This window comes from Aquimarina sp. U1-2, assembly GCF_017897595.1.
Lineage (GTDB): Bacteria > Bacteroidota > Bacteroidia > Flavobacteriales > Flavobacteriaceae > Aquimarina.
The window spans coordinates 115344-173014 of the sequence record NZ_JAGKIK010000010.1; the positions used below are offsets into that span (position 1 = coordinate 115344).

Below are 57671 nucleotides of genomic sequence, written 5' to 3' on the forward strand. Positions count from 1 at the left end.
CCTGACTAGTAGTTGCAGTAGCTTCAACCATAAGATCATATCCTAGTGCTACAACTAGATTGCCAGATGGTTTTACAAATGATACCACCGGAGCTTCATTTGAGTTACATGTATTACCTGGGTCGTTAGGGCATGGGTCATCACAATCTTTTATACCATCATTATCGGTATCATTTTTACAAATTGATCCGTACAAGCTATATGGGGGATATTTATAGCGCTGAAAATCATAATAGCGCACAAATTCATGAACTTTTTCTCTAGCATCAATACGTTGTTCAGAAAATAATGTTTCAGCAATACTGAATAGTGGTTTTGCATCTTCATCATAAATTTTATTAATGTTTCCCAACTGTTGCCACGGCCATCTTTTCTTTCCTTCTACAAAAGGACGTAAAAAAGAATAGGCTTTTTTCATACTTCTTCCGTCATGGGTTTTATAATTCCATAAATCTATGCCCATAGCTTTGCCATGTTCAGCTACAAAAGTCATGGCTTTCAAATTCATTATATGGTAGCTTAATGATTTTGTTCTTCCGATCTCACGGGGTTGCTTACCATCTGGATCTATTTGCCTGGCTATTCTTTTTGTTTTTACTTCTTCTAAACGCTTAATAGCCTCGTTATTTTGTTTTAAATATCTTAGAAGCCCTATGGTTTGATAATCATACCAGTTAGAATGATTATTATCCATGTTACTTGCACCTATACCCAGCCTGCTTGTCGTAAGCCACTTTGTATAGTCTTTTAACCAGGCATTCATGGCATTTTTAAATTGAACACTAAGCAAACCATCTTTTTCAAACATTTGAATGGCTGTAACTACCTTATTAATTCCAGGCCATTCGATAAGTCCCCATTTTTCACCGTCTGATCTACCGGGTACACTTTGCCCAAAATTTACATTGGGATTTACCCGTGTTGATCGGTTGACAAACCAGATTTTCAAGAATTCAATGCATTTATTAGCATACTTGCGATCATCGCTAAAGTAGTACGCCAAAGAAAGTCGGTCTACCCGTATAAATAAATCTTTTAAACGAGAAAAATCTGTATTGTTGTTACGCGTATCGGGATTGATATTGCCATCATCAGATTTCCAGGGTAATCCATTAGGTTTGGATCTGTCTGGCCAAAAGTAGGGTGCAATACTATAATAGTCATGCTTATCTCCACTAGGAGGTGTAAATCCCTTATTGGTAACCGGATTGGCGCTTTTTGTTAAATCGCTATTTGCTCCTCGTATCAACCAATTATAGGCATGTTTATAATAGCTATCATTAGCCTTAATTCTATTTTTTACAAAATCAAGCCGTTCTTTACTTTGAAATATGAAATCACTGTGTTGATACTGTGCTTGCGATGTGAACAGACATAGTAGTGTAATGACGCATATTATTAGTGTTTTTTTCATCCGTTTATATTTATTGTTTTTTATTTGTCAGATGGAATCGCCATATAATCATATTGGTGGGTATCAATCTAATCGTTATGGCTTATTTCATTATATCAAGTTTAAAATAGTTATGATTTAAAATGAGACACGACCTGGAATTTTATATAAAGTCTGACTAGCGTTTTTCTTTTTATGAAAGAAAAACGCTACTTGACTTCATAACAATTTTCAATTTTTTAACAATCGTGTGCTTAGGGTATTACTATCTTTTGAATATATTTTTACGAAATATATTCCTGTAGGGAGTTTATCTAAATTCACTTCTACCGTACTTTGTTTTTTAACGATAGGTTTTGAGATCACTTTATACCCGTTAAAACTATATACCTCAACACGATAAGCAGTAGCCGGAAGTTTTTGCAAAAATACTACATCATTTGCCGGGTTGGGATGCATTGATACATGTATTTCTTTCGCTTCGTTAGAAGTAAACTCACGCGCTTGTCTATTTGCTCTGGTCGTTACGGTTAGTTCTGGCTTTTTAGCCCCTTCTTTTGACCAAAAACTTACATCATTACCCGAGGTATGTTCTACGATTAAACATATTTTACCACTAGTAGCAAGACCATCAAGATTCCAGGTGTAAAATTTATTGGTCGTATACGAGGTGTTTTTAGTTGCTAATAACCTCCCTTTACTTGGTTTATTAGAATTAGAAAGATTACGCTCTGTCCAGTTTACACTAGTACCTAGATATACTCTAATTTGGCCATGACCAGGATCAGATCCTACACTAAGCTTTAATTCTGCGCTATCAATAGATCCATTAAGGTTTCCTACGTCGAATAAGAGATAGCTTACTCGATTTCCTGCTTCTATTCTAAGGTCTGTTGTATTGTAACGAGTATTACCTTGTAAATAAGCATCATCTATCGGCGTAACTCTTATAGTTTGAGGTGATGTATCAGCATTGGTAGTTTCTTCTGGGCCGTTTCCTGAAGGTGCTCTTTTGTTATCAAGCTGGATGACAAACTTATCCAAACGCATGCCATTCTCTCTGTAAGCAATTTGCAGTGTGTGCTGCCCTTGTGATAAATTATCTACAGCACTGTTATCGGTAGCATGCCAACTTCCTACTCCTGATCGTCCGTTTTCTCTTATCCAGGTACCATCATCGATTCGCCAGAAAAAGGAATCGTCTGTATCGCCAACATTGAGTGTTCTGAACCAAAAACGAAAATTATCTTCGGATACCGATGTAAAATCGTAAGATGTAACTGCACCAACGGATGTATCCGTAGGTACATCCCCATATTGATTATACGCTTCAGATATTTGAATATATAGATTACCAGAAGCCGATGCATTGGAATGTGTTTGCCAATACCTCCCTAATTTTCCATTTTCAGCTTCCATTGATAGTACGCCGTCTCTTTCAATAAAGTTGGTTGGATTGCCGCCTGTTTCTTCGTCTGTAGTTGAAGTATCGGCAACATAGTTAGAATCCCCTTCATTATTAAAAGCTTTGATTCGATAAAAATATTTGGTACCTGCAGTTAACCCTGTATCTCTATAGCTTGTAGTATTTGCATTTACAGTAGCAATTGTGGTATAATTTGAGGTATTTCTTCCTCTTTCAATCTTAAACCCTTTTTCGTTATTCGAAGCATCGGTCCAGGTCATGAGCACTTCTGAAGACGACTGTGCTGCGGCATTAAAGTTACGAGGGGTACTCGGAATGTTTGTTTCTGGTTCCCCAATCCCTAACTCTTGTGGTGTAGGGATGTTGTTATCTTGTTTCCATTCTAATCTAAAACTATTGTTAGACCATTTTATTTGAGAGTCATTAGTACATGCTCTACCACAGCTAGAATGAGCAACGGTACACTTTACCGTAGAAATGCGGTTACAATTTTCGCCTGTATTGCAATATGGATACCAGTACACACTATTTTTGATTTCTAATCCTCGAGGACAATTTTGTGGTTGGTTTTTGTCACCACTATACCTCAAAAACCCAGGTTGATAATTGTTTCTTGGCCCGTCCCATTGAGAAGATTGCCCCGTATAGTAACAATACAATTCATCCATTACACTATTGTTTGCATGCTTATTATCGTATAATCTTCTCCATTTAAGAGGAGAACCGCTTATATTTCTCATATAAATTTTGCGAAACGTCGAATTTCGTACCCTGGTGTTGTAAAAAGCATGCAGAGATCCGGCTTCGTCGTATCTATTGTGACAGTTGGTAATAATCAAATTTTCAAAAAGAAGGTTTTGTGATTTTTGAGGATAGATTACTCCGGCAACATACATTCTATTTCTATCCTTTTCATTAGGAAAATAAATTTGACCAATTTTATTAATCACACAGTTGCGCATGGTAATATTTTGTGTTTCTAGCATCGTTATGGCGTTCACCTGCCATTCTTCTATGTGCAAATTTTCTATGATTACTTGTTTACTACTGGGTTTGCTTATCCCTATACAGCTAGGGGGACCACCCTGATGCTTGTATTTATCACCAATAAGCTTTGCTTTGCCATTACCATAAGTAGATATGATAAGCTTTTTGTTGATATCCCAAACAAAAGCAAAGAGATGACGTTCTTCATCTTTATCGTACAATACAGAACTTGTATTTTGAGTAAAATTTCTAAAGGTATCACCACCTCTTAGCAAGATAATAAATTCTGAGTCATTGGATAGTCTACATAATTCTTTTGCCCGATTCAATGTTCGTACGGGTTGATTTCTGGTACCCGCATTTGAGTCACTGCCAGAGGTACTTACATAAATAGTTTTTGCTTGTAAGCTAAATGATATTAAAAAGAATACGGTCAAAATATACCGAAACTTTCCTAAAAATGTTATTTTTCGTTCTATTAAATTCTTCATATTAAATGAGTTGAGTTTGTAGTTTGCTGTTTGCAAATTAACTTTTGAGACTTCCTTTTTTATAGGCTTGTGCTAAAGGGATTTTACTTGTGTAGCATACTTTATTTCTAACAAGAATTTTGAAGTATATGAGCAAGTTAAAATATCAAACCCCAATAAGTTCATTTATATATTGGGGTTTGATTCTTGTTATTTAAACCCGTAATTGATTTTATAACGCATAATCCTGGTTAAACATCTATTCTTTTAATAATCGGGTAGTGCTGGTGCCTTCTTTTGAAGTATACACTTTAACAAAATACATTCCTGCTGGAAGTTTGTTTATATTCACCTCTACAGTAGATTTCGTTTTATGTATAGATTGTGAAACAACTTCATATCCATTAAAACCGTATACTTTTACCAAATATGCGGTTTCTGGTAAATTTCTTAAGAATACGACATCTCTTGCCGGATTTGGATGCATAGAAACTTGCACCTTTGTGGTTTCTTTAGTAGACAAAGCATTTACTTGTCTGCTATTATTTGTGGTCACGGTAAGTTCAGGTTTTTTATTTCCTTCTTTAGACCAGAAACTCACATCGTTTCCAGAAGCATGTTCTACAATTAAACATACTTTGCCTCCGGTAGATATGCCATCGTTAAGATTCCAGTTGTATGTTTTATTTGTACTGTACGAAGTGTTTTTAGCGGCCAATAACTGTCCTTTACTTGGTTTATTACTGTTAGAAATGTTATTTTCTGTCCAGTTTGTACCGTTACCAAGATATACCTTTATTTGACCGTTTCCTGGATCAGAACTTACAGTAAGCTTCAGTTCTGCGCTACTTACTGCCCCGCTAAGCGTACCTAGGTCAAACAGTAAATAACTTGTTCTATTCTCAGATTCTACTCTTAAATCTACGGTATTATATCCAGTACTACCTTGCAAATAGGCATCATGAATAGGTGCCAGATTTGCAATTATCGGCTGGTTACCTTGAACGATAAGCCTAAATGAGGTATCACCCGTATTACCATCATTATCGGTAGCAACAGCTTTTATGGTATACGTACCTGCAGAAAGACCATTGATTTCTTCAGGATCAGGAGACCCTTCGTGACCCCAATTATACGGAGCGAAATTTTCTTGTCTAACCATACGATTATCAATATAAAGCTTAACATTACTAATGGTACCGTTGGCGTCGGTAGCCATAGCTTCAACCTCTAAATCATATCCTTCTTGAACTGTAATATCTTCTGAAATTCCTTTAAAAGAAACTTGAGGAGCAGTCGTCGTACCTTCTCTTTCTACTTTTAAGGTAAACGTATCTTCTGAAGTTGCGCCATCATCATCTGTTGCTACTGCTTTAAATATATGTTCACCAACCGAAAGACCTAGTAATTCTGCGGTATTATCTTCAATACCCCAATTATACGGAGCTATGTTTTCTTGGCGAATAAGATTGCCATCAACGTACAATCTAACATTACTTATAGTGCCATCACTATCTGATGCATTTACCGTTATGGCAAGATCGGTGTATTCTTCTTGCACTGTAATATTTCCAGATGGAGTGGTGAATGCGACACTCGGAGCTTCATTTTCACCTGTATCAGCACCTTCTTTGGTGATTAGAATTACCCAATCTTTGTTGCTATTGTTGGGTGCATTACCAATCGATCTGTTACCACCACCATTAATGCTTCGTACCGATCCGTTTTGCAGGCTTCCTCCATTACGTGGATCGTACCATTTTACAGTAAATTTTCCGCTGTGTCCATTTAAATTCAAGTTTGAGCTACCTCCGTTTTTGAGATAAACTACATAGGCTTCACCCGCTTTTGCATAGCAATAATCGTTGCCGCTAGAAGATAGCGAGTTGTCATTTCTCATTTGTGTAAGAGGAAGATTAGCAAGTTCAAAGAACTGAATGGCATAACGCGTATAATCCCACCATTTATCGCGACTTCTAAAATCCTGTAGGGATAAGTCTGAATGTGCATTTTCGTAACCAAAATACCATTCGTTACCCCATCCTCCTGCAAGTAAAGTAGCCCAGATGGCATTCTTTCTTCCATCGGTATGAGAATTTGCTGCATTATTATCGGGACGAATCGCATGAGTCGCATCTCCTGGTTCATCACAAGCAACTGCCCATTTTCTCCCTGCTCCTCTAGATTTATCAATAGCTTCTTTTACTTTACCAAAAACATTTCTGAAATCAGATTTGTTGGTTTGTAATGAAAACCCAGATAGTTTCGATTTGTTACCGATTAATTGATCGGGGAAATCATTAGGATAGGTATGAATAACAATATGATGGCGATACGGATCATTTTCATGAAAATACGCTGCCATAGCACGTTGTTGCGAAGCAGTTTGATTTTCTTTTTGTGGTCCTGCACCGTTTTCTTCACCAAGATTCCAGTTTAAGGCTAGATTATGGCCAAACCTTGCAATCAATTCGCGGTAGTATAGTTTACGTTGTGTACCCGTGTTTCCGTTATCAAGAAGTGTCTCGTTTTCGGTCTCCTGAGTCTTAAAATGTGCAAAAATTCCATTTTTTTGCATATGTTCAATTACAATAGCCCATTGGTCGAGTTTCGACACATCCATTCGAGTACGTTCATTACTACCTATATATGGGTATACATTTTTATCATCACCGTTAATGTTCATAGTAAGAAAAGACATAGAATTTAACCCTTCACTAGCGATGTAATTTACAGCCCCAATCAGTCCTTTTCCCTTGCCATTTTTCCAGGTAGGGTCACCATTTTTCCAATCTCTTTTATGTGGCTGATAACTTTTTCGTCGATTGCCTGAATTAGAGGTGTTATCAAAGTCATCGTAGGCAAACAAATTCTCTGGAGAATCTGGTCCTTGTTTGATCATGTATTTACCTGTTTCAGCAAAGCGTAAGTAATGCTCGCCTACATATTGCAAGCGTCCTTTTGCTCTAAAATCTCTGCCAGATTTATTGGAAGCTGTAATCGTAAACGATCCGCTATCTCCATTCATAAACCCTGCAGAACTACCAGCGTTGTTACTATCGCTAACTGCAACATTGGTACCTTTTCTAAAAGAAACTGTATAATTCCATTTCCCTATCTTATCGGGTGCAAAATGAGCACGCCATTTATTACCTCCTTTGGCCGAGGTTTGAGCCGCATTTCCATCTGCAGCAAAATATCCGGGTACTACATACGACGGGGAACCACTCTGATGTGTAAAAGTTACATTTAAACGGTAATTCAAAAAGGGATTATCATTGGCAGTTTCTGAAGAATTTGGGCCGTCGAAAGTAAGTGTTACTTTGTGCCATTTTTTTAATTCTCCGCTTACAACAGCATCGTCACTATTTCCGCCGCCACCGTCGTCTGTACAATCGGTTAACTGCATTGCTGGTCCCTCTCCAGAAGGTTTGTTGTACGCTTTTGACAAAACAAATTTATCAAACTCGAAGCCATCTTCTCGCATAGAGAACATTACCCTATGAATACCTGCAGAAGGGATATCGAGATAGATTTTCTGCTCTTCTCCGCAATGATTGGCATTGGTTCTCTGCTTACTTTCCCAGGTCCATTGGTTTTTACCTTTGCACCATTGCATTTTTCTTCCAGAATTAGGCCAGTTTCCGTTAAGACCTACGTGAACGCCATTGTCTTCACTACCTGTAGAATGGGCTCTTACCCAAACATAATATCTTCCGGGATTCTTAAATTTAATTTTATACTCAAGAACACCTAATTCTCCAGGAGTTTCAGAAAAGTTTTCACCCTTTATCAGTTTATCATCATGCGTAACTCGGGTATCTGGTAAAATCTCTATGTATTTTCTTTTACTAGAAGAACCAGCGTGAGAACCGTCGGGATCGGGAGTAGGTGTACTTGTATTACCATCTTGAACATACCATTTTCGTTTTGATGTCTGGGATTGCGTTACAAAACTTTCGGCTTCGACAGCTACAACTCCGTTTTCTTCAACCGCTGCGCAGTTATCGTTTTGAGCGTGCGCCCTAATTGTATTCAACAAGCCAAAACACGCGAGGCATATGAGCAGCTTTGCTGAATTTTTAATTTTGTGTGTTTTCATTTTTTGTTTAGTTAAGTTATACTTGTGTTTTGAAATGTAAACATGATATTTTCAACACATTACATTTCTTTTGCTTGGTCTAATCCTCTAAGGATAGTGACCTTGGATTTTGAGATTGATTTTGGGTTTACGTCATAGGTTTTATTGTTAAAGGGTTAGATTTACATTTTGTGTGTTATATGGGTTGGTAATTATAGATTCTGATTTTTAATTTCCTTTTGAAGCTCATAAAGCCTGTAGAATTTGAATTGATTCTAATCAACTGGTAGTGAATATCTTCACCGTTGTTTATGATCAGGCTTTCATCCAAAATACCAATTATTCTTTCATAAATTTTGATGTCATAGATTCGCCATGATCTAATTGAATCTCTGCTAAATACAGTCCGCCAGGTAATTGATTTACTTGAATATCCACAGATGTTTTTGTAGAAATAGGTTTTGAAAGAACTAGATTCCCATTAAGTGCGAATACCTTTACTTGATGCGCTGATGCAGGAAGATCTACTATGGAAAGCACATTATGCACCGGGTTCTGTTTTAAACGAAGTTTTTGGGTATTGTGTATAGTAACCACTTTTTTATGTTTACTCACCATACAAGCTGGCTGTACAGCAGAGTTGCTAAAACAAATCAATGTTCGACCATCTTTTGATTTTAGAATCAATTGGTTGTTTTGCAGGGTAACCCAATAACTATTGTCCAAACCAGAAAAACCAGTATTTTTAAGTGTGATTTCTGGTTGCGCATTTTTTAATTGATAATCAGCAGTTTTTGAAAAATCTATATACCAGCCTGGCGATCCATTATTGGTTTGAAAAGCAAATTTGGAAAGTTCGTCATATTGAGGATTCCATTTAAGCGAAAGATTTACAAAATTATATAACAACTGCGAGTCTTCTAAACCTATGATATGAGCGTAGTTAAAATAAACGTTATCTATAGGTTCTAGACCATGAGAATCTGGTAAATATAAAGCACAGCCATCATAATTAGTAACTGTTAATAGGATAGAGGCTTCACTAACGTTATTTTTATGATTGATTGCTCTGGCTTTAAGGGTGTACACTCCAGGAGTAAGACCATTAAGTTCTTGCGAATTAGATGTACCATGCCCCCACGTATAAGGTGCTCTTCTTTCTTTTCTAATAAAATTATCGTTTAAAAATAACTGAACTTCTTTGATATACCCCCTAGGATCATTAGCGTTAACTTCTACCGCGAGATGATATCCTTCTTGAACCGTTATATGTTCTGATGGTGTTTTGAATGAAACTTCAAAAGGTTGTTCGTTACCTTCATCGGGATTGCTATTTCCAATCCTTGTTCTAGACACTACAACATCATCAAAATAGGCATATTGATCTTTGGTAGGTTTAAATGCATCACTACTGCCCCCAAAAAATGTGGACCAATATATTGTGTTAAGTTGTATATCACCTTCTTCTCTTTGGCGGTAATCTTCATTATTGGTGATGTTTATTGCCAATTCCCCGTTAAGCCAACCGCGCATAATCCCGTTTCTTTTACCGGGCGAATTAAGTTTGTGATACACTTCGATATGATTCCAGGCTCCTTTTTTTAATTTTACCTGATCGGGTTGCGGCCCGTATTGTTCATCATACGGATCTGTCAAACTCCAGTTTACAGAAGCCGTCCAATCCTCCCAAGATGGCCGTGTTTCGAAATGATTATAAAACTCTAAAAGTCCATCTTCTCTCCACATCAAACGCAAAGACATATTTCTATTATTGGTTTGATAGCCCAATCCTGGTAATTTGGCACCGGCACGAAATTCAAAATCTCTTGGGATATAAACACGATAACTAAAATACAATTCATCAAAAGATGCATAATTATCCCAAAATACTTTTGTATGCATACCACTATCATTGGTTTTTACTTTTCCTTTGGGGTATTTTACTTTAAGCACATTTCCTTGTCCTTGAAAAGTTTCGATAGAAACTCTACCTTCATCGGCACCTTTACAAAAATTCGCACCTAAAGCTGCTTTCATTTCTTCCTCATTGTACTGCCCTGAAGATAGGTGATCAAAATTATTTTCGTATATAGCATCTTGACTCCAAACAGTTACTGTTGCTAATAACAGTACTATAGGGATAAGATTTTTTTGAGTGAAAAATGTCATAATTAGGGTTTTAAAGTTAGTAGAGAGACCATTTGAAAAGCATACGAACCACGTTCATCTTTAAGAAAAGTTTTCATTTTGATTCTTATTTTTGAGCAGTAACTTACATTACAAATTCATTCGCTTTCTTTTACAACCACGGCTTTTCGTGCGGTCTCTTTTTTAAAGTTTCATAACTTTCATTACTTTTTTATAAGCCTCGCTGTTTCTTGATATTTATATCCATTAATACTAATGACATATAAACCGGCTTCTAATGCAGAAATATCAAATAGCGTACTCGTGCCTGTTACTGATTTGCGTAGTATAGTTTTACCCTGAAGATTCTTAATTTCTACTACGGTATTGGTTTGATAAATATTCGAAATCATTAATTCATCTCCTTCAATAGGATTAGGATATATCTTTGGTTTAACCGGGTCGGCATCAAAAACAAAGGTAGATCGATTACCATCACACGACGGAGGGATGCTAGAATTGCTAAAATAAATAGCGAATCGATTGGTTTTCGAGACCATTACAAAACTAGTGTTGTCTTTTGCTACCCAATAATCACCATCAAGACCAGGGAATCCTGAACCCGAAATTAAAACTTCTGGTTGGCTAGTATTGAAAGTATAGTTCATAGAGGATCTCAGATCTACGTAATAGTCAGGAACACCATTGTTGGTATTCATAGCAAACTGGTACAATCCATTCTGATTTGCATTCCAGTTGATTCTAAATCTTCTCAAGTTTGAAACATCTGGTCCGTTTTCTCCCAATACGTGAATATTAGTATATGAAACTTTATCAAAAGAAGGTAAAGCACTTTGCGTTGGAGTACCAAAGGTGCAACTATCTGGATTTGGATTATTAGGATCACCAACTTTGGTTAAAGTAAACCAATTTATGTTCCATCGGGGTCCTGAAGCAAGTAATCTTATCATCTGTGCACCTTTAGTAAGACGTATTTCGTTTGTAATAGTTATCCAGTTTTGCCATCCCTGCGTATTTGGGATAGAAGTTTTTCCAATAGATCTATCATCCACTCTTACATCTATTTCACCACTACTGTATCTACTAGCTACTCTGTAAGCTATTTCGTATGTTGAGGTTTCAGGGATATCAACCTTGTATTCTATATAATCTCCGAGATCGATCCAACCCACATTTAAACCTCCACCAAGATCCGATGTTTGCTCGGTTCTCACACCTTTCATATCACAATAGGTCTCGGCTTCGATTTTTGATGTGATGGGACTAGCGCCACCAGCGCACCCCCCGGCTGTTTCTTCTGTTACGGTAATGTTTATTGCTGAAGAGTAAGTATCTGTCCCATCATCATCAATAGCTCTGGCTTTTAGCCTATAGTTTCCTTTTGCCGTGTTTTTTAATGTATACTGAAAGGGTCGCTCTGTAGCTTCACCTATTTTTATATCGTCACTGAAGAACTCTACCTTAACCACATCACCATCGTTGTCTGAAGCACTAGCTGTAAGAACAATATCGGTACCTTCTGTGAAGCTAGCATTAGTAGAAGGAGAGGTTATCGCTACTTGTGGAGCTTGATTACCACCTCCCTCACAGGATACAATATTCCAGCTTGGGCACGATAGGGTGATATGATCAAGTGACCCATCACTTATCGGGAAATCTGGGGTACTAGGATTACGCGTATTATTCCAAACATGAATCTCAGAAGGGTTACCTTGTTTTTTTCTGGCAGTTTGAATTTCTGAACCTCTATCTTGTAGATTAAAAGTATTATCAAAAATTGCATTTCGATATCCGGTGTTGTAATCTGTGCCTCGATCTAAAAAATCTATACCTGCAGCGATAATATCAGATCCATCAAGATTGAAGGTATTGTTATATACAAATCCGTAAGCTCCTTTGAGGTCGATAAAAGCATCAGAGCTGTTTCGACCCGAAATACCTTTTGCAGAGAAGGTACAATTTTTAATGATCGTATTTTTAGTGCCTTCTTTTACGTCTACACCTTCTGCTCTCACATTAGGGCCAACGATACATCCTTCGATAGTATTATTATTGCAGTCTCTGTTGTATTGGTCATGTTGACCTCTGTCTGATCCAACGTATAGGCCTTCACCAAATCTAGGTTGTCTTAAACCTGTGTTATAAACTTTACAGTTTTTAACCAGATTATTACTGGATCCATCTCTTAAATGAATTCCTTCATCTCCAACAGTATGAACAGTAACATTTTCTATGGTACAGTGGTTTGCTCTATCCAGCATTAAACCTTTTGAACCTTCTTTTAATTCTAAATCCTTAATCACCCAATGATCACCCAGGATTCTCATAATATAACCATCTAATCTACCGCTTGGGCCTTGTAACACAGGAGGTTTTGATGGATTTTTGCCTCGTAGTATAATAGGTTTTTGAGCGGTTCCGTTGGCACTAGAATAAAATCTAGATGCTTTGCCGTCATTATCAGGTAAATCTGTTTTTTCTAGCGCAACGTAAGTGCCTGAAGCTACAATAATCTCATCGCCTGGTTTTGCTCGTCGCATTGCATTAACAATACAGTCTACGGTATTGCAATTAATAGTTCCGGTAGGTGGGTTTGGATTACCACTATCGTTAGACCAGTTTTTAATAATATCTTTAATAAAGGCTCCAGTATCGGTAAGTTGATTGGCAACCAATCCCGAAACTCCGGCACCTTTTTTTACTACAGATGCACCTTCAGGTTTATCGCTAACCGACCAATTTGCATGGCTAATTGCATATTCTTTGAAAAAATTCATCCATTTCATAGTTTCAGAAACATTAGAAGACCCATTGCCATCGGCATTTACTGATCCCCATTCGGTTGCAAATAGAGCAATACCGTTGTTCATAGCTCTTTTTGCTTTTTCTCGAAGCCTCTCGCTATGTGTTCCTGCATAAAAATGTAGCGTATAGGCGGTATTGGTATCATTTATAGGATCGTTAGAAGCAATATCTACATCCTGAGACCATGTGGGAGAACCTACAATAATCAAATTATCAGGATCTTTGGATCGTATACCGGCAATTACCGCATTTGCATATGATTTGACTACCGACCATGATTGTCGTATGGGTTCATTATATATTTCATAAATGACGTTATCCTTATCACCATATTTAGCAGCCATTTCTGTAAAAAAAGCAACCGCTTCATCCTGATATTTTTCTGCTTCGTGAGTATGCCAGTCGATAATAACATAGATTCCATTAGCAATTGCTGCATCTATAACTTTTTGTATTTTTCGTTTTTGAGTTGTAGGACTATCAATATATCCCGTACCGCCGTCCCAGCTTTCTTTAACACCCATAGCTACTCGTATGATCGAACTTTGCCAATCCTTTGCCAGATGCGATATGGTTTCTTTATCGTAAAAGTCTGATGTATCCCCAGCGTTGCTCCAAAACAAACTATTGCCGGCTAGACTTGTTGGGATATTATTCTTGTTAACAATCTTATTTCCCTTAACTCTCAATCTACCGTGTTTTTGAACTATAGATTGCGAAGATGCTGCAAATCCAGATAAAAGGAGGATAAAAAATAATTGTCGAGTGTAGTGTTTCAAATTACTAAAACAGTGTACTTTCTTTTTCATAGGGTTTTGAGTTTGTGGTTTTATATCTATTTCTTTATTTGATGAGCAGGATGTAAATACGTCAATAGCATAGCTAAGCCAACTAATATGCAAAGGGTTCATACATTATTTAGGTACTTCGTTTAATACCTACAGCTATTGATTTATTATTTCGAGTACATCAATCAATATTCGATTTTAAAAATCATCGTAAAGCATAAAGAACATTATATTCGATGTGCTTTATTCTACATGAAATAAGTAATGCGATCGCCTTATAGATCATTAAAAAGAGGAAACAGGATCTTTTAGGCGTGCGACAAAGTTAATTTGCGCTATAAATGAATATTTACAGACTTTGGGGTTCTCATAGTTCTCATAAATTGTGTTTTACGTTAATTAATAAATTCTCCCAACTGTTCTGTTTTACTATCAATGTTTGAAATTTAATTATCTAAGGGGTAATTGTAATTAAATATTCGTGACAAGATTAGGCAATTATGTTATTCTAAAAGTCCGATTTAGGGTGTAATTTTGTTCAAAGTATTGATTTACAGTAAGTAACACGTTAATTTTTTGTGAATTATGTTTATTGCAAATAGATTTTTTTTAAACAAACCTGAATGAAGTTATTGAGTGTCTATTTAACAATAATTATATAAATTAACGTTATATTTAAAACCAATCAACTTTAATTACACCCCACTAATGAAAAAAGCAATTACTTTTTTTATAAGTATGCTGCATTTTTTTGCTTTTTCGCAAGAGACTAATTTTAACAATTTTATTCATTTTTCTGTACCCGAAGGACTGTCTCAAAGTACCGTAATCAGTTTGGCTCAAGATCAATTAGGTCAAATGTGGATTGGGACTCGGGATGGTCTCAATAAATACGATGGTGAAGAAATAACCTTTTATAAAAATAATCCAAACGATACCACCTCATTAAGTAATAACGATATTTTATGTATTAAAGAAGATAGTGAAGGCTTGATATGGGTAGGTACGCACAATGGACTTAGTAGGTTCAACCCAAAAACAGAACTATTTAAGAGGATTCTGCATTCTTCAGATAAAAATGCAGATTCACATTGCTCGATCCGGTCTATAGTAGAAATTAGTGAAGGAGTGCTTTGGATTGCATCTTCCAATGGGTTATACATCTATAATAAAAAGAATGAAAAGCTTGTTTGGTATCAGAGAAATGATTCAAATAGTACTAGTATTCGAAGTAATTTGATTCTCGATATTTTTCAAGACAGCAATCAAAATATCTGGATAGGTACCTCTGCTGGATTACACAAAGTGGTGAATGATGATATCAATGCACTTACTTTTAAAAGATATGATGCCAATGATATTGATTCACCTAGATTATCTGTACAAACAATCAATGAAGATGATAAAGGTAATCTATTAATTGGTACCAAATCCAACGGTTTATATACTTTTAATCCAAAAACAAAAGCATTTAAAAAGCCCGATCTACATAGAGGAGATGCTGTAAAAAGTACTGATATACGCAAATTGGTTTATGATCAGAACTTAAATCTCTGGATCGGTACTTTTGACGGACTGTACGTAAAAAAAAGTAACGATTCTATAATCCATATCGTTCATCAGCCAGGAAATCCTAAAAGTTTAAGCAAAAATAGTATCAAGGATATTTTTGTAGATCGAAACGGATCGGTTTGGATTGGCACCTATTACGGAGGCGTTAATCTATGGGATATTCATAATAATTATTTTTATAAACTGTATAGAACTAAAGGAGATCAGGCTTATCATTTGGGAGTAGTAAGCACTATAGTTGAAGACTGCCAAGGTAAACTATACTTAGGAACCGAAGGTAACGGTATTACGGTACTACATAAAGATGGCAAAACCGATGATGAACTCACAAATATACTAAGTAGAGAACTTTCTAATGCGAATATCAAATCCATGTTTTTGGACACTAATAATTTATGGATAGGAACACTCAAAAACGGAATTAAATGTTTCAATATAAATACAAGGAAATTTGAAACTTCTATCTACTCTCAACTTAGGCTGTTATTAAAAAATAACGGAGTTTATAGTATCAAAAAGATGGGAGATTATCTGATTTTTGGAACTTTTGGTAACGGAATTGTAGTTTTTCATCAAAAGAAAAAAGAACTAAATTTAATTCAGTACGATCGCAAAAACCATACTTCGTTAAGCAACGATAGAGTAAGGTGTATGATTTCTGATCATCACGATAATTTATGGATTGGTACAGATAAAGGTCTCAATAAAATTTCTTTAAAAAGATTAGAATTAGGGAGTATAAGACTTGAACGATATCTGTTTAATGATGAAAAATCATATGGACATAATATTTTGTGTATTTACCAAGGTCACAACGGGCAAATGTACGTAGGCACCCGAGAGCGAGGAATATTAAAACTTGAAAATGGAACATTTAACCAACTCGATTTTAAATTATTAAATACAAGAATTACAACCGTATATAGCATCGTAGAAGATGATTATAATACACTCTGGATAAGTTGTAACCTGGGATTAGTGAAACATGAACTAAAAACCAAAAAAACGACTGTTTATAATCAATCTGAAGGTTTTCTGGGCAATGAGTTCATAAATAATTCGTATTTGTATGGAAGCAATAAAAACCTGTATTTCGGAGGCGTCAAAGGAGTGTCATTTTTTAATCCCAGAGAGCTTAGAAAAAGCAGCTATACTTCGCGTGTGGTGCTAACCGACATTAAAATTACAGGAAAGGAACCAGATCGAAGTATTTCATTCAAAAATAAAATTAAGTTGGCGCATGATGAAGCTTCCTTTTTACTCAGTTTTGCCGTTCCTAATTATATCAATACCTCCGAAAATCGTTACGGATATCGATTATTAGGATTAAACGACGAATGGAAATTTACCAATAATCATGAAGTTGGTTACACAATTCAAAAGCCAGGAAAATATACTTTTCAGGTTAAAGATGCTAATAATCAAGAAGCTTGGGGAGATAAACCTACGGTATTAGAAATCGAAGTTAAAGCAGCATTATGGAAAACTCCGTGGGCTTATGCTCTGTATTTTTTAATTATAGCTTTCAGTCTCTATCAAATATATAGAAATATGCGATCTAAAATAGAATTAAGGCATAAATTACAATCAGAACGCTTAGAAAACAGTAGACAAGAAGAAATTAACAAATCCAAACTCGAATTCTTTACAAACATTTCTCACGATTTTAGAACGCCTCTAACCCTTATTCTAGCACCAATTCAACAACTCATCGAAAATTATAGTGGTACAAAAGAAACCTATAAAAAATTACTTACCATAGAACGAAATGCCGATCAATTATTAAAACTTACTAATCAGGTATTAGACTTTAGAGCATACGAGAATAAACATTCAAAATTACGAGCTAGAGAAGGAGATATAGTAGTGTTCTTAGAGGGAATATACAGATCATTTCAAGAATATGCATCTATTGGTAATTATACATATTCCTATGAACATGAGGCGAAAAACATACAGCTCTTTTATGATCAAAACAAATTAGAAAAAGTATTCTTTAATGTAATTTCAAATGCTTTTAAATATACACCAAAGGGAGGTGAAGTGAAAGTAAAATTGTATCGAGATCATAATCAAGTGGTTATAGAAATTTCTGATAATGGTCGCGGAATTAGTAAAGCCTTTATCAACAACATATTCGATCGATATTATGGTGTGGCAAATGATACGGCTTATCAAAAACAATTTAATCAAGGCAGCGGAATCGGACTACACATTGCTAAAAAAGCTATAGAATTACATAAGGGTACCATCGAAGTAGAAAGTGAAGAATCGGTCGGGACTTTATTCCGAATTTCGTTAAAAACAGGTCATGAACACCTAGAACCTGGAGAACTGCTTAAGGGAACTGCAATCACTATAGAAAATCGTAACGGCAATCAACAAAACTATCTGCTCGAAACATTTAGTGCCTCAGAAATCAATAAAATGATTGTAAATAGGGGTCGCGATGCATACAAAATTCTGGTAGTTGAAGATAATGAAGAATTTAGAAGTTATGTAGTAAGCATTTTAAAAGATTACTATGTTGTGGATCAAGCGGTAAATGGTGAAGAAGGCTTTAAAAAAGCATTACGTATTCTACCCGATTTGATCATAAGTGACGTAATCATGCCTAAAATGGAAGGGACAGCACTTTGTTCTAAAATCAAAAATGATACACGTACTAGCCATATACCTGTAATATTACTTACCACACGCTCATCGGTTTCGCATAAGTTTGAAGGATTAGAATCGGGAGCTGATGCTTATATAGATAAGCCTTTTAAAATCAAAGAATTACTACTCACTATTAAAAATCTACTCAACGTTACAGAGCGATTTAAGCATAAATTTAACGGCATAGATCTTCAGGATAAAAATAACACTATCGACTCGGTAGATGAAAATCTACAACGAAAAGCAATAAAGATTGTTGAGAATAATATTGATAATTCATCATTTAGTATTCCTACATTTAGCTCAGAGTTAGGCCTTAGCCGCACCATGTTATTTGTAAAAATTAAAGAATGGACCAATCTTACCCCTAAAGAATTCATTAATTCAATTCGAATGAAAAAAGCTTCAGAACTTTTAGAATTAGGAGAACTCAGTATTTCTGAAGTAGGGTATAAAGTTGGCTTCAAAGATCCCAAATACTTTTCCAAGTCTTTCAAAAAACATTTTCAAAAAACACCTTCTGAGTATGCTGAAAAATTCTATTCTTAAGAGGTTACCACACGAGTCGTTTTTGTGGATACCTACGTAGAAGCCTGATTACTTAGTAAAAACGTTGGAGTAGATGAGGTTAACAAATTTCAGGTCTTTCCATACATTGAATAATGCTACATAGGCATATGTTAATTATTGTTTAATGTTTATTTGAAATTGTTAAACATTTTCGTAATTTTGATCTTCACGAAAAAAACTGCTATGGAAATGGAAAATACAACCCAATTGAAATTAAATGGTAATCATTCTTACTTAAATGGTTTTACCGACGATGAAATTGGTGATGATCACATATATACAGGAATAGACACTCCCTTAAAGCGACATGCTTTCGAAATGTCTAACGATGATAAAAAAATTCGAATTGCCGAGCTATTTGCAGAGATTATGGATGTGATGGGTCTTGATTTAACAGATGACTCACTGCGAGGAACACCAAACCGGGTCGCAAAAATGTATATCGATGAAATCTTCTCTGGGTTAGATCCCAAAAATAAACCCAAAGTTGCGCTATTCGATAACAAATATAAGTATCAGCAAATGCTGGTTGAAAAAAACATAACCTTTTATTCTAATTGTGAACATCATTTTGTGCCTATTATCGGTAAAGCGCACATCGCTTATATTTCTTCAGGTAAAGTGATAGGCCTATCAAAATTGAATAGAATTGTTCAATATTTTGCAAAAAGACCACAGGTACAAGAGCGATTAACCAATCAAATCGCATTAGAATTAAAAAACATTCTTCAAACAGAGGATATAGCGGTAATCATTGATGCCAAACACCTTTGTGTTTCCTCGAGAGGTATCAAAGATGATACATCGGCAACAGTAACTTCTTATTACGGAGGGGTTTTCAATACGCCCGAAAAGATTAATGAATTACAAAATTATCTTACTAACTAAATAAGCTTCATACCAAAACATCATAATTATGTTCGGATTATTCAAAAAGAAATCAGAAGTAGAAGTTTTACAGGCAAAATATGAAAAATTGATGGCTCAATGGCACGAGTTATCGAGTATCAATCGTGCAGAGAGTGATAAAAAGTATGCCGAAGCCGAAGAAATACTACAGAAAATAGTAGCGTTGAAAGAATAAGGATAGTTAGGCTAACTTTTTTAACAAAATAGGTGGTATGCCTTTTATAGGCTAACACTTTTCAGGGTTTTATAGAAGCTTACCAAATGAATCTCATTTCTAGATCTTCTAGTAATCTTACCACCAAAACCTTGATAACTTTGCTAAGCTAATGGATTAGCCCTATGTTTTAAAAACTAAGTATTTCGCTGTAAAACAATGTATATAGAATTATGTCGATTGCTGTTTGATTTTGGACTTTTGGTGCTCATATGGGTCGTGCAACTGGTGGTGTACCCTAGTTTTGAAGCCTATTCGAAAGACAATCTTATCAAATGGCACAAAAAATATGTTAATAGAATAGCAATTGTGGTTATGCCTTTAATGGTGGGTCAATTAAGTTTTGTAATAGTGCAAGTATTTAAAGACATCACAATAATTCATATCATCAGCTTGGTGTTGGTAAGTATGACTTGGGCTTCTACATTTCTTCAATTTGTACCTATTCATAATGATATATCCTTCGGTTTTGCAAATAAACAAGCATTGCGAGAATTGATTAAGAAAAATTGGTTGCGTACACTACTATGGACAGTTATTTTTTGTATCAGTCTGTATCAGTGGTTATCTTAATCGTTATAGAGCACATTTTCTGATCATAAATCCATTATTTTTAAGTTAAAAATGAAAACGCCACTTCTTGTATTTAACGAAAACGGAATTTACTGCGAAGCGGCTGGTGTGTATCTGGATCCATGGCGACCTGTAGACAAGGCCATCATTACGCATGGTCATGCCGATCACAGTCGCTGGGGACATAAAAAATACATCACACATGTCTCTAACGTGCCTATCATTAAACATCGATTGGGAGACATTAACGTGAGCGGGAGAACATACGGAGAAACGTTTACTATCAATAATGTAACCTTTTCATTTCACCCTGCCGGGCATATTATCGGGAGTTCCCAGATACGAGTAGAATATAAAGGAGAGGTTTGGGTATTTACAGGAGACTATAAACTCGAGGATGATGGTATTTCTGTTCCGTATGAACCCGTAAAATGCAATACGTTTATTACCGAATGTACGTTTGGCTTACCGGCCTTTAAATGGATTCCGCAAAGCGAAGTCTTTTCAGATATCAACTCATGGTGGGCCGCTAATCGCGCAGAGGGCAAAACATCGGTACTTTTTGGATACTCCCTGGGGAAAGCGCAGCGATTACTTAAATATCTGGATACCTCTATTGGAGAAATTTATACACATGGAGCCATAGAGAATATGACCAACGTAATTCGACCAATGATCTCATTTCCCGATACAACGTTGATTACTCGAGACACAACCAAAGAAATGCTTAGAGGTAATATCGTAATTGCTCCTCCCAGTGCACATGGCAGTACCTGGATTCGTAAAATGGTACCTTATGTGACCGCATCGGCAAGTGGATGGATGACTTTTCGGGGAGCACGTAGACGTCGCGCTATAGACAAAGGGTTTGTACTTTCAGACCATTGTGACTGGCAAGGTTTGTTAACCGCAATACAGGAAACCGGTGCCGAAAAAATTATTAGTACGCATGGATATACCGATATTTTTTCAAAATATCTTCGAGAGCTTGGGTTTGATGCCCGTACCGAAAAAACACAATACGAAGGAGAACTTGCCGAGCTCGAAACCAAAAAAGAAAATGAAGAGGTTTTATGAAACGCTTTGCTCAGTTAATCAAACAGTTAGATAGTACCAATAAAACAAATATCAAGGTTGATGCGTTGGCGTCTTATTTTGAAAATGCTCCTGATACCGATAAGGTTTGGACGATTGCCATACTGTCTCATCGTAGGCCACCAAGACCTATAAATACCACACTTTTACGAACCTGGGCTTCAGAGTTAGCCAATATTCCCCTATGGTTGTTCGAAGAATCATATCATATCGTAGGTGATCTGGCTGAAACTATAGCTTTGGTGGCTCCACCTTCAGAAAAAAGTACTGAAAAATCGTTGACACAATACCTGGAAGAAATCATAGCATTAAAACAAAAGGATGATGCTCAAAAAAAAGAATATTTATTAGAGAATTTAAAGAAACTGGAGTATTATGAACGGTTCGTATTTACCAAACTCATTACTGGTAGTTTTAGGATAGGGGTAAGTCAAAAATTAATGACCAGGGCATTGGCAAAAGCCACGCAGATAGACGAAGATCTTTTGGCTTACAAATTAATGGGGAACTGGGATCCAAATACCGTATCTTTTCATGATTTGATTTTAGAAGAAAATGCTTCAGATTTCCTATCTAAACCTTATCCGTTTTACCTGGCATATGCTATCGAAGATGAAGTTTCAGATTTGGGCGTAGTCAGCGACTGGAGCATAGAACACAAATGGGACGGAATACGGGCACAGGTAATTATTAGAAACGGCGAAATATTTATTTGGAGCCGTGGTGAAGAACTGGTAACCGACAAATATCCCGAGTTTCATCAATTGGTAGAGATACTTCCTGATGGTACAGTTATCGATGGCGAAATTTTGCCTTATTCCGAAGGAAAAATAGGAACTTTTAATGATCTGCAAACCCGAATAGGTCGAAAAACTGTTTCAAAAGCCCTATTAGCTAAAACCCCGGTTATTTTAAAAGCGTATGATCTCTTAGAATGGGAAGGTAAAGACATACGCAGTACGCCTTTTTCACAACGAAGAGGCTTGTTAGAAAAACTTTATAAGGTCACAGGTCATTCGAAACATAATAGTACATCTTCAAAAAATATTCCGCTTCACCTTTCAGAAAATATGTATTTTACTTCGTGGGAAGAGGTGGCTGAAGAGCGAACGAAATCTCGCGAAAAGCAAAGTGAAGGCTTAATGATTAAAAGAAAAGATGCTACATATCAGGTAGGAAGAAAAAAAGGAGATTGGTGGAAATGGAAAGTTGATCCATTAACAATTGATGCCGTGCTCACCTATGCGATGAGAGGGCATGGGCGCAGATCGAACCTTTTTACCGATTATACTTTTGCCCTTTGGGATACGGCTCAAAGCGAACTGGTTACGTTTGCCAAAGCCTATTCAGGTTTAACCGATACCGAATTTCGAAAAGTCGATGCCTGGATCAAAAAAAATACAGTAGAACGTTTTGGCCCGGTACGCAGCGTTACTCCACAGCTTGTTTTTGAAATCGCTTTTGAAGGCATCGCTTTATCCAAAAGACATAAAAGCGGTATCGCTACACGTTTTCCTCGTATTTTAAGATGGAGACAGGATAAAAAAATAGAGGAAGCCAATACACTAGATGATTTAAAAGCCATGATCCCTTCAGTAACGCAATAAACCCAGATTATGTATTATAAAATCTATTACGGCTTTACATACCTTCAAAAACAAACGCTGCACTGTATGTTTCAATATCACCGTAGTCCTTCGATCCCGCTCAAGGTAGACTGCTATGATGACATTGAGAAAACACTTATTTTTATTGGTATTTCAACCCTCATTACAAAATTCTAATACATACTCTGGGATAAATGAATAAAAAAGAGGTACAGCAGATTGCATTAGATTGGTTCGACCGCCAGGGGTGGAAACCTTTTCCCTTTCAAAAACAGGCATGGACCACATTTTTGCAGGGTAAAAATGGATTATTAAACGCTCCAACAGGAAGTGGTAAAACCTATGCACTTTGGGTAGCTATCGTTTTAGAATACATTAAAAAACATCCTGAGTATCGTTCAAAACATCAACCTGGGCTTAAAGCGGTTTGGATTACCCCGCTTAAAGCACTTTCAGTAGAAATTAAACAAGCTGCAGAACGTTTTGTAAACGGTATAGATGTGCCGCTTACCGTAGGCATACGAACAGGAGATACCGATCAAAAAGAAAGAGCTGCTCAAAAAAGAAAAATGCCCGATTTGTTGATCACGACTCCCGAGAGTTTGCATCTTCTTTTAGCAAGCAAAGGCTATGACAAAACATTCAAAGATGTCACAGCTATTGTGGTCGACGAGTGGCATGAGCTCTTGGGTAGCAAAAGAGGGGTGCAGATAGAATTGGCATTATCACGCCTTAAAACAATAGCTCCAAAGCTTCGAATTTGGGGAATCTCAGCAACTATAGGTAATCTCGAACAAGCGCGAGAAGTGTTATTAGGTCCCGATACTAGGGCTTTTCATCATTCAGTGTTAATCAAGGCCAATATTAATAAAAGAATAAAAGTTAAATCAATCATCCCCAAAAAAATGGAAACTTTTCCGTGGCGGGGGCATCTTGGGTTGCATTTGTTAGAAGAAGTTATTCCTATTATCAAAGCGAGCAAAACCACATTACTCTTTACCAATACCCGATCACAATGCGAAATATGGTTTCAAAAAATTTTAGAAAAACATCCTGAATTGGCCGGCGAGATTGCCATGCATCACGGTAGCATTAATAAAGAAACTAGAGTGTGGGTAGAGCATGCCATACGAAATGAACAACTTAAAGCTGTAGTATGCACCTCGAGTCTGGATTTGGGAGTAGATTTTGCTCCCGTAGAAACCATCATTCAAATAGGTGGGCCCAAAGGTGTAGCTCGATTTTTGCAACGTGCAGGGCGCAGCGGCCACCAACCGGGTAAAGAAAGTGTCATTTATTTTTTACCCACTCACGCCATAGAACTCATAGAAGCTTCAGCCTTGCAAAAAGCAGTAAAAGATAAAATCGTTGAAGATAGAGTCCCGTATCTTAACAGTTACGATGTGTTGGTACAATATCTTACTACCCTGGCTGTTTCTAATGGATTCTTTCCAGAAGATATTTTTCCTGAAATTAAGCAAACCTTCTGTTTTCAATCCATTACTGAAGAACAATATCAATGGGTCTTAAATTTTATTACTATAGGAGCTCAAAGCCTACAATCTTATGACGAATACAAAAAAGTAGAAATTGATGCCGACGGAAAATTTAAGATCAATAGCCGGGGAGTAGCTATGAGACATCGATTGCAAATTGGTACTATAGTAAGTGATGCTATTTTGACAGTAAAGTATATGAAAGGCGGATTTTTAGGGTCAATAGAAGAATGGTTTGTATCCAAATTAAAGCCTGGAGATGTATTTACCTTCGCCGGACGTAATTTAGAGCTATTTAAAGTCAAAAACATGCAGGTGCTGGTTAGAAAATCAAATAAAAAAACTGCAAAAGTACCCAGCTGGATGGGGGGTCGAATGAGTTTGTCTTCAGAAATGAGTGAACTGCTAAGAGAAGAAATGTACCTGGCAAATACCTCTTTGGGGGTCTCGAGAGAAATTAAAGCATTGTCTCACATCTTTCATAAGCAAAAACAAGAAAGCATTGTCCCTGATCCCAGTCAATTTTTAATTGAAACCTTTAAAACCCGCGAGGGATACCATGCTATTTTTTATCCTTTCGAGGGTCGTTTTGTGCACGAGGCTTTGGGCAGTTTACTAGCCTATCGCATTAGTCTGCTTTCGCCCATTACATTTTCTATTGCATTCAATGATTACGGTTTTGAACTTTTGTCTGATCAAGAAATCGATATGCAACAGGTATTGGATAATGAGTTATTTACCACCGATTATTTGAGTAGTGATCTTAGAAAAAGCTTAAACGCTACTGAAATGGCTCGACGTAAATTTAGAGATATTGCCGTGATTTCGGGATTGGTTTTTACTGGGTATCCCAATAAGTTATTAAAAAGTAAGCACCTTCAGTCCAGTTCTCAACTACTTTTTGATGTTTTTAAAGAATATGAACCTAATAATCTGTTGTTTCAGCAAGCCTTTATTGAGACTTTTGAACATCAATTAGAAGAAGGTAGATTGCAATTGGCGATGGAGCGTATCGCTAAACAAGACATCCTTTGGAAAATCTGTGAAAAACCCACGCCATTCTCTTTTCCCATCATTACAGATCGACTTCGCGAAAAACTCTCTTCAGAAAAACTGGCAGATCGTATTAAAAAAATGACCATTCAGCTAGAAAAATCATAGCTTTGTGACTGCAAAATGAAAACAGTCACTATTTCTTCTTATCATCAAACATTTACACTACACCCTAGCGGCGCCTTATACTGGCACGAGACCGATATGCTGCTTATTGCCGATGTTCATTTAGGTAAAGTTTCACACTTTAGAAAACATGGAAGCGCTGTACCAGCATCGGTAATCTCACACAATTTTGAAAAATTAGACGAGGTACTTGCTTATTTTCAGCCCAAAGTGCTTTGTTTTATGGGGGATTTGTTTCATAGCTATCTCAATACCGAATGGCTACTATTTACGCAATGGATCGAGCAAGTCTCATCAAAGATTATTCTTATTGCTGGGAATCATGACATTATTTCACCATTACAATACAAAAGAGTACATGTCGATGTTACAGATGAATGGCAAATTGGATCAGTGCTTCTTACCCATATTCCCGAAAAGCGAGAGCATGCTTTTAATATTGCAGGACATATTCATCCGGGGGTGCGATTACAAGGCTTAGGAAGACAATGGTTATCGGTTCCTTGCTTTTTCAATTCTCCCGATCAAATGATTTTACCGGCTTTTGGTGCATTTACAGGTAAGTATATACTTACACCAACCATACACGATAACGTCTACGCGATTACTGAAAGAGAAGTCATCCAGGTAAATAGAACCTAAACTTGGATAAAATCTGTTAAACCTTTCCTAGTAATTTCTTTTTTGTTTAATGTTTTAATAAATTTGTTAAACATAAATGAATATGAAAAAGTCTCACTTGCCTCAAAAGATGTGTTTGGTATGCAAAAAACCATTTACGTGGAGAAAAAAATGGTCAAGATGTTGGGATGAGGTGAAATATTGTAGCGAACGTTGTAAACGGAATAAAAAACAAATTCATGGGTAATACAGGACTGGTTTGGTTTAGAAATAATTTGCGTACTCAAGACAATGTATGCTTGCAAAAAGCGATACAGCAAAATGAGAAGGTAATCGCCGTCTATTTTTTTGACCCAAGATATTTTGAGACAGACGTATTCGGATTCAAAAAAACCGAGAAATACCGAGCAAAATTTCTTTTGGAGACGGTTGCCGCATTACGAGAAAATTTAGAACGGCTTCATATTCCATTATTCATATATCAGCAACATCCTGAAGATGTAATGCCTCAGTTTTTTGAAGGTCGAAATATATCCAATGTATACACACAAAAAGAATGGACCAAGGAAGAAACAGCTATAACTAATGCCGTAAAAAACGCAGTTGAAAGATATGAGGTTACCTGGCACGAGGATTTTGATCAATTCTTATTTCATCCAGATGATATTCCGTTTGCGTTACACAATATTCCGCAGGTATTTACCAATTTTAGAAAGAAATGTGAAAAATATGTCACCGTTCGCCCGAAAATTGAAATCAAACCGCTTCCTGAAAGTAATAGGATAGAGAATCCTACTGAGCTTCCAATTTTAAGAACATTGGGATTCGAAGATTATACGGAAGATAGTAGAACTGCGTTTCCTTTTTCTGGTGGTGAAGATAAAGCGCTACATCGAATAGAAACCTATTTTTGGGACACAAAAAAGCTTTCTTATTATAAAAAAACACGCAACGGTCTTGTGGGGCGAGATTATAGTTCTAAGTTATCGGCATGGCTTGCCAATGGAAGCATATCTGCGAGAACGGTATACCATGAAATTAAAAAATACGAGCAGCAAGTTACCAAAAATGAGTCGACCTATTGGCTTATATTTGAGTTGATTTGGCGAGATTTTTTTAAATACATAGCGCTTAAACATCAAAATGATATTTTTAAAATCGGAGGAATTCTTCATAAAGAGTATCAATGGAGCACCGATGAAGCGCTGATAAAGCAGTGGATTAATGGCGAAACATCAGAACCCTTTGTTAATGCCAACATGTTAGAAATAAAATATACAGGATGGATGAGCAATAGGGGCAGACAAAATGTAGCTTCCTTTTTTGCCAAAGAACAACAACTGGATTGGAGAATTGGTGCAGCGTACTTCGAGTCAATGTTACTGGATTATGACGTACATAGCAATTATGGAAATTGGCTTTATGTTGCCGGTGTTGGCAATGACCCCAGAGATCGAAAATTCAATATAAAAACACAAGCAGAGCGGTATGATCCTAAACAGAACTATCAAAACCTCTGGTTGCAATCAAAACTATTTTAACAATGACAGTACGACTTATTCTGGGGGATCAGCTTAATTATAAGCATTCTTGGTACGCTAATACCAACGATGAGGTATGCTATTTTATGGCCGAAATGCGCCAGGAGACAGATTATACGTGTCATCACATTCAAAAAGTAGTGGCTTTTTTTCAGAGCATGCGTAATTTTCGAGATTGGTTGGTAGAAAGAGGGCATAAAGTCGTCTATTTTGAATTAGATCATACATCAAATGAGCAGGATGTGACCCAGAATCTTCAGAACCTGATACATGATAAAAAAGCCGAAAAGTTTGAATATCAATTGCCAGATGAATACAGGTTAGATGAACAATTAAAAGAGTTTTGTTATGGTCTTGATATAGATACCCAAGTCTATGACACCGAACATTTTTTAACATCACGTACAGAGCTAACCAAATTCTATGAGGGTAAAAAACAATACACTATGGAATATTTCTATCGCTATATGCGAAAGAAATATGACATTATGATGGTGAATGATAAGGATCCCGAAGGAGGAAAATGGAACTTTGACCACAGTAATCGTAAAAAATGGACGGGTAAACACGACATCCCCCACGAAAGAGGATTTAGAAAAGATGTGTCTAAGATCATTAAAATGATCGAAGATCATCAGGTAATAACTATGGGGACTATCGACCCCGATACTTTCAATTGGCCAACATCCCGACCCGATTGCTTATCGGTGTTACGCTATTTTTGTGAGCATCTGTTAGTACATTTCGGAGATTATCAGGACGCCATGCATACCGAAGAAAAATTTCTATTCCATAGTCGGTTGTCTTTTGCCATGAATAGTAAAATGTTACATCCAAAAGAAGTCGTAGAAACCGTAATTGAATATTGGCGAGCACATAAAAATGAGATAGATATCTCCCAGGTCGAAGGCTTTGTACGGCAGATCATAGGCTGGAGAGAATATATGAGAGGTATCTATTGGAAAGAAATGCCAAGCTATAAGCGTAGTAATAAACTTGATAATCAAAACAAGCTACCAGAGTTTTACTGGACTGCCGATACCAAAATGAATTGTTTGCATCACAGTATCAAACAAAGTTTAGATGATGCTTATGCTCACCATATTCAACGACTAATGATCACAGGTAATTATGCATTACTTACCATGATTCACCCCGACGAAGTTTGCGACTGGTACCTGGGTGTATACATCGATGCGATAGAATGGGTAGAAATAACCAACACCCGTGGGATGAGTCAATATGCCGATGGAGGCATTATTGCTACCAAACCCTACGTATCTAGTGGTAGTTACATTAATAAAATGAGCAATTACTGCAAAGATTGTCATTACAAGGTTTCAAAACGAACAGAAGAAGATGCCTGTCCTTTTAATGCATTGTACTGGAATTTTTTAGATGAAAAGCAAGAGTATTTTAAAGACAACCAGCGCATGAGTATGATGTTGAGTACGCTTCATAAAATGGATACGAATAAATTGAAAGCTCTTAAAACACGAGCGAATGCTATAATTGAAAACCCCGATGAATATTAAAAAAGAAACGGTAAATATTGTTTGGTTTAAAAGAGATTTGCGACTGCAGGATAATGAAGCGATATACAAAGCGATACAATCAGGAACGCCAACACTTTTATTATATGTTTTTGAAAATTCTTTGAAAGAAGACGCGCATTACAGTGAACGCCATTGGAATTTTATAAAGCAATCATTACAGGATATCAATGAGCAGTTAGTAGCTTGCAATACCAAGGTGCTTTGTGTTTCTTCGGAAGTAATTAAGGCTTTCGGAATGTTACAGCAATTTTGGAAAATAGATACCGTTTTTTCTCATCAGGAAACTGGAATAAAAAAAACATACGATCGGGACAAAAACTTCAGGACGTTTTGTAGAAATAATTTAATTACATGGCAAGAGAACGGGAATAACGGAATTTCAAGAGGAAGAAAAAACAGAAAGGGCTGGAGAGAGGATTGTGAACGATACATGTCAGAACCTCAATTTGAGTTCAAACCGGGTACGCATAGTTTTATTCCGCTAGAAACAATTAAAGAAGTTGAAGAAGTCTTTAGTTTAGAAAATTTGGAGGTGTCAAAAACATCGAATTTTCAACGAGGAGGAACGACTACGGCGATGAAATATTTATATTCTTTTTTTTACAAAGGCAGATACAAAGATTATAGCTTTTACATTTCAAAACCAGAGCTTTCTCGCAAAGGATGTAGTCGATTATCACCCTATTTGGCATGGGGAAATCTATCTATCCGGCAGGTTTGGCAATATGCTATGGAGTTTAGAAAAGTATCAGAAAACAAAAAACAAATTGATGCTTTTACTTCGCGATTGTATTGGCAGGTACATTTTATTCAGAAGTTTGAGATGGAAGAAATTATGGAATTTGAAAGTGTGAATAAAGGATTTCATAAATTGAAGAAAAAAGTTTCTGAAGAATACCAAAAGGCTTGGCAAGAAGGGAATACCGGATATCCTTTGGTAGATGCATGTATGCGTTGCCTTAAAGAAACCGGGTATCTCAATTTTAGAATGCGAGCGATGGTGGTTTCTTTTTTTACGCATAATTTATGGCAACCATGGCAAGAGGCGAGTGCCTATTTATCGAGTTTGTTTTTAGATTTTGAACCAGGAATTCACTTTCCGCAATTGCAGATGCAGGCAGGAGAAACAGGAATTAATGTGCTAAGAATCTACAACCCTGTCAAAAATAGTATTTCTCACGATCCCGAGGGTATTTTTATAAAAAAATGGGTGCCAGAATTACAGAATGTCCCCGTCGAATTTATTCATGAACCTTTTAAAATGACTATTTTGGATCAAAAATTTAATAATATTGTTTTGGGAGAAGATTACCCGTATCCCATCGTAGATATAGATAAGAGTCGCAAAAGAGCAAGCGATGCACTTTGGGGAATGAAAGATGATCCTCTGGTTAAAAAAGAGAGTTATCGTATTTTAAGAAAGCATACACTGCCCAACCGAAAAAATTTAGAGTAAAAAATGCAAAAAGAATTATCTATAAGAGATATCGACAGGATCATAGAAATGGCCTGGGAAGACCGTACACCATTTGATGCTATTTTAGTACAGTTTGGCTTAAAAGAACAAGAAGTCATTAATTTGATGCGTAGAGAAATGAAGGCCTCCAGTTTTAAGATGTGGAGAAAACGAGTGCAAGGTCGCAAAACAAAACACTTGAAAAAACGCGTTTTTGAAGACGGAAGATTTAAATGTACAAGACAACGACAAATTACGCATAATAAAATCTCAAAACGATGAAGACTAAGAAGAAAAAACCAGACGCGGTTGTTTTTGACGAAGAGAATGAAAACTATGATGCTTCATTAAAACCATATGCAACAGATCTTGCTGCTCCGGCAATCACTACAACAGATACGATTGCATGGAAAAATACCAATATCCACAAGGTCAATAAACAAATTAAGGCCAAATATGATGAATTAAAGGCAGAGTATGACAATTTGATTAAAGAATTCGAATACAATAATTTGGTCTATAGTGCAAAGTTTAATTTTGAACCTGTCGTAGGAGAGGTGTATCACTTGTACAAAAATAAACAAGCGCAGCCATTTTTATCAATTATTGCTCCGGCAGAATGTAGTTTTGATCATTTGGGGACCTTTCGTCTCAATGCCGATAAAATGTGGGAAAGTCTATAATTCAAAATATAATGTGATTTTAGTGTATGGCAAAACTGTTTACAGATATAAGTGAAGATCTAGCAACGTTTATCGCAAATCAAAAAATTTTCTTCGTAGGGACTGCTGCTTCAAAGGGGCGAGTTAACATTTCGCCCAAGGGCATGGATACCTTTCGAGTTTTGGGACCCAATCAGGTAGTATGGCTTAATCTTACCGGTAGCGGAAATGAAACAGCCGCTCACTTGCTTCAGAACAATCGAATTACAATCATGTTTTGTGCTTTTGAAGGAAAACCTCTGATCTTGAGATTGTATGGAAAAGCAACAATATATCATGAACGAGATGAAGCATATCATTCTTTTATCACTCTTTTTCCGAAGATTATGGGCGCTCGACAAATTGTAGAAATTCAAGTCGATACCGTACAAACTTCTTGCGGTTATGCTGTACCTTTTATGGAATTTAAAGAAGAAAGAACCATGTTGGCATCCTGGGCAGAGAAGCAAGGTGAAGATCGCCTCAAGGCCTATCGTAAAGAAAAAAATAGTTTCAGTATTGATAATTTCAAAACTGATATATAATTATATGAATATCTGTTAAGACTCATAATCTATGCGTCACCCTGAACTTGTTTCAGGGTCTCAAGCCATAAGGTGTTGACTACCTATATCTTTATGAGATGCTGAAACAAGTTCAGCATAACAGGGGATGACATTATAATTAAATACGGATATTCAATTATAATTATTAGATATCCAGATATACTAAACCTTGCATAGGTATACTTCAAAAATTACAAAGAAACACCAACCAATACTCCTATTCCTACTCCGCCAATAGCAAAAAGAATTTTTTCGAACGTGCTCTTTCTGCGTTGGCGTTTCGCATTTTTCTCAACGATTTCAAGACTATTTGAAGCTTTTTCTAAACTACTTAAGGTAAAATCTAGCGCTCTTTCTGTATTAGAAAGTGTGGTTTGCATTCTCTTGTACACTTCGAGATCAAGACTGTCTGAGGTTTTAAAATTAATTTTTAACAGGCGTTCTAATTCAATATTCCGGCCTAGAGTTTCGCTATATTTTTCGATAAGGGACTCGGTCATTTTATCTTGTTCAAGAGTGCTTAGGTAGACATTTTTAATGGCGAGAAAAGATTTGGCATTCACCAAATAGATATTGGGTGTTCGAAATATGTAAAGACTATCTTTTTTTACGGTAATAGGCTCTCCTTTTCGATCTGCATAGGATTCAGGAATCTCTATAACATTCAGTTCATCGATATCTTGTCCAAAAAAAAGAGAATTAGTGAATAGCACTAGAAAAAAGAATAGATGTTTCATAATAGTGTAGAGTTAAAAGTAAAGCTAGGTTATTATCATTCTTTAATGCCAAAAAGACTATTGATTAGCGCTTTATCTTCAGCTAGTTTATCATTCGTAAATTTTATAGAATCTTTGATACGCTGTAATTCTTCCCAATCTTTGGCATTTTTCTTTTTAAAATCAAAGATTAGAGAATCTCGCTTATGAATCATAAGATCTTTTTGAAGCCTCATTTTTTTAAATTCTTCTCTCGAATTTTCTAAGGCAATTTTTGTCGTTTGTAACGTTTCTTTTGAAGTTTTTAGTTCTTGTTGGGCTGTATTAAGCTGTTGTTGTATAATTTCCCATTTAGACCCCGAACTAAAACTCATGTATCCTATAATGATCAAGAACAATAAAGCTATGATTTGTAGAATAGTATTAATATTCAGGTTTTTCATGATTAGTTTTTTGTGTTGAAGAAATAAAACATAGGTTGGTTATTACTATTTCTAATAGTAAATGTAAGTATTTTAATTTTTTCTGTTGGTAACTACGTGTTTTATTGTAAGAGAGCGGTAATATATTTATCAGCAAGTCAAGCTCGACACATTGCTTTACTTCACTTAGAATGATAACTTTTTAGACTTCTTTTCAAATTTTTGGCAAGAATTTTTTATCTATTTTTTCAGTATTGTATTTAATTGTATTTTAGAGCCAACCTCAAAAAATAAATTATGTCAGAATTTTGGCTCTATATAAAGTTAGGTTTCAGTCATGTGCTGGATTGGAATGCCTACGACCATATCCTATTTCTAGTAGTTCTTACCGTTGGATATACATTTGATAATTGGAAACGAATACTAGCATTAGTTACTTTATTTACTTTAGGGCATACGATTTCGCTTTTTTTGGCGGTATATCATGTGGTATCTGTGAATTCAAAACTTATAGAATTTTTGATACCGGTTACTATTTTAATCACCGCAATTTTTAACCTGCTTTCTACCAAGAGCAGTTCAAAAAATGGTAAAATCGGAGTTCTTTATGGCACCACTCTTTTCTTCGGATTAATACACGGTTTAGGTTTTTCTAGCTACTTTAAAGCTATTAGTAGTAATGTGAGTTCTAAAATAGTACCCCTGATCGAGTTTGCCTTGGGGATAGAATTGGCTCAGATAGTCGTTGTCGTTGTAGTAGTGCTTATTAGCTTTATTGTTCAAACTTTTTTTAGATTCTCTAAGCGCGATTGGATTCTTATTGTTTCTTCTATCGTTATAGGTATGGTGATCCCTATGTTAATGGCTAATAAAATTTGGTAATTAACTGGCGGTTGAAGTTGTAATTGCCACATGGTAATAATATATTCGTACTTTGATTGTTATGAATACCTATTGCGGTCTACCCTATGTCTAAAAAGAAACAGCTAAAATACGATAAGGCCTATCTACGAATTGCTAGAGAATGGGGGAAATTATCACATTGTGAACGCAAAAAAGTTGGTGCGGTTATTGTAAAAGATAGAATGATAATTTCAGATGGATTTAATGGAACACCTACAGGGTTCGAAAATTCGTGTGAAGATGAAGACGGGTATACCAAATGGTACGTTTTGCACGCAGAAGCTAATGCAATCTCAAAAGTTGCATCTTCTACACAATCCTGTAAAGGGGCAACACTATACATTACCTTGTCACCTTGTAAAGAATGTAGCAAATTGATTCATCAGGCCGGGATTAAACGTATTGTTTATCAAACAGACTATAAAGATAATTCAGGTCTTACTTTTCTCGAAAAAGCAGGAGTAGAAATAGAACAGATTACAGATTTAGAAGAGTAATGGGATATAAAAAAAAATACTTACCGTTGTTTTTGGGACTGGCAGTTGGAGCTGGAGTATTTTTAGGAAGTAAATTAGATTTTAGCAACCCTTCTACTAAGTTATTTTCTTCAAATGCCAAAAAGGAAAAGCTAAATCGTCTTATTGACTATATAGACTATGAATATGTAGATGAAATTAATACAGATAGTATTGTAGATGTAACCGTAAATAGAATCTTAGAAAACCTGGATCCTCATTCTGTATACATCCCTCCGGAAGAATTAGAAGGAATTACCGAAAGTATGCAAGGGGACTTTATCGGTATCGGGGTAACTTATTATCCGTATCGAGACACCATAAGTGTAATCAATACCATTAAGGGAGGGCCCAGTGAAAGATCGGGAATAAAAGCAGGTGATAGAATTCTAATGGCTGATAATGATACACTGTATGGAGAGAGTTTGCTAAGCGATCGATTAGCAGATAAACTAAAGGGCGAGCTCAATAGCCAGGTACAGCTCAAAGTTTTTCGAAAAGGTAAAGGTATATTCGACGTGGTTGTTAAAAGAGGTAAGGTGCCCTTGCAAAGTGTAGACGCAGCATATATGCTGACAGAGCACTTAGGATACATTAAAATTAACCGTTTTGCTGAAACTACATATAAAGAATTTAAAAAGATGTTGGATTCTCTTAAAAGTAGAGGTGCTCAACAAATGGTTATTGATTTGCGAGATAATGGGGGAGGGTTTATTGCTCCGGCGTTAAAAATGGCAGACGAGTTCTTAAAAGATGATGTGCTCATTATGTTTACCAAAAATAAGAAGGGTGCTATCGAAAATAATTTTGCAACCCGACGAGGAAACTTCGAAAATGGTAAAATCTACGTACTAATTAACGAAAATTCGGCCTCGGCCAGTGAAATTTTTGCTGGTGCCATTCAGGATAATGATCGAGGTACGATCGTTGGGCGACGCTCATATGGTAAAGGACTTGTGCAGCGAGAAATGGCGCTTGGCGATGGTAGTGCTATACGGTTAACGATTTCTAGATATTATACCCCAACCGGCCGCTCTATTCAAAAACCTTACAGTAATGGAAACAAAGAATATTTTAACGAATATTTAGAACGCTATAAAAATGGTGAATTACAAAATGCAGATAGCATACAGGTAGCCGATTCTTTAAAATTTAAAACTCCGGGCGGTAAAACAGTGTATGGGGGCGGCGGAATTATACCCGATATCTTTGTGAGTAGAGACACAACACGCGTAGCCGAGACTTTAAATTATCTATTACGTTCGGGTCGCATGGGGCGTTATGTATTCGAAGAATTGGACAAAAAACGAAGTTTCTATAATGCACTCTCAAAAAAAGAGTTTACTAAAAGTTTTGAGGTAGAAGATGATTTTGCAGAAGGTTTTTTAACATATGCCAAGGGATTAGGCATGGAGATTCATTTACAAAATTATCAAAAACAACTTAAAAAATACCTAAAAGCCACCATGGCGCAACAGTTATTTGGTACTGATGAATTTGAAAGAATCATTAATACAGATGATGCCATGATTAACAAAGTCGTATCGCTATCCAAACAAGAATAATTATACCTCAAAAATATATGTCAGAATTTAAAGAATATCTAATCGCTATTGCCATTTGCTCACCACTTTTTTTCTTCATTATAGCGGTTGCCTTTAGATTGTTAGACAATAGTGCGGCTATTTTTTTAAAACACGACATTCTTGTAGATACTTCGTATGTTTCTGCAGATGTTATTAGAGAGCATATTTTTTCATCTGAAGATATAAAGCTGCGAAAATCATTAAAAAGAGCACTACTATTCAGAAAATTACACAATTTCTTTATGATCTTGATGGTCATTTCTATTCCGCCGGTAATTATTACATGTTTTTTCCTTCTGTAAGAAATAGTAAAGAAAATGAACAAGGAAATTTGTATTATTTTATCATTACTGTCCGATAAAAAAGTTGATACGCTCTGAAAACCTCTATTACCATTAAGAATTTATGAGTTTATAGAAAAGACACCTTGCTTTTTTAAAATTTGACAACTTATTTTGAAACTGTATCACCTTTACTTCAAAAACCATAATAGACAAGTATTTACAACTAAGTCTTTGTTCTATTTTCTAGCAGCGCAGCGGTCTATTCTCTTTAACCAGACAATATTGTTATTTTATAGTAGATTTGGTATTAACCTGCCCTCAACTGGATTCGGGGTATGGAGAATAGCTTTTCGAATTCAAAATCCTTTATTATCCTAAGCTTGTCAAAGTGCTCGGAATTGACTGATTTCGAATTCAAAAATCAAAATAAACAACGGGTTTTAGCTAAATTTTGACTAGGCTAGAAAAGTAAGAAAGAATACAATCAAGTATTCTTCTTTTTTTGTTGAATTTTTCTCGAGACGAGTAAAATACACATAAGAATAATGGCACAAGCAGAGGCAAACATACCAATTAGTGCAGTTTTGCTATCTTTTGCCAAAATATTGTCTAGATCTAAATGTGTGGCATTGTAGATCATTAGAGTGGTGGCAATAGCAATTAATAAGTAGATAAAATAGTTCAAAACGTTATAGTTTAAAATTGGACTTATCTTGACTTTTTGTTTTTTAGCAAATTGAAAAAAGTTTAAATCAGTTCAATAGAAAAAATCAAAATAAATGTATTAAAATCAGTTTATTGTAGTATTTAAAGCAAGTGGTTTCTTGTCTTAGAATAAACCTTTAATATTAGTAGCAAATAATTTAACAGCAATTGCTAATAAAATAACGCCAAAGATTTTTCGCACTACGTTAATCCCTTGTTTTCCTAAAACTTTTTCAATCTTACCCGAAGATTTTAATACAATATATACAAAGATAATGTTTATAACGATAGCAATAACAATATTGATGGTTTGATATTCTGCTCTTAAAGATAAAATCGAAGTCATAGTACCTGCACCGGCTATCAATGGAAAAGCAAGAGGAACAACTGCGGCGGTTTCAGGAGCATCATCTCTATAAAGTTGTATACCCAAAATCATTTCTATGGCCAAAAAGAATATAATAAAAGATCCGGCAACGGCAAATGAATTAACATCGATACCTATCAGACTTAATATTTGTTTACCAACGAATAAAAATAATATCATAAGGATAGCAGCTACAATTGATGCCTTTTCACTTTGTATATGTCCTACTTTTTTTCGAAGGTCAATTATGATAGGAATACTACCTACAATATCGATCACCGCAAACAAGATCATGCTGGCAGTCAGGACTTCTTTAAGATCAAAATTCATAAATGATGGTTTCAATATTTGTACAAATGTACTAGAGTTTCTTAAATAAATAGATAAACCCATCTTGACTTTTTGTTTTAATGAGTAATTTTAAAGTGGAAGAGGTATTATATTGTATGCAACGTTATCAGTTTAATCAAATGAATTCCCATTAAGCAAAGTATCCAGGCGTAACAAACAAACACTAAGACTTTTACAACCAAGAGTCAAAACAGAAAAATTGTCTAGTTTCTTGATTCCTAAAGCGAAGCGGTCTTAATTTCTGATACTTGGGCTAGTACTGTTCATGCGCACCTAAAAACTTGGTATACTACTTTTGATGAATACAGAATTTTTCATTGTACAACCTATTGGAAAAAGTTGAAACGAGTTCTTATATTTGTCCCATGTTTCAGTTAGGAAAAACCATTGTTTCAGAAGAAATTATCGAGAAAGATTTCGTCTGTAATCTATCAGCTTGTAAAGGAGCATGTTGTATTGATGGTGAGGCAGGAGCTCCCCTTGAAAAGTCTGAAGTTCAAAAATTGAAAGAAGTATATCCAATTGTTAAGTCGTATTTGCGTAAAGAAGGTATACAAGCAATCGAAGAGCAAGGAACAGCTGTACAAACTTCTACCGGCGAATTAGAAACCCCTCTTATAGATGGTGTAGACTGTGCATACGTGATTTTTGATGATAAAGGAACGGCGATGTGCGCTATAGAAGAAGCTTACAATCAAGGTGAAATCGACTGGAAAAAACCTATTTCTTGTCATTTATACCCCATACGAGTTCAGGAGTATTCAGAGTTTTCTGCCGTGAACTACCATAAGTGGGATATCTGCGATGATGCCTGCGCTCTGGGGAAAGAGCTACAAGTTCCTGTATATAAATTTGTAAAAGAAGCACTCATCCGAAAATTTGGTGAAAATTGGTATATCGAACTAGAGAAAGTAGCTGAAAATTTGAAAACATAGTACCTGTCGTGTAAATTATTGAATTATAACAGTTAACGTCAATTTCGAGCACATAAATTTCATAGTTAAAATAGGTATACCCGTTTCTTCCCGTAATACCTGCCCGCCTTTTTCTAAATAAAATGGCAGGCGGGGATTTCATAATGCGTAATCTGGGTGTAAATAAAAACTTTTGAAATATGCTCTTAATCGATAGTTTTACCTAACTTATGCTAGATTTCAGCTGAAAAGTGAGCTATGTACCCGTCATTTTTGAAGGTTGTAAGCCCTCATTTTTGCAAAAATTAAAACTTTTTGTAGTTACGGTTTTAGCGTAATTTTATTGTTTTTCTTCAACATAATCATAGCATCAAAAACCTTGTGAATAAGTGCTAAATAAGGGCTTCGCGGGGTTGCTAACATTCTTATTAACATCTTTCATTTTTATATTTATTAAATTGATAATCAATTTGTTATATTCTATTTTGATGACTCGTATAACAATAAGTGAAATTTGTTCGTGTTGAAAACTTTGTTGAAAACGTTTGCTAACTTCTAGGAGAACTTTTGACCTATTTCTTGATCTTTGTAAGACCCTTTGAAAAGAAAAATTCTAAAAAAACCGTAAAAAAAATTAAGATGAGTGCAGTAGAACCAATTTTGCAAGAAAATAAAGATCGATTTGTTATTTTTCCTATTCAACATCATGACATTTGGGAATGGTATAAAAAATCTGAAGCTAGTTTCTGGACTGCCGAAGAAATCGATCTACATCAGGATATTACCGATTGGTCTACTAAACTTACAGACGATGAGCGCTATTTTATCAAGCATATTTTAGCGTTTTTTGCAGCTTCTGACGGAATTGTAAACGAAAATCTTGCTGAAAATTTTGTTAACGAAGTGCAATATAGCGAAGCGAAGTTTTTCTATGGTTTTCAGATCATGATGGAGAATATTCATTCTGAAACCTACTCTTTGCTTATCGATACGTATGTAAAAGACGAAAAAGAAAAAGATGTATTGTTTAATGCTATCGAAAATTTCCCTGCCATTAAGAAAAAAGCAGACTGGGCATTAAAATGGATCGAGTCAGACTCTTTTGCAGAACGTTTAATTGCTTTTGCGGCAGTTGAAGGAATTTTCTTTTCAGGAGCATTTTGTTCTATTTTCTGGTTGAAGAAACGTGGTTTGATGCCAGGGCTTACGTTTTCTAATGAATTGATCTCAAGAGACGAGGGCGTGCATTGTGATTTTGCCGTTCACCTTCATAACCATCATTTGGTTAACAAAGTGTCAAAAGACAGAATTCGTGAAATTTTGGTAGATGCATTAAATATCGAAAGAGAATTTATCACAGAATCTTTACCTGTAAGTCTTATCGGGATGAATTCGAAACTAATGACGCAATATTTAGAATTTGTAACCGATCGATTGTTAGTAGAACTAGGTTGTGAGAAAGAGTATGGAACCGCTAATCCATTCGATTTTATGGATATGATTTCATTACAAGGTAAAACCAATTTCTTTGAGAAGCGAGTTTCAGAATATCAAAAAGCAGGGGTGCTTAATAAAGACACCGAAGAAAATAAAATAAGTTTTGATGCTGATTTTTAAGTAAAAGTCATTCCTAGGAAGACTAAATCTTAAAGCATTGCACAAAATTCATAATATATTCATTCTGAGCTAGTCAAACATATTTCTTCTGTTTACTATTAGGATTAGCTCAGTTTGATACAGCTTTGTTATAAAAGCACACATAAACAAAGACGGGAAATAGTCACAATATTGTATGTTATAAAAACTTACTCTTGTTTTTAAACAGAGTAGTGTTTTTGATATCCTATTTTATAAGGGTAGCATACAATAAAATTGACTTGTATATAAAAAACAGTAACACGAATTAATATCAACTTCTTTGTAAAAAGAAAATTTAAAAACCAAAACGACGTATGTATGTAGTAAAAAGAGATGGCCGTAAGGAACCTATAATGTTCGACAAGATTACCGCTAGGGTAAGAAAACTATGTTATGGACTCAATCCACTAGTCGATCCCGTAAAGGTGGCGATGAGAGTGATTGAAGGATTGTATGATGGAGTGACAACGAGTGAACTTGATAATTTAGCTGCAGAAATTGCAGCTACAATGACCATAACACACCCAGATTATGCGAAGCTTGCTGCACGTATCTCTGTATCTAACTTACATAAAAACACAAAGAAGACTTTTTCTGAGGTTATTACCGATCTCTATGAGTATATAAATCCGCGAACCGGCAAAAAAGCACCATTAATCTCAGATGAGGTGTATGATGTTATCGTTGCCAATAAAGAGAAATTGGATTCTACAATTATCTATAACCGTGATTTTGGATATGATTATTTTGGTTTTAAAACATTAGAGCGCTCGTATTTACTTAAAATTAACGGTAAAATTGCAGAGCGGCCTCAACATATGTTAATGAGAGTTTCTATTGGGATTCACGGTAACGATTTGGATGCCGCTATAGAGACATACGAATTAATGTCAAAAAAATACTTTACACACGCCACGCCTACCTTATTTAACTCGGGAACACCCAAACCACAAATGTCTTCTTGTTTTTTACTAGCCATGCAAGATGACAGCATCGATGGTATTTATGATACCTTAAAGCAAACGGCAAAAATCTCTCAATCTGCAGGTGGTATAGGATTATCTATCCATAATGTGCGTGCTACAGGATCGTATATTGCAGGAACCAATGGTACCTCTAATGGTATCGTTCCTATGTTAAGAGTTTATAATGATACTGCACGGTATGTAGACCAGGGCGGTGGAAAAAGAAAGGGGTCTTTTGCTATTTACGTAGAACCCTGGCATGCCGATATTTTTGATTTTTTGGATCTCAAAAAGAACCACGGTAAAGAAGAAATGCGTGCCCGTGATCTATTCTATGCCATGTGGGTGCCTGATTTATTTATGGAACGGGTACAAAATGATGCCGAGTGGACCTTAATGTGTCCTAACGAGTGCCCGGGGTTATTCGATATGCATAGCGACGAGTTTGAAGAAACCTATACACGGTACGAAGCAGAGGGTAAAGGGCGTAGAACTATAAAAGCACGCGAACTTTGGGAAAAAATATTGGAATCTCAAATAGAGACAGGAACACCGTATATGTTGTATAAAGATGCTGCAAACCGCAAGTCGAATCAGCAAAACCTGGGGACTATTCGCTCATCCAATCTGTGTACAGAGATTCTAGAATATACCAGTCCAGATGAAGTTGCAGTATGTAATCTTGCATCAATCGCATTACCCATGTTTGTTAAAAATGGCAAGTTTGATCATAAAGAACTTTTCAGGATTACGAAGCGTGTTACCAAAAATTTAAATCGTGTCATTGATCGAAATTTTTATCCGGTAAAAGAAGCTGAAAATTCAAATATGCGTCACCGCCCTATAGGATTAGGTGTACAAGGATTAGCCGATACGTTTATACAATTACGTTTACCATTTACGAGTGATGAAGCTAAAAAATTAAATCAGGAAATTTTTGAAACCCTGTATTTTGCTGCTGTTACTGCCTCTATGGAAGAAGCAAAGGCAGATGGACCTTATCAAACATACAAAGGATCTCCAATATCAAAAGGAGAATTTCAATATAATTTATGGGGAATAAAAGATGAAGAATTAAGCGGTCGCTGGGATTGGGCAAAATTACGCAAGCAAGTACTTAAAAATGGTGTGCGTAATTCATTACTGGTAGCGCCAATGCCTACAGCATCTACTTCTCAAATTTTAGGAAACAACGAAGCATTCGAACCTTACACCAGTAACATCTATACCAGGCGTGTATTATCTGGGGAGTTTATTGTGGTAAATAAACATTTACTAGAAGATCTTGTTAAATTAGGGCTATGGAACGATGAGCTTAAAGACGCTATCATGCGGGCAAACGGATCGATTCAACATATAGATATCATTCCGCAAGAGCTCAAAGAACTGTATAGAACGGTCTGGGAGATGAGTATGAAAGACATTATTGATATGTCACGTCATCGAGGGTATTTTATCGATCAATCACAGTCACTTAATCTCTTTATGGAAGGAGCCACCATGGCAAAATTAACATCTATGCATTTCTATGCCTGGAAAAGTGGATTAAAAACCGGAATGTATTACTTAAGAACAAAATCTGCAGTTGATGCTATTAAGTTTACACTCAAAAGTGAGAAGCAAGAAGCACCACAAGCAGAAAAGGTAGCTGTAGCGGCAGCGCAAGTTATGGAAGCACAAGCAACCAAAGAGCAACCAAAGCAAGCGCCTGTTTCTCCAGAAGGAACCTCTCTATCTCCAGAAGAGCTAAGAGCATTAATTGCGCAATCAAAAGAAGCTGAAGGAGACGATTGTTTAATGTGTGGGTCATAAGACCTTGATTTATATAGGGTAAAAGGGAAGTATCGTTAAGAGCTTCCCTTTTTGTGTAGTTAACTTTTTTGCTAAAGGTGCTAAGAATATAAAAACTAAAATGCTAAAAGTTGCATGCCTTTAGAAGTAAATGTTTGTAGTCTTAAATGCAGTGTGACGCGTTATTTATTGACATGTTTATCAATACTTGTGCTAATTGATTATATTTGTTTTTGCTAAGTATTATAACATTTGAAAGCTAAAAAATTTAAGAGATTTGATTTAAAATTACCTCATCCAGAATTTGGTGGTGAATTGACATCCTTAGTTCTAGAACTTGAACACTTGAGAAGATTGCAATTAAAGGGAACTACTAATCCTTTCGTCTTTTTTCAACTAAAAGATCTTTTTCATACATTAGAAAGTATTGGCTCTGCTCGGATTGAAGGTAACAACACTACAATATCCCAGTTTATTGAAACCCAATTAGAAGATAGACCATTTGTTAATGAAAAAGTGGAAGAGATAAGAAATATTGAAAGAGCCATGCGTTGGGTTGACGAGATAGTCAACGAACAAGAAATAAACAGAGGGTTCATAAGCGAATTGCATAAGATTATTGTAAAGAATTTGACTCCTTTCCCTAATGGAGAAGGAGATTATACTCCAGGGAATTATAGAAAACAGCAGGTAGAAATTAAAGGAACTGACCATATACCTCCACCGGGTTATTTGGTTGAAGAATTAATGGATGAGCTTTTTAAATTTGTTAATGAAGATGTACCTGCACAATATGATTTATTGAAAGTAGCCGTTGCTCATCATCGGTTTATGTGGATTCACCCTTTCGGGAATGGTAATGGAAGAACTGGTCGTTTGTTCACATACGCAATGTTGGTTAGAACTGGATTTCAAGTAAATATTGGACAAATATTAAATCCTACCGCTATATTTTGTATTGATAGAGAGAAGTATTATGAATTATTGTCAAAAGCTGATAAAGGAAATGATTCTGACATTGAGAATTGGTCGATTTATGTTTTACGCGGATTAAAAAATGAAATAGAAAAAATAGAAAAACTTACAGATGAACAGTTTGTTTTAAATAACTTATTATTACCATCACTAAGTTATTCATTAAAAATGAAATATATAGATGAGGAAGAATTTTTAATTTTAAAAATAGCGGCACAAAAAAAAGTGATTCAAGCAGGAGATTTGAAAACTATACTTAAAAAGGTACACCAGACAACAATTTCTAGGAAAATCAGGAGTTTGAAAGAAAAAAAAATGCTTAAAGCCGAGTCGAAAAATGGGAATAAATATCATTTAAACTTTGTGAATAATTTTTTGATAAGAGGAATGATAAATGCACTTGGGAATGAAGGATATATTCCCCTCAACGAGTAAATTACCTCAGGGCAAGTCCAAGAGGCATTCGTTGAAAACAATATTTCAATTTCGAGACAGGCCATGGGGTATTATAACTTTGGCGGTGCCAATAAAAAGATCACTCGACACTAACATATGATGAACTGGGAACAACTTCTATCGCTAAAACGACAAGGAGATACGAATAAAAGATTACGAAAAGAGCAAGATGAAACCCGTTTAGGGTTTGAGGTAGATTATGACCGTATCATTTTTTCTTCAGCATTTAGAAGCTTACAGGATAAAACTCAGGTGATTCCACTATCCAAAACCAGTTTTGTACATACTCGCTTAACACACAGTCTTGAGGTTTCGGTAGTAGGGCGTTCTTTGGGTAGAGCCGTAGGAAAGAAAATATTAGAAAAACACCCACACCTTTCTACCATTCATGGGTACCGATTTAACGATTTCGGCGCCATTGTCGCTGCAGCTGCACTGGCTCATGATATTGGTAACCCACCTTTTGGGCATTCGGGTGAAAAAGCTATTGGAGAATATTTTAAAAGCGGAAAAGGAGTTCGTTACAAGGATCAACTTACGCCAAAACAATACCAGGATTTAACAGATTTTGAAGGCAATGCTAATGGTTTCAAACTTTTAACCGAGTCCAGGCAAGGAGTAGAAGGAGGTCTTAGATTGTCCTATGCTACTCTGGGAGCGTTTATGAAGTACCCCAAAGAATCGCTTCCGAAGCAACCTACAAAACATATAGCTCATAAAAAATTTGGGTATTTTCAGAATGAAAAATCCTTTTTTATGGAAGTGGCCAAAGAAGTTGGATTGTTACAACGAAAAACAAAGGGAGAGTTCACCTATAGTCGTCATCCTTTAGCGTTTTTGGTTGAGGCAGCAGATGATATTTGTTATACGATCATCGATTTTGAAGACGGCATTAATCTGGGTCTAATCGAAGAAGGGTATGCCTTAGAATACCTTATCAAATTAGTAAAAGATACTATTAATACTTCAAAATATAATAACCTGGTCACTACTGCCGATCGATTAAGCTACCTCAGGTCGTTAGCCATTAACACGTTGATAGGAGAGGTAGCCAACATTTTTATTGATAACGAAGACGATATACTCTCAGGAAAATTTGATATGGCTTTGATTGATGAAAGTAAGTACCAAGCTCAGATTAACGATATCGCTAAGATTAGCATCGAAAAAATATATCAAAGTCAAGGGGTTATCGAAAAAGAGATTGCAGGATATGAAATTTTGGCTACGTTATTAGATCGATACTGTGTAGCTGTAGATAACAACAGTGTAGGTAATCCTTCAAATTACGACAAACTTATCCTCAAAGCAGAAGGGGATAATTTTGAGTTTACTCACGAGGATTTGTATACAAGATTAATAAGCATTTGCAAGTATGTAGCGGGTTTAACTGATGGGAGTGCGTTAATGAAATTTCACAAAATTAAAGGATTACAAATATAGGTCCCTTATACTATTTCCCTAATAAGCTTACGAATTTTTTTAGAAGAAATCCCACAATGATCATGTAATTCTTCTACAGTGCCATGTTGAATAAAGTGATCAGGAACTCCTAAAGTAATGATCTTATTATTGAAGTTATGTACATTGGCAAAATCGATAACAGAGCTGCCAAAACCTCCTTTTGTCACACCCTCTTCAATAGTAATAATGGTAGTGTGTTTTTCTAAGATTTCGGTAAGCATTTTTTGATCAAGAGGCTTAATGAAACAAAAATGATAATGTCCTACCTTGGCAGTAGAAGATACATCAGCCAGCGCCAAAATAACATTACGAGCGATAGTACCAGTAGAGATAATAGCAATAGTATCACCTTCTGTTAATTGCCGTGCTTTTCCGATTTGAAGAGGTTTAAACGGGACTTCCCAGTCTTTTAGGTGTCCTTTTCCCCTAGGGTATCGAATTGCGATAGGAAGATCTAATCCTGAAGAGGCGGTGTATAATAGATTTCTTAATTCAATTTCGTCTTTTGGCGCGGCAATAATGATATCAGGAATACAATTTAAGTAGGCAATGTCAAAAACCCCATGATGCGTAGCACCATCCTGGCCAACCAAACCTGCGCGGTCAATACAAAAAACTACTGGAAGCTTTTGTAACGCTACATCATGAATAATTTGATCATATGCCCGTTGCAAAAAGGTAGAATAAATAGTACAAAAAGGAATCAATCCCTGGGTAGCCATTCCTGCCGCAAGTGTAACGGCATGTTGTTCTGCAATACCTACATCAAAAGCACGATCGGGCATTTCTTTCATCATGTACTTTAGTGAACTACCCGTTGGCATAGCCGGGGTAATCCCTACAATTTTTTCATTTTTTCTTGCTAGTTCTAGTAATGAATACCCAAAAACATCTTGAAACTTAGGGGATACTTCTTTATCGTTTTTAGGGGTCAGATCTCCTGTAGTGGCATCAAACTTTCCTGGGGCATGATATTTTACCTGATTCTCTTCGGCTTGCTTTAGACCTTTCCCTTTAGTAGTGATCACATGCAACAATTTAGGGCCCTTTGTATGTTTAAGTTGCTCGAGTGTAGCGAGTAGTGTAGAGAAGTCATGCCCGTCAATAGGACCAAAATACGAAAAATTTAATGCGTGTATGATAGTATTTCTTCCTAGCTTCTTTCCTATTTGTGCTTTGGTAAGATATTCTTTCAGCGCTCCTACGCTGGGATCTATCCCGATGGCATTGTCGTTTAAAATAACCAATAGGTTGGTGTTTGAAACTCCAGCGTGATTAAGCCCTTCAAAAGCCATTCCGCTAGCGATAGAAGCATCACCAATAACAGCAATATGTTGCTTGTCGATATCTCCCTTTAATCCCGAGGCAATGGCCATCCCCAATATGGCAGATATAGAGGTAGAAGAGTGCCCCACGCCAAAAGTATCGTATGGGCTCTCGCTACGCTTTGGGAATCCACTTATGCCGCCCAATTGTCGATTGGTATGAAAGCGTTCTTTTCTTCCGGTCAGTATTTTATGAGGATAGGCCTGATGCCCTACATCCCATACCAAAAGATCGTATGGTGTATCAAATATGTAATGTAAAGCGATCGTAAGTTCTACAACACCCAAACTTGCTCCCAAATGTCCTTCTTTGGTGGCGACTACATCGATTATAAATTTTCGCAATTCTTTAGCTACCTGTGGTAATTGACCTACTGCTAATTTTCTAAGATCCGATGGGTAGTAGATATCTGCTAACAATGATTCTGGCATATCACAAAAATACTATTTTGTGCGCGTTTCAGGTAAACTTTTATAACATTAGAGAATGAATGATTTTATTTGTTAGATTTATACTAAATTGAACTGTTTATATTTTAATGAATTGGAAGAAGTTTATATGAATATCCGTAATTTAACCTAAACGGTTTGCGTTAAGCTGAATACTGAAACGAGTCAGCACAGGCTTGTTTCAGCTTCTCATCTCAATGTACTGAAAATAAACGTAATGAGATCCTGAAATGAATTCAGGATGACTTCTCAGTTAAATTTTAGGTATAATAACGGACAATCAAAAAGTTTATATCAGTTCTATGTACTCATGCCAAAGTCTTGTCAGGTTGAATTTAATTCATTGTAATCAATTATGAATGTTCAATTAAGATGTAAAGTAATCGCACTATGCTAGAACCATTTGACGATAGTTATTTTATGAAAAAAGCGTTGCAGGAAGCCGAGCTTGCTTTTGCTAAAGATGAAATTCCTGTTGGGGCAGTCATTGTAGTTAACGATCGAATCATTGCGCGAGCTCATAATTTAACAGAGCTTCTTAATGATGTTACTGCTCATGCAGAAATGCAAGCCATTACCGCTGCATCGAATTTCTTGGGAGGTAAATATCTTAACGAATGTACACTGTATGTAACATTAGAGCCTTGCCCTATGTGTGCAGGAGCTTTATATTGGAGTCAAATAAAAAGAGTAGTCTACGGTGCAAAAGATGAAAAGCGAGGATATAACGCCATGGGTACAAAGCTTCATCCTAAGACCGGGGTTACCGGTGGTGTGCTTCAAGAAGAATGCAGTAGACTTTTACAACATTTTTTTATACAAAAACGAAACTTAAACTGAAGCAATACCCGGTTCCTATCAGGGTAGAGTTTATTATATAGACGGGTTACCCATTTAGTTCGCATCATCATTCTATGATGATAAAAACATCTATCCCTTTTCCTGTGCTCTATCTCACCTGTCGTTGTTACGGCGCCAACGTCTTCAAAAGGAAGGGAGGCAAAAGTCTCCCCTTGAGGGGAGATTTAGAGGGGTGTAAACCATAACTGATCTTAAATATCCCGGAAAGTAGTATCTGAGACTTAGATGGGTAACCCTATTATATAAAATTCCTTCTAGAGGTGCTGCGTACTCAGGATTTTGTTGGCACCGCCAAACGGTATAATACCTCGAAGTAGTTTCTAGTGCTGGTCTAAAATCTCTAATCTAAGCCCTTATTTTTTGATTGGTAGTACAATACCTTACTTTATTCATGTCATCGTAGCTGGTTTCTCTAGTGCCTTACATATGATTATAGGCTGAAAAAAGCTGTATTTAATACGAAAATTTTAAAATAAAAAAGGCTGCCTAACTATTTTCAGGCAGCCTCTTGAAACTGGTTATTTTTATAGCTTAGTCATGAATTATTCGTACATGTGCTGCGATAACTCCTTTGCGTCCTTCTTCTTCTTGATACGCTACTTTGTCACCTTCATTTAAGGCTTCGCCGTCAATTCCTGAGGCATGCACAAAGATGTCTTTTCCTGTTTCGTCGTTGGTTATGAATCCATAACCTTTAGATTCATTAAAAAATTTAACTGTACCTTCCATTGTATTAAAATAAAAATTTTTGAGATCTAAAGTTAGTTTTAAAAATTTAAGGAAGCGTTATTAAAATGTGAATATTTCTTAAATGTATTAAGGCTTTCGCTCATTTTTTTGATCGTAATCCCTCATTTTCTTTAGGTTTTCATCGGTAAGCATATAATCTTTTACTTTTCTGTCTTTCCAACGATAGTAGATAAAGATAGGCATAAGAACAAAAGATGCAGCTAGTATTCCTATACCCACTAATTGGTCTCCAAAAGCATGATTGCCCGAGTTTTTATAGTAATATCCGGTACAAACTAAAACAACTACGCCAATAAAAAGAATACGAATAACGTATTTCATAGTAAATATAGTATTAAATAGACAGCCTACCTTGCTATACGTTTTGGTAACTTAACGTTTAGTTTTTAAGTAAAATTAATCAATTTTCTACGATACGAGGTCAGCAATTTTGATTTTGAAATAAAACCAAAGTATTTTCCATTTTTGATAACAGGTAAATTCCATGCACCCGTATCTTGAAATTTTTGCATGACCATTTTTACATTGTCTTGTTCGTAAATAATAACCGTAGATGTGGGTGACAAGAGCGTTTCGACTTTTACTTTATGGTACATGGTGATATCGAACATAATATCTCGAATATTATCCAGTGTAACGATACCTACCAAATGTTCAAATTCATCAATTACAGGGAACAAATTTCGATTCGACTTGGCAACAGCCTCACTCAACAGTTGCTTTAAAGTGTAAGTGGGAGAAACCGGTATAAAATTAGTTTCTATACAGTCTTCAAGATTCATGAGCGTAAGTACGGTTTGATCTTTGTCATGGGTAAGCAAATGTCCTTGTTCCGCCAGTTCTGAAGTATAGATATTGTGTTCCATTTTATTCTTAGAAATAAAAAATGAGATAGATGTAGTAATCATTAAAGGAACAAATAACCCATAACTCGAGGTGATTTCGGCAATTAAAAATATTGAAGTAAGCGGTGCATGTAAAACACCTGCAATAAGGCCTGCCATACCCAACAGTGTAAAATTGGCCTCAGATACGTCAAAACCCAACCCCAGATTATTAATTACTTTAGCAACTACGTTGCCCAGGGAGCTACCCATAACCATGGTAGGAATAAAGATTCCGCCAGATCCGCCTGCGGCAAAAGTTGCCGTCATAGCTATAGCTTTAAAGATGATGATACCTGTTAATAATGCGATTACGATCCATATGTTTTCGGTCATAGTATCAAAAGGAGTTTTGCCAATAGCCTTAAAATGGTCTCCGTGTAATAAATCATTGATAAATCCAAGCCCTTCTCCGTAGAGTGGAGGAATAAAATAAAGCATAATGCCTATTGCCAAACCACCAACAAAGAGCTTGTATATTTTTCTGGGAAAGCGATCAAAGAAGTGAAGGATTCCAAAGTACATTTTTGTGAAATAAATAGAGGCAAAGGCTGTTCCGATGCCCAATGCTATATAAAAAGGAGTGTCGTAAATGTCAAATTTCTCAATGACTTCAAACCTGAATAACACTTCGTCCCCTAAAAAGAAATAAGAAGTAATAATGGCAGAAACCGATGCAAAAAGTAAAGGTAATAGCGAGGCCAAGGTAAGATCCAGACTAAATACTTCAACAGCAAACACCAACCCTGCCAGTGGAGATTTGAAAACTGCCGAAATAGCACCCGCTGCCGCACAACCTATTAATAAAAAACGAGTTTTGCCACTCATTTTCAATAAAGTACAAAGGTCTGAGCTTAATGTAGAACCTGAGCCAATAGCAGGTCCTAAAAGCCCTACAGATCCCCCGAAACCTACGGTTATTGGAGCCAGTATAAGTGGTAAATAGCCATGAATTGACTTTATAATTCCGTCTTTTTTAGAAAGAGAATGTAGAATAAGCGGAATTGCCGATCGCACATTTTTTTTAAATATAAATTCTGTAATAAGGTAAACAAACAATAAACCCACCACGGGAATTATAAAATAAAAAGATGTTTGCCACGAAATGATATCACTTTGAAGGATTACTTCTATAAGATGTGTCAGGTTTTTAAGGAGTAAAGAAATAAGTCCCGCCGCAAAACCCACAAGAATACTTAATATCAGAATAAAGTTTTTATTGGAGATATTGCGATATCGCCATTTTAAAATTTTATAGAGGAACGATTTTTTTGAGGCAACCATACATTATTTTAATCATGCAAATTCAGAAAACATATTCTGTACAGAGGTATCTATAAGATTTGTTCTTGAATTTACATTTAAAACGTATAAAGTTAACTATTTTCGATAAGCTTTTTAAGTTCTTCTAGATCTTGGATGTAAATTTGATATAATACCTCTACATATCCACGCTTGTGAACAAATCCGGTATTGAAATCTTCAATCGCTTTTGTGATATGCCTTCGCGCATTGTTGATGTCTTTTTGCTTCAAAAAACATTTAGATAAATAAAAATGAGCGTCGGCATAGTGATTTCCAGAATATTTTAAAACTTTGTGAAAGTCTTCAATGGCCTTATTATAGTCTTTTTCAAGATATGCCACTATACCACGATATAAAAAAGCGGTTACGTCTACATAATCTTCGCCCGAAGCTTTGATTTGATCATTTATATAGGTGTCGAAGAAAGATTTTGATTTTGTATAGTCTTTTAAACCGAGATAAGCGAGACCTCTCATATAATTTACACTCTGTCCTTGGGGAGTATCATCAAAATTAGGCGTTAAAATATCGGTGGCATTAAAATCCTCAATCGCTTTTTTATAATTTCTGTAGAAATATAAGTATAAGTATCCTCTCCATCCTTGCCACTCTTCGGGGTTAAGTTCGACAGCTTTATCAAACAGAGGTTTCCATCTGGTAGGCATACCTCTTTTTAAATACGGAATAGATAACATTCTCCATGCATCTGCATTTTCAGGATCTATTGCGAGTGCTTTTTCTATATAAATCATTGATTCCGGCGTGCCTTGAAGTTCTGGAGCTTCTACAATTTCATCCCCTCCGTTAATCATTTCGTTCGATATTCTTTTATCTTCAGGAGTCGGATTTTCTGCACAACTGAAAACAATAAGGATCAGAACAAAACCGCTAAGGTAAAATTTCAGAAATTTCTCCATCTTCTATTTTATAAGATACATACATGTAATAATTAATGCCGCTTTTTTTGGATCGATACCCATTCCAGTTCTCTTTATCTGCGGTTAGTTGAAAAAGCTGGTTCACCATATCCTCAGACAATGTCGTTTCTTCCAAACCAAGGTTCATTTGTACAATTTCATATCTTCCGGTTTCGCCACGACAATTAACAATAAATCTAAAATTTAGATATCCCGAGTCTGTATATCCCTTATTTCGATATGTAGCCCGTATGGTTTTGTCGAAAACTCCCTTGTTTGGCTTATAAGCATGTTTTGGCAATCCGTGATGTGTACCTTTTATGTCTTCATCACCACAGATTTCAAAGTTTATGTCAGAGATTGTGGTTTCAGGATCCAAGTAGCCAATATAGTTTGGGTATTTCTCTGTAGAAGCGTCATTATTTTTACAAGAATTCAAACAGATCAAGAAAAAAATGATCAAACCAAACATCTTTCCAGCAGTTGATAGAAAAAGCCTCATTTTAGTTACAAATCAAGTTGGATATGCAGCTCTTTAAGCTGATCGTTATCAATTGCTGCGGGTGCGTCAATCATTACATCGCGTCCGTTATTATTTTTAGGAAAGGCGATAAAATCTCGTATCGTTTCTTGACCACCTAGTATAGCTACCAATCGATCAAGCCCAAATGCGATGCCACCATGGGGAGGTGCCCCATATTGAAACGCATCCATCAAAAACCCGAATTGAGCTTTTGCTTCATCTGGTGTAAACCCGAGATAATCAAACATAAGCGCCTGCGTTGCCGTATCGTGAATTCGAATTGAACCCCCACCGATTTCATTACCATTTAGCACCAAATCATATGCATTTGCTCTTACCTCGCCTGGTTTCGAATTTAAAAGAGTAATATCTTCGGGTTTGGGAGAAGTAAATGGATGGTGCATGGCATGATAACGTTCTGTTTCATCATCCCACTCTAATAGCGGAAAATCTACCACCCATAGTGGTGCAAATTCTTCTGGATTTCGCAGTCCCAAACGATCAGCGAGCTCCATTCGTAAAGCACTTAATTGTGCTCTTACCTTGTTCTTTTGACCAGAAAGAATACAGATCAAATCTCCGGTTTGCGCTTTGGTTACTTTGGCCCATTGCGCCAGATCTTCTTGATTATAAAATTTATCAACCGATGATTTATAGCTTCCATCATCATTACATTTTACATACACCATTCCCAGGGCACCAACCTGAGGGCGTTTAACCCATTCAATAAGTTTATCTATTTCTTTTCTGGTATAGGATGCACCGCCGGGAACCGCTATACCTACGACTAATTCGGCATCATTAAATACTTTGAAATCTTTGTGTTGTGTGACTTTATTAAGTTCTCCAAATTTCATCCCAAAACGAATGTCTGGCTTATCGTTTCCATAAGTTTGCATAGCTTCAGCATACGTTATTCTCGGGAATTCATCACAATCGACATTTTTAATTTCTTTCAGTAAATGACGGGTTAACCCTTCAAATACAGTAAGCACATCCTCTTGCGTAACAAAAGCCATTTCACAATCAATCTGGGTAAACTCAGGCTGCCTGTCGGCTCGTAAATCTTCATCCCGAAAACATTTTACGATTTGAAAATACTTATCCATTCCGCCCACCATAAGCAACTGTTTAAAGGTTTGGGGTGATTGTGGCAGTGCATAAAACTGGCCTTCGTTCATTCTAGAGGGAACTACAAAATCCCTGGCGCCCTCTGGTGTTGATTTAATGAGATACGGTGTTTCTACTTCTATAAAATTTTTATCAGAGAGATACTGTCGAACCTGCATGGTTACCTGATGACGAAATATCAAATTATTTTTAACCGGGTTGCGACGAATATCCAGATATCGATATTTCATTCTAAGATCTTCGCCACCATCGGTTTCGTTTTCTATCGTAAAAGGCGGTACAATAGCCTCGTTAAGAATAGTAAGCTCGGTCACTAGAATTTCTATGTCGCCAGTAGGGATGTTTGTATTTTTAGACTCCCGTTCGATGACATGACCTTTTACCTGAATTACAAACTCTCTTCCCAGAGTTTTTGCTTTTTCTACCACCTGTGCAGGTGTTCTTTCTGCATCAAATATCAATTGTGTAATCCCGTAGCGATCTCTAAGATCTACCCAAATTATAAATCCTTTGTCACGCGTTTTTTGAACCCAGCCGGCCAGGGTAACTTCGGTGTTCATATGTGAGGCACGCAATTCGCCACATGAATGACTTCTATACATAGTATTTTCGGTTTTTTTTTTACTACAGTGGTAGTATACAGACATCTTTACCCATTTCTAATGCGTATTATAACATCAAGTAAACTCCTACGCTAATGTTGGACAACGACTAAGAGGGCAAAAATAAAAAGATTTGGCGATTTGTAATCAACTCTATGCAGAATAGTTTAGAAATATGGTGGCATATCGCAGATATATTTTGAATGAAGAACTAAAATGTTAAAGAAATAAATAGTTATTATCAATTTTACGGTTAAACCATAATTAGTGCAGTTTACTGTATATTTTATTGCGAACAACTGTTAGTTTAACATTGTTTTTTCAATTTCTTTTAATAGCTTTAACACTTCATTTAAACAAATCATTATGAAACAACAAACTCATCTTAGCAAAATAGTAGTTTTGCTATTTTTAATTTTTGCTCCAGTACTTATGTATGCTCAAGAGACAATTACCGGAAAGGTGGTAATCGAAGAAACAGGAGAAGGAGCACCATTTGTTAATATTATCGAGAACGGTACCGACAATGGTACGGCTACCGATATTAATGGTAATTTTTCGATTACGGTAAGCACCTTACCAGCACGTTTGCGCGTATTTGCTCTCGGATTTTCTACTAAAATGGTAGATGTAGCTACAGCCGGAGCTATAACTATTGAGATAGGAGAGTCTACAGAAGCCTTGGAAGAGGTCGTAGTGACTGGTTTGGCAACATCTGTGAAACGGGCTAATCTGGCGAATGCTGTGTCTACCGTTTCTGCTGAAGAACTTGTGGGTATAACGGCACAAACTACAGTAGATGGAGCTTTATATGGTAAAATTCCGGGGGTAAATATTACACAATCCTCGGGTGCACCAGGAGGTGGTTTTGCACTTCGACTACGCGGAATTTCATCCATAATAGGAAACAATCAACCTTTATTTATAGTAGATGGGGTGTATATCAGTAATTTAGAGATTCCTTCAGGATTGCGTTTTGCATCAGGCGCTAATAGAGGTAATGAAGAAAATTCTGGAAATAGATTGGCTGATTTGGATCCAAATGATATAGAAAATATTGAAGTTTTAAAAGGAGCTTCCGCAGCTGCAATATATGGCCAACGCGGTAATGCAGGTGTAGTTATCATAACCACTAAACGAGGTAAAAGCGGTAAAACACGAATACGTTTTGCTCAGGACGTTGGATTTACTAAAATTCTTAATCCATTAGGATTGCGATCATGGACAGAAGAGAGTGTTTTTGATGCCTTCTTCACTCCCAATCCTAATGATCCGGAAGCCGAAGCTAACTCAAGAGCCTCTGCCGAGGCAGAGGTAGCTGCTTTTCGAAATGCAATACAAAATGGAGGATTAATAGATTATGAAGATGAAATTTACGGAGAAACGGGATTAATAACCGAGACTAAAATTAGTGCTAGTGGTGGTAATGAAAATACTAAGTTTTATGTAGGAGCCTCTCATCGCGATGAAGAAGGGATCATTCGCAATACGGGTTTTGAAAGAATTTCAATGAGAGCTAATATAGACCACAAAGTATCTGATTTCTTTAGTTTTTCTGCATCGTCTAATTATGTACGAAGTACTTCGAGTAGAAGTTTTACAGGAAATGAAAACGAAGGCGGGTTAAGCTTTGGATACAATCTTGCATATACCAGACCATGGACCAACCTTTTTCCTGATGCCGAAGGCAATTATCCTGACAACGATGATCCATCTGCTAATGGAAATATGCTTTTGGTAAGAGATCTGGCCAGGAATGAAGATTCGAATAATAGATTTATTCAAGGGCTGAAAACTAATTTCAATTTTCTTAGAACAGACAAACATAATGTAAAACTTGTTTTAAATGGAGGGATCGATTATCTGGCCAACGAGACTTTTGTATATGTTCCTGAAATTCATCAAGCACAAAGAGATAGAGATAATGGGTTTATAGGTGTTGGAAAAAACAATTTTACGAATTTTAATTTACAGGCTATAGGGGTTTGGAATTACAATGCCTTCAACGGAAACTTGGGACTTACAACACAGGCAGGAACATCTTATCTTGAACAAGAAGCAGATCAGGTTTTCAACCAAACAACGCAGTTAGTTCTTAACCAAACTAACCTTACCCAGGGTTTTGCCCAGCAAATCACTCAAAACCAGTTTAAGATTAAAGAATTTGGATATTTCTTCCAAACAGAGGCGAACTACAAAGATCAAATTATTGGTACTGTGGGACTTAGATTAGATAAATCAACCTTAAATGGAGATCCTAATGAACTATACAGTTTCCCGAAGGCTTCTTTGGCAGTAAATATTGCAAACTTTGATTTCTGGACTATTGAAAACGTAAACCAATTAAAATTAAGGGCTGCTTATGGAGAAACCGGAAACTCAGCCGCTTTCGGTTCAATTTTTACAGTTCTGGGACCTGTTGCTATTGGTGGGAACGGGGGGTTATCTATTGGTGGCAG

The 57671-nt window shown here is 36.1% G+C and carries 42 protein-coding genes (2 of these 42 cut by a window edge); 26 read left to right on the forward strand and 16 right to left on the reverse strand.

All coding sequences use genetic code 11. From position 1 onward, the window contains the following. From J8281_RS13580 to J8281_RS13600, 5 genes are all read right to left on the reverse strand, one after another. Nucleotides 1-1414, reverse strand: the 5' portion of a protein-coding gene (locus J8281_RS13580; protein ID WP_210198181.1) for an alginate lyase family protein. It extends 938 nt beyond the left edge of the window; 1414 of the gene's 2352 nt are visible here — the first part of the coding sequence; its start codon is at nt 1412-1414; its stop codon lies off the left edge, out of view. 210 nt (nt 1415-1624) lie between these two features. After that, nucleotides 1625-4297 (reverse strand): T9SS type A sorting domain-containing protein, encoded by a 2673-nt coding sequence (locus J8281_RS13585; protein WP_210198182.1) that lies wholly within the window; start codon nt 4295-4297, stop codon nt 1625-1627. Between the two features lie 238 nt (nt 4298-4535). After that, complete coding sequence (locus tag J8281_RS13590; RefSeq protein WP_210198183.1) at nt 4536-8378, reverse strand: DUF5060 domain-containing protein; 3843 nt, start codon at nt 8376-8378, stop codon at nt 4536-4538. Nucleotides 8379-8696: 318 nt separating this feature from the next. Further along, entirely contained in the window at nt 8697-10526 is a 1830-nt protein-coding gene (locus J8281_RS13595; protein WP_210198184.1) for a polysaccharide lyase, read from the reverse strand. A 182-nt stretch (nt 10527-10708) separates the two neighbouring features. After that, nucleotides 10709-14119, reverse strand: a complete 3411-nt coding sequence (locus tag J8281_RS13600) for a cellulase family glycosylhydrolase (protein ID WP_210198185.1) — start codon at nt 14117-14119, stop codon at nt 10709-10711. 687 nt (nt 14120-14806) lie between these two features. On the opposite strand from J8281_RS13600, the gene J8281_RS13605 reads away from it, so the two are divergent. The 15 genes from J8281_RS13605 (at nt 14807) to J8281_RS13675 (ending at nt 32391) form a co-directional block, all read left to right on the forward strand. Beyond that, nucleotides 14807-18877, forward strand: coding sequence for a two-component regulator propeller domain-containing protein (locus tag J8281_RS13605; protein WP_210198186.1), 4071 nt, complete (start codon nt 14807-14809; stop codon nt 18875-18877). A gap of 210 nt (nt 18878-19087) precedes the next feature. Beyond that, the gene (gene folE / locus J8281_RS13610; RefSeq protein ID WP_371812616.1) at nt 19088-19786 is read left to right on the forward strand and encodes a GTP cyclohydrolase I FolE; all 699 of its coding nucleotides are present in this window, start codon (nt 19088-19090) and stop codon (nt 19784-19786) included. A gap of 28 nt (nt 19787-19814) precedes the next feature. Beyond that, nucleotides 19815-19982 (forward strand): Lacal_2735 family protein, encoded by a 168-nt coding sequence (locus J8281_RS13615; protein WP_210198187.1) that lies wholly within the window; start codon nt 19815-19817, stop codon nt 19980-19982. 198 nt (nt 19983-20180) lie between these two features. Then, nucleotides 20181-20594, forward strand: a complete 414-nt coding sequence (locus J8281_RS13620) for a hypothetical protein (RefSeq protein WP_210198188.1) — start codon at nt 20181-20183, stop codon at nt 20592-20594. Nucleotides 20595-20645: 51 nt separating this feature from the next. Further along, a complete protein-coding gene (locus tag J8281_RS13625; protein ID WP_210198189.1) occupies nt 20646-21671 on the forward strand; it encodes a ligase-associated DNA damage response exonuclease in 1026 nt (341 codons plus the stop codon). Beyond that, nucleotides 21668-23296, forward strand: a complete 1629-nt coding sequence (locus J8281_RS13630; protein WP_210198190.1) for an ATP-dependent DNA ligase — start codon at nt 21668-21670, stop codon at nt 23294-23296. Before J8281_RS13625 ends, J8281_RS13630 begins: the two co-directional genes overlap by 4 nt. A gap of 194 nt (nt 23297-23490) precedes the next feature. Continuing rightward, nucleotides 23491-25953: a ligase-associated DNA damage response DEXH box helicase gene (locus J8281_RS13635; RefSeq protein WP_210198191.1), complete on the forward strand. Its 2463-nt coding sequence runs from the start codon at nt 23491-23493 to the stop codon at nt 25951-25953. Between the two features lie 15 nt (nt 25954-25968). Continuing rightward, nucleotides 25969-26613 (forward strand): ligase-associated DNA damage response endonuclease PdeM, encoded by a 645-nt coding sequence (pdeM, locus tag J8281_RS13640; RefSeq protein WP_210198192.1) that lies wholly within the window; start codon nt 25969-25971, stop codon nt 26611-26613. Between the two features lie 82 nt (nt 26614-26695). Beyond that, the gene (locus tag J8281_RS13645) at nt 26696-26839 is read left to right on the forward strand and encodes a DUF2256 domain-containing protein (RefSeq protein WP_210198193.1); all 144 of its coding nucleotides are present in this window, start codon (nt 26696-26698) and stop codon (nt 26837-26839) included. Then, nucleotides 26832-28133 (forward strand): DASH family cryptochrome, encoded by a 1302-nt coding sequence (locus tag J8281_RS13650; RefSeq protein ID WP_210198194.1) that lies wholly within the window; start codon nt 26832-26834, stop codon nt 28131-28133. Before J8281_RS13645 ends, J8281_RS13650 begins: the two co-directional genes overlap by 8 nt. Before the next feature lie 2 nt (nt 28134-28135). Beyond that, nucleotides 28136-29668, forward strand: a complete 1533-nt coding sequence (locus J8281_RS13655; RefSeq protein WP_210198195.1) for a cryptochrome/photolyase family protein — start codon at nt 28136-28138, stop codon at nt 29666-29668. After that, nucleotides 29658-31145 (forward strand): cryptochrome/deoxyribodipyrimidine photo-lyase family protein, encoded by a 1488-nt coding sequence (locus tag J8281_RS13660; RefSeq protein WP_210198196.1) that lies wholly within the window; start codon nt 29658-29660, stop codon nt 31143-31145. The genes J8281_RS13655 and J8281_RS13660 overlap by 11 nt, the downstream gene beginning before the upstream one ends. A gap of 3 nt (nt 31146-31148) precedes the next feature. Beyond that, on the forward strand, nt 31149-31427 hold the full coding sequence (locus tag J8281_RS13665) for a TIGR03643 family protein (protein ID WP_210198197.1): 279 nt from the start codon (nt 31149-31151) through the stop codon (nt 31425-31427). Further along, a complete protein-coding gene (locus J8281_RS13670) occupies nt 31424-31828 on the forward strand; it encodes a DUF2452 domain-containing protein (RefSeq protein WP_210198198.1) in 405 nt (134 codons plus the stop codon). The genes J8281_RS13665 and J8281_RS13670 overlap by 4 nt, the downstream gene beginning before the upstream one ends. Before the next feature lie 26 nt (nt 31829-31854). Next, nucleotides 31855-32391, forward strand: a complete 537-nt coding sequence (locus J8281_RS13675) for a pyridoxamine 5'-phosphate oxidase family protein (RefSeq protein WP_210198199.1) — start codon at nt 31855-31857, stop codon at nt 32389-32391. A gap of 212 nt (nt 32392-32603) precedes the next feature. Here J8281_RS13675 and J8281_RS13680 read toward each other — a convergent pair whose 3' ends face one another. Both J8281_RS13680 and J8281_RS13685 read right to left on the reverse strand, forming a co-directional pair. After that, nucleotides 32604-33149, reverse strand: coding sequence for a hypothetical protein (locus tag J8281_RS13680; protein WP_210198200.1), 546 nt, complete (start codon nt 33147-33149; stop codon nt 32604-32606). 35 nt (nt 33150-33184) lie between these two features. Then, the gene (locus tag J8281_RS13685; RefSeq protein WP_210198201.1) at nt 33185-33571 is read right to left on the reverse strand and encodes a hypothetical protein; all 387 of its coding nucleotides are present in this window, start codon (nt 33569-33571) and stop codon (nt 33185-33187) included. A gap of 276 nt (nt 33572-33847) precedes the next feature. Here J8281_RS13685 and J8281_RS13690 point away from each other — a divergent pair, with 276 nt between their 5' ends. From J8281_RS13690 to J8281_RS13705, 4 genes are all read left to right on the forward strand, one after another. Further along, the gene (locus J8281_RS13690; RefSeq protein ID WP_210198202.1) at nt 33848-34432 is read left to right on the forward strand and encodes a HupE/UreJ family protein; all 585 of its coding nucleotides are present in this window, start codon (nt 33848-33850) and stop codon (nt 34430-34432) included. Between the two features lie 86 nt (nt 34433-34518). Beyond that, nucleotides 34519-34950, forward strand: coding sequence for a dCMP deaminase family protein (locus J8281_RS13695; RefSeq protein WP_210198203.1), 432 nt, complete (start codon nt 34519-34521; stop codon nt 34948-34950). After that, entirely contained in the window at nt 34950-36533 is a 1584-nt protein-coding gene (locus J8281_RS13700; RefSeq protein WP_210198204.1) for a S41 family peptidase, read from the forward strand. Before J8281_RS13695 ends, J8281_RS13700 begins: the two co-directional genes overlap by 1 nt. Before the next feature lie 17 nt (nt 36534-36550). Next, entirely contained in the window at nt 36551-36856 is a 306-nt protein-coding gene (locus tag J8281_RS13705) for a hypothetical protein (RefSeq protein ID WP_210198205.1), read from the forward strand. A 466-nt stretch (nt 36857-37322) separates the two neighbouring features. Here the strand turns inward: J8281_RS13705 and J8281_RS13710 are convergent, their stop codons facing one another. Beyond that, on the reverse strand, nt 37323-37523 hold the full coding sequence (locus tag J8281_RS13710; RefSeq protein ID WP_210198206.1) for a hypothetical protein: 201 nt from the start codon (nt 37521-37523) through the stop codon (nt 37323-37325). Between the two features lie 144 nt (nt 37524-37667). After that, nucleotides 37668-38240 carry a MarC family protein gene (locus J8281_RS13715; protein ID WP_210198226.1) on the reverse strand — a complete coding sequence of 191 codons (573 nt, stop codon included), beginning with the start codon at nt 38238-38240 and terminating at the stop codon, nt 37668-37670. Between the two features lie 386 nt (nt 38241-38626). Here J8281_RS13715 and J8281_RS13720 point away from each other — a divergent pair, with 386 nt between their 5' ends. From J8281_RS13720 to J8281_RS13740, 5 genes are all read left to right on the forward strand, one after another. Then, entirely contained in the window at nt 38627-39196 is a 570-nt protein-coding gene (locus J8281_RS13720; RefSeq protein ID WP_210198207.1) for a DUF3109 family protein, read from the forward strand. 618 nt (nt 39197-39814) lie between these two features. Continuing rightward, nucleotides 39815-40792, forward strand: a complete 978-nt coding sequence (locus J8281_RS13725) for a ribonucleotide-diphosphate reductase subunit beta (protein ID WP_210198208.1) — start codon at nt 39815-39817, stop codon at nt 40790-40792. 335 nt (nt 40793-41127) lie between these two features. Then, on the forward strand, nt 41128-43590 hold the full coding sequence (locus J8281_RS13730; protein WP_210198209.1) for a ribonucleoside-diphosphate reductase subunit alpha: 2463 nt from the start codon (nt 41128-41130) through the stop codon (nt 43588-43590). 231 nt (nt 43591-43821) lie between these two features. Then, nucleotides 43822-44979, forward strand: a complete 1158-nt coding sequence (locus J8281_RS13735) for a Fic family protein (RefSeq protein ID WP_210198210.1) — start codon at nt 43822-43824, stop codon at nt 44977-44979. Nucleotides 44980-45099: 120 nt separating this feature from the next. Further along, on the forward strand, nt 45100-46443 hold the full coding sequence (locus J8281_RS13740; RefSeq protein WP_210198227.1) for a deoxyguanosinetriphosphate triphosphohydrolase: 1344 nt from the start codon (nt 45100-45102) through the stop codon (nt 46441-46443). Nucleotides 46444-46448: 5 nt separating this feature from the next. On the opposite strand, the gene J8281_RS13745 is transcribed toward J8281_RS13740, so the two are convergent. Then, entirely contained in the window at nt 46449-48221 is a 1773-nt protein-coding gene (locus tag J8281_RS13745) for a 1-deoxy-D-xylulose-5-phosphate synthase (RefSeq protein ID WP_210198211.1), read from the reverse strand. 408 nt (nt 48222-48629) lie between these two features. Between J8281_RS13745 and J8281_RS13750 the strand changes: the two genes are divergently transcribed. Beyond that, on the forward strand, nt 48630-49079 hold the full coding sequence (locus J8281_RS13750; RefSeq protein ID WP_210198212.1) for a nucleoside deaminase: 450 nt from the start codon (nt 48630-48632) through the stop codon (nt 49077-49079). Nucleotides 49080-49631: 552 nt separating this feature from the next. Here the strand turns inward: J8281_RS13750 and J8281_RS13755 are convergent. From J8281_RS13755 to aspS, 6 genes are all read right to left on the reverse strand, one after another. Next, entirely contained in the window at nt 49632-49829 is a 198-nt protein-coding gene (locus tag J8281_RS13755; RefSeq protein WP_210198213.1) for a cold-shock protein, read from the reverse strand. An 87-nt stretch (nt 49830-49916) separates the two neighbouring features. Continuing rightward, complete coding sequence (locus J8281_RS13760; RefSeq protein WP_210198214.1) at nt 49917-50171, reverse strand: hypothetical protein; 255 nt, start codon at nt 50169-50171, stop codon at nt 49917-49919. Nucleotides 50172-50236: 65 nt separating this feature from the next. After that, a complete protein-coding gene (locus tag J8281_RS13765; RefSeq protein ID WP_210198215.1) occupies nt 50237-52018 on the reverse strand; it encodes a chloride channel protein in 1782 nt (593 codons plus the stop codon). 92 nt (nt 52019-52110) lie between these two features. Next, a complete protein-coding gene (locus J8281_RS13770) occupies nt 52111-52956 on the reverse strand; it encodes a tetratricopeptide repeat protein (RefSeq protein ID WP_210198216.1) in 846 nt (281 codons plus the stop codon). Further along, a complete protein-coding gene (locus J8281_RS13775; protein ID WP_210198217.1) occupies nt 52928-53458 on the reverse strand; it encodes a hypothetical protein in 531 nt (176 codons plus the stop codon). Before J8281_RS13775 ends, J8281_RS13770 begins: the two co-directional genes overlap by 29 nt. A 5-nt stretch (nt 53459-53463) precedes the next feature. Continuing rightward, nucleotides 53464-55212: an aspartate--tRNA ligase gene (gene aspS / locus J8281_RS13780; protein WP_210198218.1), complete on the reverse strand. Its 1749-nt coding sequence runs from the start codon at nt 55210-55212 to the stop codon at nt 53464-53466. 366 nt (nt 55213-55578) lie between these two features. Here aspS and J8281_RS13785 point away from each other — a divergent pair, with 366 nt between their 5' ends. Continuing rightward, nucleotides 55579-57671, forward strand: the 5' portion of a protein-coding gene (locus J8281_RS13785) for a SusC/RagA family TonB-linked outer membrane protein (RefSeq protein ID WP_210198219.1). It continues 913 nt past the right edge of the window; only the first 2093 of its 3006 coding nucleotides appear in the window; its start codon is at nt 55579-55581; the stop codon falls past the right edge of the window.

Coding starts and splice junctions, on each gene's coding strand:
- J8281_RS13585 (WP_210198182.1), bottom strand. CDS start 4,297: ATGAAGAATTTAATAGAACGAAAAATAACATTTTTAGGAAAGTTTCGG.
- J8281_RS13590 (WP_210198183.1), bottom strand. CDS start 8,378: ATGAAAACACACAAAATTAAAAATTCAGCAAAGCTGCTCATATGCCTC.
- J8281_RS13595 (WP_210198184.1), bottom strand. CDS start 10,526: ATGACATTTTTCACTCAAAAAAATCTTATCCCTATAGTACTGTTATTA.
- J8281_RS13600 (WP_210198185.1), bottom strand. CDS start 14,119: ATGAAAAAGAAAGTACACTGTTTTAGTAATTTGAAACACTACACTCGA.
- J8281_RS13605 (WP_210198186.1), top strand. CDS start 14,807: ATGAAAAAAGCAATTACTTTTTTTATAAGTATGCTGCATTTTTTTGCT.
- folE (WP_371812616.1), top strand. CDS start 19,088: ATGGAAAATACAACCCAATTGAAATTAAATGGTAATCATTCTTACTTA.
- J8281_RS13615 (WP_210198187.1), top strand. CDS start 19,815: ATGTTCGGATTATTCAAAAAGAAATCAGAAGTAGAAGTTTTACAGGCA.
- J8281_RS13620 (WP_210198188.1), top strand. CDS start 20,181: ATGTATATAGAATTATGTCGATTGCTGTTTGATTTTGGACTTTTGGTG.
- J8281_RS13625 (WP_210198189.1), top strand. CDS start 20,646: ATGAAAACGCCACTTCTTGTATTTAACGAAAACGGAATTTACTGCGAA.
- J8281_RS13630 (WP_210198190.1), top strand. CDS start 21,668: ATGAAACGCTTTGCTCAGTTAATCAAACAGTTAGATAGTACCAATAAA.
- J8281_RS13635 (WP_210198191.1), top strand. CDS start 23,491: ATGAATAAAAAAGAGGTACAGCAGATTGCATTAGATTGGTTCGACCGC.
- pdeM (WP_210198192.1), top strand. CDS start 25,969: ATGAAAACAGTCACTATTTCTTCTTATCATCAAACATTTACACTACAC.
- J8281_RS13645 (WP_210198193.1), top strand. CDS start 26,696: ATGAAAAAGTCTCACTTGCCTCAAAAGATGTGTTTGGTATGCAAAAAA.
- J8281_RS13650 (WP_210198194.1), top strand. CDS start 26,832: ATGGGTAATACAGGACTGGTTTGGTTTAGAAATAATTTGCGTACTCAA.
- J8281_RS13655 (WP_210198195.1), top strand. CDS start 28,136: ATGACAGTACGACTTATTCTGGGGGATCAGCTTAATTATAAGCATTCT.
- J8281_RS13660 (WP_210198196.1), top strand. CDS start 29,658: ATGAATATTAAAAAAGAAACGGTAAATATTGTTTGGTTTAAAAGAGAT.
- J8281_RS13665 (WP_210198197.1), top strand. CDS start 31,149: ATGCAAAAAGAATTATCTATAAGAGATATCGACAGGATCATAGAAATG.
- J8281_RS13670 (WP_210198198.1), top strand. CDS start 31,424: ATGAAGACTAAGAAGAAAAAACCAGACGCGGTTGTTTTTGACGAAGAG.
- J8281_RS13675 (WP_210198199.1), top strand. CDS start 31,855: ATGGCAAAACTGTTTACAGATATAAGTGAAGATCTAGCAACGTTTATC.
- J8281_RS13680 (WP_210198200.1), bottom strand. CDS start 33,149: ATGAAACATCTATTCTTTTTTCTAGTGCTATTCACTAATTCTCTTTTT.
- J8281_RS13685 (WP_210198201.1), bottom strand. CDS start 33,571: ATGAAAAACCTGAATATTAATACTATTCTACAAATCATAGCTTTATTG.
- J8281_RS13690 (WP_210198202.1), top strand. CDS start 33,848: ATGTCAGAATTTTGGCTCTATATAAAGTTAGGTTTCAGTCATGTGCTG.
- J8281_RS13695 (WP_210198203.1), top strand. CDS start 34,519: ATGTCTAAAAAGAAACAGCTAAAATACGATAAGGCCTATCTACGAATT.
- J8281_RS13700 (WP_210198204.1), top strand. CDS start 34,950: ATGGGATATAAAAAAAAATACTTACCGTTGTTTTTGGGACTGGCAGTT.
- J8281_RS13705 (WP_210198205.1), top strand. CDS start 36,551: ATGTCAGAATTTAAAGAATATCTAATCGCTATTGCCATTTGCTCACCA.
- J8281_RS13715 (WP_210198226.1), bottom strand. CDS start 38,240: ATGAATTTTGATCTTAAAGAAGTCCTGACTGCCAGCATGATCTTGTTT.
- J8281_RS13720 (WP_210198207.1), top strand. CDS start 38,627: ATGTTTCAGTTAGGAAAAACCATTGTTTCAGAAGAAATTATCGAGAAA.
- J8281_RS13725 (WP_210198208.1), top strand. CDS start 39,815: ATGAGTGCAGTAGAACCAATTTTGCAAGAAAATAAAGATCGATTTGTT.
- J8281_RS13730 (WP_210198209.1), top strand. CDS start 41,128: ATGTATGTAGTAAAAAGAGATGGCCGTAAGGAACCTATAATGTTCGAC.
- J8281_RS13740 (WP_210198227.1), top strand. CDS start 45,100: ATGAACTGGGAACAACTTCTATCGCTAAAACGACAAGGAGATACGAAT.
- J8281_RS13745 (WP_210198211.1), bottom strand. CDS start 48,221: ATGCCAGAATCATTGTTAGCAGATATCTACTACCCATCGGATCTTAGA.
- J8281_RS13750 (WP_210198212.1), top strand. CDS start 48,630: ATGCTAGAACCATTTGACGATAGTTATTTTATGAAAAAAGCGTTGCAG.
- J8281_RS13755 (WP_210198213.1), bottom strand. CDS start 49,829: ATGGAAGGTACAGTTAAATTTTTTAATGAATCTAAAGGTTATGGATTC.
- J8281_RS13760 (WP_210198214.1), bottom strand. CDS start 50,171: ATGAAATACGTTATTCGTATTCTTTTTATTGGCGTAGTTGTTTTAGTT.
- J8281_RS13765 (WP_210198215.1), bottom strand. CDS start 52,018: ATGGTTGCCTCAAAAAAATCGTTCCTCTATAAAATTTTAAAATGGCGA.
- J8281_RS13770 (WP_210198216.1), bottom strand. CDS start 52,956: ATGGAGAAATTTCTGAAATTTTACCTTAGCGGTTTTGTTCTGATCCTT.
- J8281_RS13775 (WP_210198217.1), bottom strand. CDS start 53,458: ATGAGGCTTTTTCTATCAACTGCTGGAAAGATGTTTGGTTTGATCATT.
- aspS (WP_210198218.1), bottom strand. CDS start 55,212: ATGTATAGAAGTCATTCATGTGGCGAATTGCGTGCCTCACATATGAAC.